The sequence below is a fragment of the Paraburkholderia sprentiae WSM5005 genome (genome assembly GCF_001865575.2).
In the GTDB taxonomy this organism is placed as follows: Bacteria; Pseudomonadota; Gammaproteobacteria; order Burkholderiales; family Burkholderiaceae; genus Paraburkholderia; species Paraburkholderia sprentiae.
In genome coordinates this window covers 2,176,755-2,231,342 of the sequence record NZ_CP017562.2, presented here as the reverse complement: position 1 = coordinate 2,231,342, position 54,588 = coordinate 2,176,755, and the positions used below count along the sequence as shown (strand labels likewise).

The window sequence follows — 54,588 nt, the reverse complement described above, 5'->3', positions numbered from 1 at the left end:
GAAGCCGGGGCTCACTCCACGATTCGATCGATGCACGGCGCGCGCCCTGGCAGCGATCACGTCGCGCACCTTTCAGGAGTCTTCCGATGGACGCTGAAACGCTGCTGTCACAAAGCCAGCACATTGCCTCAAAAATCACCCACGTGCTGCAAAAGCGCACGCAAGTCGCCCAGCGGCGTCTGAACGAACGAGTCGCCGAAACGCTGGGGGCCGATCACGACGGCGCCCCGAGCGCAAGCGCGATGCCCGCGCCGTTCGATCCGCTGAGTGCATGGCAATACATGGTCGATGCCACACAGCGCTCGCTGCTGTTCTGGGACACGCTGTATCGGCGCGGCAACGAGTTCGTCGAACGCAGCGTTAGCGGTCCGACGCCGGTGCTGCATTTCGACTACGACATGGTGCTGGACGGCCGCAGCTTCGAGCGGCCCGTCAACTATGCGCTGCTGCAACTGCGTCCGCTCGACGGCGTGAGCGTCGACGTGCGCAAACGCCCGTACGTGATCATCGATCCGCGCGCGGGACACGGTCCCGGTATCGGCGGCTTCAAGGACGATTCGCAGGCGGGCGTCGCGCTGCGCGCCGGCCACCCGGTCTACTTCGTGGTGTTCTTTCGCGACCCCGAGCCCGGTCAGACCCTGCTCGACGTGTGCATCGCCGAGCAGCGATTCGTGCGCAAGGTGCGCGCGTTGCATCCCGACAGTCAGAAGCCGGCGATCATCGGCAATTGCCAGGGCGGCTGGGCGGCGATGATGCTCGCCAGCTCGGACCCCGACGAGACGGGTCCGATCGTCATCAACGGTGCGCCGATGTCGTACTGGAGCGCGGCCTGGAGCGAAGGCGAGGGTGACAATCCAATGCGCTACGCGGGCGGCATGTTGGGCGGCGCGTGGCTCGCGTCGTACGCGGCGGATCTCGGCAACGGCAAGTTCGACGGCGCGTATCTGGTTCAGAACTTCGAAAACCTGAACCCCGCCAACACGTTCTGGGACAAGTACTACCACCTGTTCTCGAACATCGACACCGAGCCGCCCCGCTTTCTGGAATTCGAGCGCTGGTGGGGCAGCTACTACCTGATGAATCGCGAGGAGATCGAATGGATCACGCGCAATCTGTTCGTCGGCAACAAGCTGTGGTCGGGCGGGGTGACGAACGGCAGCGGCCAGACTTTCGATCTGCGTGAAATCCGCTCGCCGATCATCCTGTTCGCGTCGATGGGCGACAACATCACGCCGCCTCAACAGGCGTTCAACTGGGTGGCGGACCTGTATGGCAGCACCGAGGAGATCAAGTCACGCGGCCAGGTGATCGTCGGTCTGATGCACGAAAGCATCGGGCATCTGGGCATCTTCGTATCCGGGAAAGTCGCGAAGAAGGAGCACAAGCAGATCGTCTCCGTGCTCGAGACCATCGAAACCTTTCCGCCGGGCCTTTACGGCATGACCATCAGCGAGGCCACGAACGCGGCCGGCGAGATCGAATACGCAGTCGAATTTCATGAGCGGCGGCTCGAGGAGATAGCCGCGCGTCTGAACCGCTTCGGCCGCATCGACGAAAAGCCGTTCGAAGCAGTCGCCGCGGTGTCCAATCTGAATCAGCGCATGTACGAACTGCTCGCGCAGCCGTTCGTGCAGGCAATGTCGAACGAAACGAGCGCCCGCATGCTGCGCCAGTTCCATCCGCTGCGCTGGCAGCGCTGGGCCGTGTCCGCGATGAACCCGTGGCTTGGCTGGTTGCCGGCGGCCGCACAATCCGTTCGCGACAATCGCCAGCGGGCCGGCGCGGACAACCCGTGGAGCAAGCTCGAACACAACGGCTCGCAAATGATCAGCGCGTCGCTCGACTATTACCGCGCGATGCGCGACGCGGCGACCGAGGCCAGCTTCTTCAGCGTGTACGCGAATCTGTATGCGACGTATCTCAGCAAGCCGTCCGCGGATAGTGCGCCCGCGCAAGCCGGCGCGATCGATCCGCGCGAGCTGCCGTTCGTGCGCACGGCGCTGCGGGCGATCGGCGACGGCGGCTACACGGAGGCGCTCGCGCGCGCGGCCTTCCTGTTGTCGCGAAGGGGCGCATCGTTGCCGCTCGCGCGCTTCGAGCTGCGCAAGGAGCTCGCCGAAAGCTATGCGGCGTACCTGCCCGACATCAGTCCCGATCACTGGCGGCGCATCCGGGGCGAACAGGAAATCATCGTCAGCTGCGAGCCGGACGAGGCGATTGCCACCCTGCCAAAGCTGCTTTCCCACCGCGAGGACCGGGAGCGCTTTGTGCAGCTGCTCGACAAGCTGGTGAGCGACGAGCGCGTGTTGAACTCCGCGCCCGACGCCGCGCAAAAGGAGGCGTACCAACGCATCCGCGCGGTGCTGGGTCCGCGCGTGAGCCGCAAACGCGACGCGCGTTTGCCCGACCGAACTCGCGCGTGAGCGAGCGGCGCGAACCCAACGCGCGGTAAAGACGAGGAATACGCTGATGGAAAAGCACGCGAAGTACCAGCGTTTGATCGCATTCAGCCAGACCCTGCCGCCGTTGCCGACCGCGGTCGCGCATCCATGCGACCTGAGTTCGCTGAACGGCGCGGTCGAAGCGGCCGGGATGCGACTGATCGCGCCGCTGCTGGTCGGGCCGCGCGCGCGCATCGAAGCGATTGCCGCGGAGCACGGTATCGACATATCGGACTTCACGATCGTCGATGCGCCGCATAGCCATGCCGCTGCCGCCATGGCCGTGCAACTGGTGCGCGAAGGCAAGGCGGAGGCCCTGATGAAAGGCAGCCTGCATACGGACGAGCTGATGGCCGAGGTGATTCGCCGCGAGGGGGGCCTGCGCACCGGGCGGCGCGTCAGCCATTGCTTCGTGATGGACGTGCCCGCTTACGAGAACGCGCTGATCATCACCGACGCCGCGATCAACATCGCGCCGACGCTCGAAGAGAAGGTCGACATCCTGCAGAACGCGATCGACCTCGGGCACGCGCTGAAGCTGGACGAAGTGCGCGTCGCGATCCTGTCCGCGACCGAGAGCGTCAATCCGAAGATTCCATCGACGGTGGAAGCGGCGGCGCTGTGCAAGATGGTGGATCGCGGCCAGATTAGCGGCGCGCTCGTCGACGGTCCGCTCGCGCTCGACAACGCGATCAGCATCGAGGCCATGCGCATCAAACGCATCGAGTCGCGGGTTGCCGGACGCGCCAATGTCTTGATGGTGCCGGACCTCGAAGCGGGCAACATGCTCGCGAAGAGCCTGTCGTTTCTCGCCGGCGCGGACGCGGCGGGCATCGTGCTCGGCGCGCGCGTGCCGATCATTCTGACGAGCCGCGCGGACTCCCTGACGACGCGTCTCGCGTCGTGCGCGGTGGCTGCGCTGGTGGCGAAGGCGCGGCGCGAGGCCGGCAAGGTGCTGGGGTGACGCCATGGCGGATGTGATCCTCGTATTGAACGCGGGGTCGTCGAGCCTCAAGTTCAGCGCCTTCGACGCGCAATACGCGCAACTCGAACTGATTCTGCGCGGCCAGATCGAAGCGCTCTACACGAGCCCGCGGTTTCGCGCGACAGATCGCGACGGCGAGGTCAGCTCGCACGAATGGGGCGATGGCTACCGGCTCGGTCATCAAGGCGCGATCGAATATCTGGGCGGCTTTTTGCGCGACCACGGCGGCGGCGAGCAGCTCAAGGCGGTCGGGCATCGCGTCGTGCACGGCGGGCAGCACTTTGCCGGGCCCGTCGTCGTGACCTCCGACGTGCTCGACGAGCTGGAGAGCCTGAGCCCGCTCGCGCCGCTCCATCAGCCGCACAACCTGAAACCGATTCGCATCCTCGCGCAGTTGCGTCCCGAGCTTGCACAGGTCGCGTGCTTTGACACCACGTTTCATCGCACGCAGACCGAGACCGCGCAGGCCTACGCGCTGCCCGCGTCGATTACCGGGCGCGGCGTGCGGCGCTACGGCTTTCACGGGCTGTCGTACGAATACATCGCGAGCGTGCTGCCGCAGATCGCGCCGGCCGCGGCGGCGGGACGCACCGTCGTCGCGCATCTGGGCAATGGCGCGAGCATGTGCGCGATGGTCGCGGGCAGGAGCGTGGCCAGCACGATGGGCTTCACGGCGGTGGAAGGCCTGCCGATGGGTACGCGTTGCGGCAGCCTCGACCCCGGCGTGATTCTGTATCTGCTGGACGAGCTGCACATGGATTCGCGGGCGATCGCGCAGCTGATCTACCAGGGCTCGGGCTTGCTCGGTATGTCGGGCCTCTCGGGCGACATGCGCGCACTGCTCGACAGCGACGACCCGCGCGCGCGCTTTGCCATCGACGTGTACACCTACCGCATCGGGCGCGAACTCGGCAGTCTCGCCGCGGCGATGCAAGGTCTCGACGCACTGGTACTGACGGCCGGCATCGGCGAGCACGCCGTCGCGATCCGCGAGCGGATCGTGCGCGACGCGGCGTGGCTCGGGGCCGAACTCGACGAGGCGGCCAATCGGGCGGGGGGCCCGCTGATCAGCCGCGCTTCGAGCAAGCTGCCGGTCTGGGTCGTGCCCACCAACGAGGAACTGATGATCGCCCGCCATACGCTTGCTGTCGTCGCATAGAGGAGTTTCACCATGCCTGTCGAGCAATCGCGTTTGATTCTGGAAGGAGCAAAGGCTCTCGTGACCGGCGTCGCCAACGAAGCTTCGATTGCCTATGGTTGCGCGAAGGCGTTTCACGAACTCGGCGCAAGCGTTGCGCTCACCTATGCGAACGACAAGGCGATGCCGCATGTGGAACCGATTGCGAAAGCACTCGATGCCGAGATCTTCATGCCGCTCGACGTAACGGGCGAGGACCAGATGGAGGCCGTGTTCGATCGGATCGAAAAGACGTGGGGGCGTCTCGATATTCTCGTTCACGCGATTGCCTGGGCGCCGAAAGCGGATTTGCATGGCGGACTGCTGCGATCGTCGCGCGAAGGCTTCCTGAGCGCGATGGACATCTCCTGTCATTCGTTCGTGCGGATGGCGCGCCTTGCCGCGCCGCTGATGAAAGACGGCGGCACCATGCTGACGATGAGCTACTACGGCGCGAACAAGGTCGTGCCGAACTACAACCTGATGGGCCCCGTCAAGGCGGCGCTCGAGGCCTGCGCGCGCTATCTCGCGTTCGAACTGGGGCCGAACGGCATCCGCGTGCACGCGATATCTCCCGGGCCGCTGAAGACCCGCGCCGCTTCGGGCTTGAAGGATTTCGAGCTGCTGCTCAACGAAGCGGTGCAGCGCGCGCCGATCGGCGAACTGGCCGACATCATGGACGTCGGTTATAGCTGCGCGTTTCTGGCCACGCCGTATGCGCGGCGGCTTTCCGGTTCCACGTTGTATATCGACGGCGGACTGAACATCGTGGCATAGGAGCAAGCATCATGGCTGAACTGTTTCTCGGCAACCTCGACGAAAGCGTCTCGGACGAAGAGATCGGCGAGTTCCTGATCCGCTACGGGTTCCCGCGCTTCAGCGCGATTCAGCGGGTGCCCGGCACGGGTTCGCGGCCCGGCGCGGTGGTCGTGTTCGACGCCGTGAGCAGGGACGGACTGCGTCTGCTGCAAAACCGCGTTCATAACCTGTTCTGGAAGAACCACACGATCACCGCGCAACTGCTGCCCGAGCGCGACGAATCGTGACGGGCGACGGGAGCCGCGCATGGGTCTGCTGTCGCGGTGGCTGACGAAGCGCGCCGGGTCCGAAGAGCGCGACGATCCGCAGGCGACGGCAATCGTCGAGCGAATCGTTGGACTGTGTCCGTCGTTGCGACTCGCGCGCAACTACGCGTCGCGCCTGCTACCGGCCGTGCAACGCACGACCGCCTATCTGGTGCGGCTCGTCGATGAAGTGCCGCCCGCGCGCGAAGCGAACGCGGCGGCGTGGGCGGCGGACCCCTATATCCACGCCTTTTTCGCCACGCCCGACGATGTCTGTCCCGCCTTTAACCGCTCGCACGAACTCAACGTGTTTTTCAACGACCATCCCGCTGCCGATGAAGCCTTCGCGGTGCTCGGGATGGCCATCGACGAGCGGCATATCTTCGGTGTTGGGCAACACGGCGAGGCGACGCATACCGACGTCGCGCAGACGACCATCAACTTCAGCGATCACCAGGTGCGCGTATGCGGCGAATCCGAAGCCGCATTGCGACGGGAAATCGTGCTGCGGATCGTCGATCAGCTCGTGCTCGAAGGGATCGCCAGGATCGAGGCCGATACCTCGCGGCAGGACGAACTGCAACGCGAAAAGGCGCTTCTGAAAACGCGCCTGACGATTCTCGAGCGGCAGGGGGCGGGCGTGCGCTCGTTGCTCGGCAGCGACGCGTCGTCGAATTTCGCGGACGTGGCGCGGCTCCAGGCGCAGATCGAGGAGAACGATCGCGCTCTGGCGCAGTTGGGCCTGAAGACCGAAGCGCTGGAGCGGCATCTCGATGTGATTTGCGGCGTTCTGGCCGCGCCGGATGCCCATTTCTATGTGCTGAAGAGCACCTTCCGGCTCGACCGGATGAATGTTGTCGTGGCAGAGGGGGATACGCGGCCCGCGCAGGAAATCGAGTTTCGCCTTGCGCGTCTGCCGGCGAGTCCCGAGGCGATACGGGTCTTCTCGACGGTGCGCTTTCGGCGCGGCGATTTCGCGCCGGCCCGCAGCACGCTCGAGCACGCGCATCGTCTGATCTGACGCGCGCCGTGCTTTTGGGGGGCGTTGGGCCGTGATCGCCATCGTGGTTGCGGCCCGATTCGAGTTGCTCGCTGAACTGCCCGGCAGACTCGTGCGCGCTATTTGCTGGCGAGCGGCTCCACGGAGATGGCCACCGCCTCTTTATAGACCGCTTGCATATGGTCGCCTTTTTTGATCCGGTTGAGCTGTTCGGGGTCCTGCACGATCAGGTCCACCGTATTGCCTTGCGGGCCTTTCAGCGTGACCACGCCGCTCCGGTGATCGACGGCTACCACGTTCGCCATGATCGTGACTTCGCGCGAGGCCGAGCCGCCGGGTTTCGCGCCCGCCGGCGTGCGATCGAGCGTGTGCGTTTCATTGGCGCTCAGCGGCGCGTTGCCCTTTTTCAGCGTGATGGTCAGAGCCTGCGAATACTCGGCTTTGACCACGTCGCCGACCTTGATCTGGTCGAAGTTGCGTGCTTCCTCGCCGACCACGACCTGTACGACCTTGCCCTTCGGATCCTTCAGCCAGACGGTGCGGGTTTCCGGCTCGATGCCGACGACGGTCGACGTCGTGGTGACCGTGCCCGACACGCTGACCTTGCCGGGCTCGCTCTTGACCACGACCGGTACCTCTGTCTGTGCGAACCCCGTATTCGCGAGACAGACGAGCGCCGCCGCAATGATGAGTTTGCCGTTTGTCATGCTGCTCTCCTTGAACACCGCGACTCGACGCGCGCTTGCGCGCTCATTGGACCGTGTAACCCCGCCCGGACATGCATGCGGCGAAAGCGCGATTGAACGTGTCCATCGAGCCTTGCGTTTGCGCCTGCGACTGTGCCGCGGCCGCGCGCCGGTTCTGCCGCGCGCGCGATCCGCCGACCATCGTGCCGGTCGCGGCGCCGATCGCCGCGCCCTTGCCGGCATCGCCCGCAATCGCGCCGATAACCGCGCCGCCAGCCGCGCCGCGCGCGGCGCCCTGCACCCGCTCGCCACCTCCCACCGCGGGTCCGGAAGGCGGGGGCGGGGCATTGGCGACCGCGGTCGGATCGACGCCGGTATTACTGCGCGCCCACGAATAGCATGCGCCTTCGTCCTGCTGCTGTTTCTGCTGGCTTTGCCCTTTGGCCGGATAGGCAATCGGCCGCGATTGCGCCATGCCTTCCAACGACAGCGATGCAGTCAACGCGGCGACAATCAAGTATTTCGTCGATCTATTCACGACAGCTCCTTGCGTGAGCACGTACGGGTGCAAGTCGCGGCTGCCTGTTCGCTCAGGCGTGAGGGCGCAACCGGCACCCGTGAATGGACATTCTGGTGGGACCGGTGGCCGCGCGGTGGTCGCGCAGCAATGGCAGGTTCGCTTTCATCATGGCGTCGCAGGCCTGTCGCGCGCAATGGGACCAAGGTCGTATTTGCAATCCCGTCCCTGGTTTCCAAACTGTATTCATGCAACAGGTGCATGTCGTTTTTCATTGCTTCGGACAACTGTCGGTTAAACATGGCGATCCAGGGGGCCTGGCAGCATGGCGGCCTGGGGGCGCTGACGAAGCGCGAGGGGAAGCATCGATGGACCGCGGTCCGCGTGCGCTTGCACGCATCATCCCGTTTGCAACGACAGTCGATAGGCGTGCGCGACGCGTCAGTCACGTGCTGGGCGCAGCGCTGCTCGCGTGCTGCGGCGCGTTCTCTGCTTTGTCGCTGGCGCAGGCACCGGCCGCGACCGCCCCTGCGAACGCCGCCCCAAACGCCCCCGTTCCCGCGGCGACGCTCGACCAACTCGTCGGACCGATCGCGCTATACCCGGATGACCTGATCGCGATCATCCTTCCTGCCTCCACTTATCCCGTGGAAATCGTTCAGGCCGACCGCTTTCTGGATCAGTACAAGGCCAACAAGTCGCTGAAGCTCAACGACGCGTGGCACGATCCGGTGAAGGCGCTGCTGAACTACCCCGACATCGTCAAGAACATGAGCAGCGATCTCGACTGGACCATCAATCTCGGCGAAGCCGTCGTTGCCGATCAGAGTTCGGTGCTCGAGGCGATTCAGCGCTTCCGGCGGCAAACGCAGTCAGCGGGGCATCTGAAATCCGACGACAAGCAGGTCGTGGTCGTCGAGAAAGAAGTGATCAAGATTCAGCCTGCCGATCCGCAGGTGATCTACGTCCCGCAGTACAACCCGCAGACCGTCGTCGTGGCGAGTGCGCCCGTGACCTACGCCTACGCGCCCACGCCGTATCCGGCCTACTACTATCCGTACGCGCCCGGCGCCGCGCTCGCGACGGGGCTGATCTGGGGCGCGGCGATTACCGCTGCCTGGAACGGCGGACACTATCAAACGAATTACGGAGGCGGCGGCAACAACAACATCAATATCAACCGCGAGAGAAATGTCGAACGTGGTGATAGAAGCGTCGAGCGCGGCGATAGAAACGTCGAGCGCGGCAATATCAACACGGGCGACGTCAACCGCGGCGGTGGTCGTGGACAGGCAGGGGGTTCGTCCGCGTGGACCCCGGACAAGAAGCCGGGGCAGGTCAGCGGCGTCGCGGACCGCTCGGCGCGCACGCAACGGGTCGGCGATCCGCCCTCTCGCGGCGGCGCGGGCGCAGGTGCGGGTGCAGGGGCAGGCGGAAATCGTGGCGGTGCGGGCGGCGGCGACTTCGGAGGTCGAGGCGCCGGCGGTGCGGGTGGCGGCGCGGGGGCAAACTTCGCAGGCGGTGGCGGGGGCGCAAACTTCGCGGGCGGTGGCGCGGGCGCGCAAGGGCGGCCGCAGCCGAGCCAGCGTCCGGCGACGTCGGCGGGCACACGGGAAGCGAATCCGCGCGCGGCACAGTCGCGCGGCGGTGACGCGTTCAGCGGCTACGGCTCGGCGCGCGACGCACAGGCCAACAGCGCGCGCGGCGCGGCGAGCCGTCAATCGGCGCAAGGCGGCGGCGGATTTTCCGGCGGTGGCGGCGGACGCGGCGGCGGTGGTGGTTTCTCGCCGCGGGGCGGCGGTGGCGGTGGCGGCCGCGGTGGCGGCGGACGGCGATAAGGAGCAGCCATGAGCGGGCAGAGCATTCCCCGAAAGCGCGCACGCGTCGATTCGCTGCGACGTGTTGCGTCATCGTGCCGACTGTGTGCGATGGTGCTCGCGCTGTCGGTGCCGTTGGCCGCGTTCGCCGAAGGACAGCGAACGTTCGCCACGCCGGAAGACGCGGTCGCCGCGCTGTCCAACGCACTGAAGACCGACGACGAAGCGGCGCTCGTCGCGATCTTCGGCGAAGCGCACAAAAGCCTCGTGGTTTCGCCTGACCAAGCGGAGAACGAGGCGAACTGGGCCAAGGCGAGCAAGGAACTCGACGCGTATCACGTGCTCGACGATAGGGGAACGAACCGGCGGATTCTGCTGGTCGGCGACGAGGCGTGGCCCATGCCGGTGCCAATCGTGAAAGAGGGGGGCACGTGGCGCTTCGCCACGGAGCAGGGCGAAGAAGAACTGATCAATCGACGGATCGGCTCCAACGAGCGCGAAGCGATCAAGGTGCTGCAGGCCTATATCGACGCGCAGCGCCAATACGCGTCGCAAGACCGAAACCACGACGGCCTGCTCGAATACGCGCAAAAACTGGCCAGCACGCCGGGCAAGCATGATGGCCTGTATTGGCACACCGATGAAACCAGCGACGAAGAACAGAGTCCATTCGGACCGCTCGTGGCCGCCAGTTCCGAATATCTGAAAGGCCACGCGGCGGGAGATCCCTACCGAGGCTACCAGTTCCGCATTCTGACCCGCCAGGGCAAGAGCGCGCCCGGCGGGGCGTTCAGCTACGTGATCAACGGGCACATGATCGCGGGCTTCGCGATGGTCGCTTATCCGGCGTACTACGGCACGAGCGGTGTGATGACCTTCGTGGTCAACAACAACGGCGTGATCTACCAGAAGGACCGTGGCAAGCATGCGCCGCCCGTGACCGAGTTCAATCCGGATCGCACATGGCAGCGCGTCAAGGATCCGCTCTGAGCGGCTTCGGGATGCCCTGAAGCCATTGCCGCAGAGCGCGCCGGTGCTTCCGGCCGGTGCTTCCGTCAAGTCAGCTTCCATACTCGAGGCGCTACGTTGAGCAAGCCTTCCAGCGTCACCGGCCTCTCGACCGCCGCGCCGCCCATGCGTGGGTGGCGTGCCGCGTTTCCTCCCGCGCAGTGGCTGCGAAGCTATCGGCCCCGATGGCTCGTGAACGACGCGGTCGCCGGCGTGACGCTCGCGGCTTATGGCATTCCGGTATCGCTCGCGTATGCGCCGCTCGCGGGCTTGCCGGCTCAATACGGCATCTACGGCTATCTGGCCGGCGGCGTCTGTTACGCGCTGTTCGGCTCGTCGCGCCAGCTCGCGATCGGCCCGACCTCGGCGATTTCGATGCTCGTCGGCGTGACGGTCGCGACGATGGCCGGCGGCGACCCGGCGCGCTGGGCTTCGATTTCGGCGCTCACGGCGGTGTTGATCGCCGGCATGTGTGTGATCGGCTGGCTGCTGCGGTTGAGCTCGCTCGTCAGCTTCATCAGCGAGACGATCCTGCTCGGCTTCAAGGCGGGCGCCGCGCTCACGATCGCGATGACCCAGCTGCCGAAACTGTTCGGCGTGAAAGGCGGCGGCGAGTTTTTCTTCGAACGGATCGCGGTGCTGTGGGGGCAGCTTCCGCTCACCAACCTCAGCGTGCTCGGGTTCGGCGTCGTTTGCATCGCGTTGCTACTGCTCGGCGAAAAATTTCTGCCGGGGCGTCCGGTAGCGCTCGTCGTCGTCGCTGCTTCGATCGTCGTGTTGTCGCTCACGCCGCTGGCCAGCCGCGGATTCACGCTGGTGGGCGCGCTGCCGCGGGGCTTGCCTGAATTCCGTCTGCCGGGGCTGCGGTTGCGCGATGTCGACGGCATCGTCCCGCTCGCGTTCGCGTGTCTGCTGCTGGCCTATGTCGAGAGCGTATCGGCCGCGCGCGCGCTTGCGCAGGCGCATGGCGACGAGATCGACGCCCGCCAGGAATTGCTGGGTCTCGGAGCGGCCAATCTGGCCGCGGGATTGTTCCAGGCCTATCCGGTCGCGGGCGGCCTTTCGCAATCGTCAGTGAACGACAAGGCCGGCGCGAAAAGCGCGCTTGCACTGGTATTCGCGTCGCTCGCGATCGGCTTCTGCCTGATGTTCCTCACCGGGCTGCTCGCGAATCTGCCCAACGTCGTGCTGGCGGCAATCGTGCTCGTGGCCGTGAAGGGCCTCGTCGATGTCGGACAGTTGCGTCATGTGTGGCGCGTGAGCCGCTTCGAATTTGCGATTTCGATGGTGGCGTTCGCGGCGGTGTTGTTGTTGGGCATCCTGAAGGGCGTCATCGTCGCGGTGCTCGTGTCGATGCTGCTGATCATCCGCCGTGCCGCGCATCCGCACGTCGCCATGCTGGGCCGTATTCCCGGCACGCGCTATTTCTCGGATCTGCAACGTCATGTCGAAAACGAAACGATTGCGCATGTGCTGGCGGTGCGCGTCGAAGCGTCGTTGCTTTACTTCAACGCCGAGCACGTGCGCGAGACCATCTGGCGATTGATCCACGCCGCGCCCGAGCCTGTCCGGCTCGTGATCTGCGATCTGTCCGCGTCGCCGGTCGTCGATCTGGCGGGCGCGCGCATGCTCGAAGCGTTGCAGGTCGCGCTTCAGGCCGCGGGCACCGCGATGAAGGTCGTCGGCGCCCACGCGGAGGGGCGCGACATACTGCGCGCCGAGGGGCTCGAAGTGCGTGTCGGCCACATCGGCCGGCGCGCTTCGGTGGCGGACGTCGTCGACGCGTTCCAGCAAAACGGCGATCTCGCGGACGTCGCGAAGCGCAGATGAAGCGAGGAGATACCCAGGTCATGCGAATTTCGTTCCGCCGCGCACGCTCGCGCTGTGGCTTGCCGCGACGCGACGCTCGTCGCGGTGCCGAAAGGGCAGGCGCAGAGCTGAACGCCGGTCGCCTGCAAAACCGGCAATGGGCTGATGCATAATTGGCCCAGCGTTTCGCGGCTCATGCACGAGGCAAATACATGGAACACTCCTACGCTAGCGAAGATACCGGCAACCTGATCCTGCTCGAACACGTCAACCTGAAGATTCCCAACCAGGTGCTCGCCACCGCCTTCTATGTCACCGGACTCGGGCTCACGCGTGATCCGTTCATGATGACCGGTGTCGAGAACATGTGGATCAACATCGGCCGATCCCAGATTCACTTGCCGCACGGCGCAGCGCAGCGACTGCGGGGCAGTGTCGGTCTCGTGGTAGGCGAGCGTGAAGCGCTCGTGAGGCGTCTACGCTCGGTCGAGCCGCTGCTCGCCGGCACCGCGTTCGGCTGGTCGGAGCGCGCAGGCAGTGTCGAAGTGACCTGTCCATGGGGCAACCGCTACGCGTGTCTGGATCCCACGGGTCGATCCACTTCGGACCCCTGGTCGGAAATCGATCTGGGCATTGCGTTCGTGAAGATGGATGTGCCGCTCGGCAGCGCGTTGCCTATCGCGCGCTTTTACCGCGATATTTTCGACGCGACGGTCGACATCGAAGAGCAGCATGGATTGCACCGCGCGGTGATCGACGTCGGCACGCATCAGCAGCTGCTGTATGCGGAAACGGCCGAGCCCATTCCTGAATACGACGGCCACCACATCGCCATTTACACCGCTGCTTTTTCAAGGCCGTTCGAGCGCCTCAACGCGAAAGGCCTGGTCTATGGAGAAGAGCCGCACCAGTACCGGTTCGCCGACCTCGTCGATCTGTCGTCCGCGGAGCGCTGCTTCAGGATCGAGCACGAAGTGCGGAGCCTGCATCATCCGCTGTACGCGCGAGCGCTGGTGAACCGGAACCCGGAACAGACCAACCGGAATTATCAGAAGGGTGCCGATTTGCGCGGCGGGCGCTTCTGATCACAGCAATACGCGGCGGGAAGTGCAGCGCCAGCTCACGCGCTTCCCACTCCTTAACGTTTTAACCTGGAAAATCCACGACACATCGCCTACCCTTAAACGAGCCGGTTTTCCGCGGACCCGTGCATCACTTCTCCCCTCTCTGCGAAGCCGACCCGTCCTGACAGAGCAAACAACGATTCGAAGTCGTACGCTTTTGTTGTCTGCGAGGGTTGCGCCATCGTGCTCTTTCACGCTGTCGTCCGCGTGGATCCATGTCGCACTCCTGCGCTGCAAATCATAGGAACGATAAAAAGCTAGGAGACGCTGATGCCATTCAACCGCATTCAAGGAATTGTCGGCCTGCCGCTGCTCGCCATCGCCTTAGGCTTGCCCGTGGCCCACGCCGCCGACGAAGTTCAGAACAGCTCGACCACTACGGCAGCGCCGATGCCATCGACGCTTCAGCCCGTGACCCAGGAACAGCTCGATCGCGCGAGCGGCACGACGGCGGCCTGGCTGCATCCGAACGGCTCGTACGCGCAGACGCGCTTTTATCCCGGCTCGCAGATCAACCGGACGAACGTCGCGAAGCTCAAACCGGTGTTCATCTTCCAGACGGCCGTCAGCGAGTCGATGGAAACGGCGCCGATCGTGTCGAACGGCGTGATGTTCCTGACCACGTCGTTCAATCACGTGTACGCGATCGATGCGACGACGGGCAAGGAGTACTGGCATTACAAGCACAAGATGGGTCCCGTCACGACGTTCTGTTGCGGGCCCAACAATCGCGGCGTCGCGATCTCGGGCGACCGGCTCTATATGGGCACGCTCGACTCCAAGCTCGTCGCGCTCGACGCCAAAACCGGCAACGTGTTGTGGCAAAGCCAGATCGCCGATCCCGACGAGGGCTACTCGGAAACGATGGCGCCGACGGTCGTCGACGGCAAGGTGCTGATCGGCACGAACGGCGGCGAGTACGGTATTCGCGGCTTCGTGAAGGCGTACGACGCGAATTCCGGCCAGTTGCTGTGGACCTTCTACACGATTCCGGACAGCGGCCAGGAAGGCGTGTGGGCCACCAAAGACGCGACCGGCCGCGACGAGAAGCGCGACATCGACGCGGAGAAAAAGCAGCTGGCCGACAAGGGCGGCGACTTCTACAAGACGCTCGGCGGCGGTGTCTGGATGACGCCGGCAATCGACCGGCAGACGCATACCGTGTACTTCGTGGTCGGCAATCCGTCGCCGGACCTGTATGGCGCGGTCCGGCCGGGAGACAACCTCTATACGGATTCGCTCGTCGCGATCGATCTCGACACCGGCAAGTACAAATGGCACTACCAGTACGTGCCGCACGATGTGTGGGACCTCGACGCGGTGAGCCCGCCGATCCTGATCGACGTGCGCGACAACGACGGCAAGATGATCCCCGGCATCGTGCATGCGGGCAAGACCGGTCACGTGTACGTGCATGACCGCGCGACCGGCCGGCTGATCCGCTTCTCGCAGGCGATGATTCCGCAGGAGAACATGTGGACCTTGCCGACCGCGGCCGGCGCGCGCATGCTGCCCGGCGCGAACGGCGGCGTCGAGTGGTCGCCGATCGCGTTCGATCCGCACACGCGCCTCGTCTACGCGGCCAACCTGCATCAGCCGATGACGTACCAGGTCGAGGAAGCCGCCTATCCGGGCGGCAGCAAGCTGTGGCTCGGCGGTGCGTTCAAGGTCATAGCGAACGAGCAGCAATGGGGCAAGCTGTCGGCCGTGAACGTCGACACCGGCAAGATCGCATGGGATTACAAGACCGACCAACCGCTCATCGGCGGCGTGCTCGCGACGGCGGGCGGTCTCGTGTTCAACGGCGAGGGCAACGGTCTGTTCCGCGCGTTCGATGCCGCCAGCGGCAAGAAGCTGTGGGAGTTTCAGTGCGGCGCAGGCGTCAACGCGCCAGCCGTGTCGTACACGGTGAACGGCAAGCAGTACATCGCGGTCGCGGCGGGCGGCAATACGCAGATCGACTTCAAGCGCGGCAACAGCGTCGTCGTGTTCGCGGTGCCATGAGGCGGCCGGCGCGGACGGGCGCGCCGGCGGTGGCGCGCGCCGCATGGGTGGCGCTGCTATGCGGCGAGCTGATCGCCGCATCGCTGCCGTCGGGCGCGCGCGCCGACACCGAGGCGGGCAAGGCGAAAGCGCAGGTGTGCGTGGCCTGTCACGGGCCGATGGGCAATTCGACCAGTCCGGACTATCCGATTCTGGCCGGGCAAACCGCGCGCTATCTGTACCTGGAACTGAAGGACTTCAAGCAGGGGCGGCGCAGCGATCCGCGCATGTCGCCGATGGCGGCGAACCTGTCGAGCGAGGACATGCAGGACCTCGCCGATTACTTCGCCGCGCAAAAGCCCGTATCGGTGCCGTTCAACGCGGATGGCGCGAGCATCGAAGCGGGTCGCAAGAAGGCGGCCGAGGTGCTGTGCACGATGTGCCACCTGGGCGGCTTTTCCGGGCAGAACGAGATTCCGCGCGTGGCCGGTCAGCACTATCAGTACATCGTCAAGCAATTGCAGGACTTTCGCTCGCACACGCGCACCAACGATGCGGGCAACATGACCAGCGTGACGCGCAATCTGACCGACGACGACATCCATCATCTGGCCGCCTATGTCAACAACCTTCAGTAGCACGGGGGACGACACCATGAGAGACGTGTTCGCCCGGCCGCTCGCGGCCGCCGTTGTGCTCGCCGCCGCAGCCGGCGCGTGCGTGCCGGCGCTCGCGCAGGATCAGGGGGAAATCAACCGCCAACTGCTCGCGGCCGCCAAGGACGACGATCAACAGTCGGTCGTCGCGGCGTTGCAGCGCGGCGCGTCGGTCGATGCGATGAACCGCATCGGCGACACCGCGCTCGTCACCGCGTGCAAGAAGGGTGACGCGGCGATGGCGCGCACGCTGATCGAGCGCGGCGCGAACGTGCAGCATGTGAACGCGCCGGGCGACACGCCGTTGATGGCCGCCGCCTACGGCGGCTTCGATCAGATCGTCGCGCTGCTGCTCGCGCATGGCGCCGATCCGCTCGCGACGGATCGCGTCGGCAAGACCGCGATGGAATACGCGGCGGGCCAGGGACATGCGAAGGTCGTGAGTGAGCTGCTCGATGCCGGCATCGACGTGAACCGGGCCTACAAGAACGATCTGACCGCGCTGATGTGGGCGGCGGGATACGATCGCGCGGAAACCGCCCAACTGTTGCTCGCGCGCGGCGCGGACCGGTCGTTGAGGGACAACCGCGGGATGACGGCGAAGGACATCGCGGTGCAGACGAAGTCGGAGCGGGTCGCGGCGTTGTTATCGGCGAGTTAGCGGCTTGAATCAACGCGCCATGCCGGTCGCGCTTGCGCCAGAATCGCCGGCAAGGCCTCGAACGAATCGATCAGTGCGTCGCCACGCGGCATCTCCGCGCCGCTCGCGCCGCCATAGCCGTAGCTGACGATAAAGACCGGCAGACCGGCCGCGCGCGCCGCCGCCACATCGACCGATGAATCGCCGACCAGCGCGCTACGGGCGGGCTCGACGTCGAGCAGCCGGCACGCGTGCCAAAGCGGCTCGGGCGACGGCTTCATGCTCGCCACGGTGTCGCCCGCGACCAGCACGTCCAGATATGCGGCAAGCGCCGTTTTCTCGAGCAGCGCTGCCGCCAGCGTTTGCGGCTTGTTGGTCACGCACGCGCAGCGGTATCCGTGCTGCCGCAATGCGTGCAAGCCGGCCATCACGCCAGGAAAAACCCGACCGAGCTTCGCGTTGGTCATCGCGTAGTGCCGCTCGAACACGGCCTGCGCGTGCTCCAGCTCGACGTGCTCGCCGAGGCCCGCCGCGTCCAGTGAGCGGCGCACGAGCCTGCGTACGCCGTTGCCGATGAAGCCGGTCACCATGTCATACGGCAGCGGCGCGGCGCCGAAGTCTTTCAGCATCAAGCCGGCGGCCGCGACGATGTCCGGCGCGGTATCGACCATCGTGCCGTCCAGATCGATCAGGACTGCGCGGCAATCGCGGTTTATCGCCATCACACGCTCCCGGTCGCGCTCGCCTGGCCCGCGTCCGGTGCGCCGCGCGCGGCCGTATCGGGACCGCGCGCGGCGTCGTCATGCCAGCGGCGCAGTGTGGCGAGATCCACCCAGCGATGCCATTCGCCGCGCACCATCGAAACAATCGGCGCGTGCGGATCGCCGAGATGAGGCAGCACGGCCAGCGCGCCATCGAAGTCCTCACGCGCGGTAAACGCGCTCGGCGTGACGACGACGGGCACATGCGCGGCGCGCGCCGCCAGCAGGCCGTTGCGCGAGTCTTCGAAGGCGAGGCATGCAGCGGGCTGCAAGCCCAGCTGTTCGAGCACGTGGCGATAGACGTCGGGAGCGGGCTTTTTCGCCGGCGTGGTGCCGGCGTCGCCGATTGCCGCGAAGCGATGGCGCCAGCTCGCGCCGAAATGCGCGTGCAGCAGCGCGTCGAGGTTGGCGGGCGTCGTGGTCGTCGCGATTGCCACGCGCAAGCCGGCCTCGTTCGCTTCGTCGATCAGACGCGCGATGCCGGGTCGCAGCGGCACGCCGCGCTCGCGCATCCGCTCGGTGTAGTGGCGCGTCTTCAGCGCGTGCAGCGCGTCGACGGCCTCTCGCACCCGCGCGCCCCCGGCTTCTTCGCACTCGACCGTGCGCCAGTAATGGAGCAGACGCTCCTTGCCGCCCGCCACTTTCAGAAGACCCGCATAGAGCGCCTCGTCCCAGGACCAGTCGAGGCCCGCTTCGGCAAACGCGGCATTGAATGCGTGCAGGTGAGCGGTCTCGGTGTCGGCGAGCGTGCCGTCGACGTCGAAGATGAGGGCTTGCATCGTGCGGTCCTCGCGAGGGTGGTGTGCCGTTCAGACCCGCACCACGATAGCCGAGCCGCTCGCCGATTCAAATTCAGAGATTCTTTCGCCGCCGGTAAGCGGACCTTATGTACCGGCGTGCGCCGGAACTCGCACTCCCCCGCGCTGCGTCATTTGCCCAACTGCGGATCGGTCACGAAACCCATCTTCGTCAGCCCGCCGCGCTGCGCCGCCGACATCACGATCGCAACCTGCTCGTACGGCACCTTGCGATCGGCGCGCAAATGCAGCTCCGGCTGCGGGGTCGCGAGCGCGGCCTGCGCGATGCGCGCGCGCAAGCCGTCGTCGGTCACGGGCTGGCCGTCCCACAGCAGCGTGCCGTCCGCCTGCACCGCGACGTCCACGTGCGCGGGCTTGACCGCCTCCGGCTGGCTGCTCGCGTGCGGCAGATCGACCCTGACCGCGTGTTGCAAGGCCGGAATGGTGACGAGAAAAATGATCAGCAGAACCAGCATCACGTCGACGAGCGGCGTCATGTTGATCTCGTTCATCAGACCTTGATCGTCGTCGTCGGAGAAAGGGCTCATTGCCATTCGAGGTCTCCGTCTCGGGTGGGGTTCGTTGCGTTGGTGCCGCCCGGCACCACGCGCATCTGCGGCCCGGCGCTCGACGGCAATTGCGAGCCGGTCACGAAATACGCATGCAAGCCGTGCGCGAAACGCTTCAGACGCGCGACGATCGAGCGGTTCGCGCGCGTCAGACCGTTGTAGCCGAGGACGGCCGGAATCGCGACGAAGAGCCCGAACGCCGTCATGATCAGCGACTCGCCGACCGGACCGGCGACATGATCGATCGACGTCTGACCGGTCTCGCCGATCACGATCAGCGCGTGGTAGATGCCCCATACGGTGCCGAACAGCCCGACGAAAGGCGCGGTGCTGCCGATCGACGCGAGGATCGCGAGGCCGCTTTGCAGGCGCGCGACCGTCTCCTCCATCGTGTCCTGCAAACGCCGGGTGATCCAGTCGGACACGTCGATGCGGTCGTGCAGATGCTGCTGCGTTTGCCGATGGTGCGTCGCGGCTTCATGGCCCGCCAGCGCGAGCGCGAGCAGCGGGTTGTCGTGCGCGCTCGAGTCCGGGTGGCCGAGACTGCGCAGCCCATCGTCGAAGCGGTCTGCGCTCCAGAAGCGCGCGTCGCTGTGGCGGGTCACGCGCCTGAGGCGGATCAACTGCCACAGCTTCACGATGATCACCGTCCACGACAGCACCGACATGATCACGAGCACGCTCAGAATGCCGCGCGTGACGATATCACCTGAATCCCAGACGTTTGCGAGTCCGTAATGTTGCATGGCGAGTCCCTTCGTTTAATGTCCCTGATCTGGTTCGCGGTTCGCTCACTCGGTCAGTCCGAACACGAACGACTGCGAGTACGCCGCGCGCAGCGGCGTGCCGTTTTCGGTGTACGGCTGGCAGGCGCCCGCATGGACGGCGGCGAGCGCCGCGTCGTCGAGCCGCGCGGAGCCGCTGCTGGTTTGTAGCTGCGCCGTTTCGATATGCCCGCTCAGCCCGACGACGAAACGCACGATGGCGGTGCCATGCTCGCCGCGCCGCTTCGAGATGTCGGGATAGTCGGGCTTCGGAATCGAGCAGTCGACATGCGACACGTTGCGCGGCTCGCTCGATGCGCGCACCGCCGGATGGGCGGCGGGAGCCGACGCCGCCGATGGCGCGGCGGCCGCTGCCGTCTCGGGCACGGCGGTTTGCGTGACGGGCTGCGCGCTGCTTTCGCGCGACGCGGACGGCTTGGGCCGCGGCGTTTCAACACTGCGCGGCACCTGCGCGCGCGGCTGTGGCACCGGTTTGACGCGCGCGGCGGGGCGCGTGACGGGCGGCGTGGGCGCAGGCGGAACGACAGCGGCGCGTGTGGGCGGCGCGGCAGGCGAAACAACGGGCGGGGAGGGTTCGGGGCTCAGCAGCAACGCGGTGATCGTGCGCGGCTCGACCTGACGCTCGACGATGCTGTTGCGCGCGCTCAACGCGATGGCGAGCAGCACCAGATGCGCGACGATCACGGCGCCCAGCACGATGGCCACGCCGCGGTAATCGGCCGCGCGATGCGTAGAACTTTCTGGGTTCCCCATGGCAACTTGCAGCTTCATCGTCACCTCCGCGCTCATTGTCCCCCGCAGCCCCTGCTTTTCAAACCCCAATGGCCGGCGCGAAGCAATTCGGGAAAATCTCCCGTCCGATTCGCGTTGTCAAACAATCGCCCGGTGGGCTACCTTGAAACGATGACGCGAACCATCGCGGCGCCGCGATTTCAACCCGGAGTACCACGATGCTGGAGACACGGACTTTCCCCCGACCGCCACGCCGTTCCCTCGCGCTGGCCTGCGCGTTCATGCTGGCGAGCGCCGCGCATGCCGCGAGCGCGCCGCTCGCCTACGTGACGAGCGAGAAGGCCGGCGTCGGCGTGATCGATATCGACCAGATGACGCTGGCGCAGACCTTTCCGGTCGGCGCGGACGGCCCGCGCGGCCTGAGCCTGAACGCCGACGGCACGCGCCTGCTGGTCGCGAACAAGAACACGAACGATCTCGCGGTGATCGACACGGCCACGGGCAAGGTCGTGCAGCGCGTGAAGATCGGCAAAAACCCTGAATTCGTGCGGGTGCGCAACGGCTACGCGTACGTGACCTACGAGCCCGGCGAGGAGAGCGGCCCGCCGGGAGCCAAACCGGCAGGCAAACCCGAGGGCAAGCCCGACGCGAACGCGGGCGGCAAGCCCGGCGCGGACGACGACGACGCGAACAAGCCGCCCGCGGAAATCGCGATCATCGATATGAAAAACTGGCGTGTGATCCGCTCGGTCACGAGCGGCCACGAAACCGAAGGCATTGAATTTTCGCGCGACGGCCAGATGATGCTCGTCACCAACGAAGGCGACGACACGGTGTCGATCTATCACGCTCGCACCGGCGCGCCGATCCGAACCGTGAAGCTCGCGGCGGGCGGCCGGCCGCGCGGCATCCGGCTGTCGCCCGACGGCAAATACTATGTGGTCACGCTGGAGTCGCTCAGCAAGTTCGTCGTGATCGACGCGCATACGTTCGACGTCGTCAAGACCGTCGACACCAAACTCGGGCCCTATGGCGTCGCGTTCGGCCCGAACGGTCGGCGGCTCTTCGTGGCGGCCGCGCGCGACAAGGTGGTGCAGGTGTTCGACGGCCACACGTACGAACATGTCACCGATGTGCCGGTCGGTCAGCGTTGCTGGCATTTCAGCTTCACGCCGGACGGCTCGAAGCTGATGGTCGCGTGCGGGCGCTCCGACGCGGTCTATGTGCTCGACGCGAACAGCTATCAGCCGCTCAAGCAGATCGGCGAGTTGCCGCTCGCGTGGGGCATCGTCACGTATCCGCACAGCGACGGCTCGATTGAGTCGCACTGAGCGAAGCGGGCGAATGAGCTGTTGTGGGGTGCTGCCATAGCAGCATGTTCGCGCGCGGCGTCGCCGCCGCGAGCAAGCGATGCCGAGCGAATACGCCGCTGATGCCCCGGATACCTCGAGAAACAGATGATGTGATCATCGCAACGGCGCCGGCCGCATTGCAAGCTCGATGCGCGAAAAACGGTATTCTTCGAAGAAGTGACCGGTTCCCATGGGCAGGTGGAACAGCAGCGCGTGATATTCGACCTTCATGTCGCGCCGGAAGACCAGATCACCGTTGGCATCGATCCACAAAGTATCTTCTGTCGTCACGTGATTCGGTCCATAGTCGGACCGCACTTCTTCCGGTTCGAAAGTAAGATGCATTACACCGCTTTCGCATGTGACACGCTGCGCTTTCATGAAGCCCGTCCGAAATTCGCCGATCTTCACGTCGCCGTAGAAAGTAGCGACGACGTACTGATTGTCGCCCGACGGTATCAGCGTGGCGTAGTCGGGAGGCGTGACGATGTGGTGATCGTCCGTCCTGTATTGGCGGACCATTGCTCTCCATGCATCTACGTCGCCAACAGGCAATGCTAAATCGATCGGCAGTCTCGTGCCGATCTGCTGGGTCGGATCCCCGCGCACCATCTGACCGGCGCCCGAATACTTGCCGCTCAAATTAGGGCATACAGCCAGCGATGCATTCGCCAACGAGTGCGACGGGACGCCGACCGCCGTGGGCTGCGCGCATCCTCCGGCACCTAGGAGTAACAGGAGCGAGATGGCAAGAAGCGCTTGCTTCATTGGTTATCTTTGTTCAACTGGTCATCAGCTGGCGTTCAACCGCAGCCTTGTCGATGACCGACCAGACTTCATGTATCTTGTTTCCAAGCAACTCATAGAAGACGTTCTCGGCAAACGCGACGCGTTTCCCCTCTACGGGCAGTCCGAGAAATGTATCGATAGGCGTACAGTCAAACTGCAATCGGCTCGCAATACGCGGTGGCTCGCAGACGAGAAGTTGAATTTCAAAGCGTAGGTCCGGGATTTCGCGGAAATCTCTCTCAAGCATCTCGCGATAGCCTGACAAGCCGATCCGTTGGCCGTTGTATTTCACGTCATCGCGAACAAAGCCTCCGAGCTTCGACCAGTCCTGCGCGTTCAAGCAGGCGATATAGCCCCGGTATACCTGAGAAAGATTGATTTCGCCCATGACAATCGCCCCTCATCTGCCGACAGTTGCTTGATTTTCGGGGATCCACGCGATGATGTCGAGTGTCGTTGCCGACGCTCGCGTACAGCATGCCCGGTCCAGGCTGCTGACGCGCTTTACCTGTTCGAGTCCCTGTTCGAGGTCACGCAGGTTCAGTATGTCGCCCTCGCGGGCCGGGAGGCCGTTTTCCATGTGCCGCGCGTGGCGGGGTCGGCGAAGCGGATCGCGCGTACGACACCGGGCACCAGTGCAAACTTTAGCGTGCCGGTTGACAGGTCCTGCTCGGGCAGCAGCACGCGTGTCGTGATGTGGCCGCGACCGAGAATTGTCTGCTGCAATCCCTTGGTGAGCGTATCGAGTGCTGCCTTGCCGACGCATTGGCCACGGTAGGATCGAGACAGCGACCATCAACGGATAGCCGACGCCCAGACTGGCCTTGCGAAGCGCAAGCGCATAGAGAGCAAATCCGACTCCGTAAGAGCCTATTGCGGCCACGCGGAGCAAAAGCGGCACCCACTCACCTACTGACGGTGTCGGCGCCCGAAGTGCGGCGAGCCGCAGCAGAACACTTGCCAGTCCCGCTCAACATACCGCTGGAAATCAACGCGATCAACGACATGACTAGCCCGCTACGTTGGAACGCACGCGCGTCTCGATGTGCGCCTGATCGCTTTCTGCGTTCGAAAAGATCTGGCCGAAACGGCTCGCGCCATTCAATGCGAGGAGCACGATCGCGGGGAAAGCAAGGGAAAGGCTGCGTATCTCGTCGGTATAGCCGAAGAGCACGAACAGAACGAGGAGCGGCAGGAACGCGGCAAGGAAGTATCGTCTGTCGCTCACACTGGTCTCCTGCCACGCACGGCGAAAGAACACAATCGTGGGCACAAGGATCAGCGGATTGTGAAGGCTCGGCGTCAGGATGCCCTTGGCAACCAGGTTATAGAAACGAACGTATGAAGCCGGGTTAAGCCAGAACAGCAGGTTTTCCTTCGCGTGAAACTCGATGAAACCGCCGCTGTTCGCTTCGTAGCCGTTCATGATGAAATCACGGCTGACGAAACAGCATACCAACTGGAGCGCCAGCCAGCCGAACCGGCTGCGCATCGGGACGTCCCGCTGGTGCAGGAAGAACAACCCAAGCGGCACGAGAAAGAACGTTTCCTTGTTGAACGAGAAAAAACGCAATCGCCAGCGTGCAGGGGATCATCCAGCGCTTCAGCATGAAATAGCATGCGCTGAACACGCCCAGTATTTCGATGAAGTCGTAGTAGTACGCGCCCGCCTGGAAGGTAAGTGGGTAGATGAAGCTGAAGCCAGCCAAAAACCCGAGTGCCTGCCCGAACGACAGGCCACGCATCCGGGCCAGCTTGTAGATCAGTAACAGCGCAAGCGCCATCGACAGCACCACGAAGAAATAGACGATGTGGTACGTGACGGCGACCGTCGGCGTCCAGTACGAGTCCGGGACGCCGCTGAAGTAGCTACGGTGCAGCGAATCATAGCGGCTGATGGACTTGAACAGTTTGTGCTGGAGCGCAGGGTTCAGTTGCCCGGCCATGTACTTCGCCGCTTTGGCGAACGTGGAGCGGTAGACGTACGGCCGCGGAGCCGTCCCCTCGATCATGCTGACCAGCGTGAGGCTTTGCACATATCCGTCCAGCTTGTGATCGTCGCGACTAGTCATTCTTGCGGATGCGATAGCTGATGGTGAGGACTGACGCCTATTCCCCTCGAATCCCGATGCGAAGCATTTCGTGATCGAGGGTGGCAAGGTCGATCCTTGGTCGTTGTCGTGAGGCAAGGGGCGGGCGCAACTGGTGTATCAATACGTGCGGCTGGTACGTCCAGCAATAACGTTCGGAAGCAATCGTCAATCTTTGTCAAAACGGTTTTATCTCAATTTAAAGTCATTGACCGAGTCGCGTTTTCGATGATTAATTCGTCGAGCGTTTTCTAGAACATCAGAAGAGGTCAAAATGGAACAACAGAAACAGGATGAAACCGGGGGCATGGAAGAGTGCCTGCTTTGCCGTATCACCTATTCAATCTACTCAAACTTCCCGCCAATGCCGTCCACAATGGCGCTGAAAGCCGAAACCGGCGAATGGTTTGCGTTCGATACGCTGAAGCCGTATCGAACCGGTTACGACATGGCCGAAGCCCTGGGTTACGCATGGGCGTGCGATTGTCGCGGACGCTCACGGAACCGTTTCGATCAGCAGTTCACGCTGCGCGACAGCGACGGCCATGCCGTTCCCGATACGTTCTATACGGTCCGTTTCCCTTCTGGCGAGCTGAAGCATGGCGTTACGGATCACGCGGGACGCACAGCCCGCTACAGAACAAGCGTTCGGCAGCAACTCGCCGTATATCTCGGACACAAGGACGCTTGATGTCGGGCGTCCACTACGTAGCCGTCGAACTTGTTCACGGCAATTCCGAATCGCAGGGGCGCAGCTCGCGCTACCGGACGGACCGCGCGCGATTCATTCACATTTACATTGGCCGCAGGAGACGTAATGCCTGATGCAATTGGAAGAGCGCTAACAGATACAAGCCAGAATTCGTGCATTGACCTGCGTTGCGATAGGCACGGCAAGCCGTGGAAGCTTTCCACAAACGGATATACCTTTATGGCCGTCCTTGAAAGCGGGATTCTTAACGGTACTAATTATCTCGGTCAACGAGTGGTCGATGGCTTTATCGTACAGGTCTACAACGACGGCTATGGTATTCCGACTGTGGGGTTTGGTCATAAAGTCACCCCGCAAGACAATTTGCATGTTGGCGATGTCATACCGGTCGACCGGGCGCGCAACTTCTTTAAGAAAAACTTAATGAGTGTCGAAGCTGCAATCAATCGTGAAGTGAAGGTCTTTCTGCATCAGTACGAATACGACGCCTTAGTATCGGTCCTTTTTAATACGGGTGAGAACCACAGTAAAGTTGACGCATGGTATCCAGAAACGCGGTGTCATCACCTCGCCGCCTACCTCAATCGGGGGGAGTACAAAGAAATGGGGGACGTAATTCGCTCTTTCATTGCGCAACGGGTGCCAAAGCGCCGCAAATCCGAAGCAAAACTATTTGAAACGGGCATCTATGATGCGAGCCACTAATATTGCGATTTGTCTTTTCCTGGCATCTTCGCCAGCATATTCGTCAAGCTCGATCTACGGCTCTACGTTCGACTACACGAAGGCCACGCCGACTAGTCAATACTTCGCCGGAAAAACCGAGGAGCAAATCCAACGATTTTGCAAGAATGATGCAGTAGCAACAATGGACGTCTCGGCTTGCGCTCAGCACGATTTCGAGCGCGTTGCACAGACCCTCGAAAAGAAGGTATCCGCTATAGAGCAGATCATGGCTGACGGTGACAAGCAACTTCGGACGCGTGGCGAACCCGAGGCACTTCCCTATTTTCGGAGAGGACAGGAGAATTGGAAGTACTATCGCGACAACGAATGTTATGCCGACGTGTATGAGGCTGGACAGGCATCGTTGCGATTCGTCGAGTTTTGGGACTGCATGGCTAGAATGACCAGGAATCGGCTCGACGAACTGACAAAGCCAATTAATGAGTGAACTTATTAAAGTTAGTGTTAATCAATAAACGACCCAACCCCACTTCGGCGGGGCGATTCGCAGTCGTCGACGAGCATGAACGCGCGATGCAACGCACGCACTTTGATTGAGAGGATTGGTTTGATATGGAAAACGGGCCGTCGCGATATGTTGTTACTTACGGAATTGTTTCGATCAGCATTTTTGAAATGCTTCGTGCTAGTCATGGCGCTCTGTAGCTTTCGGTCGATTTGTGCCGGTGACGTGATCAACGATTCAAATTGCATGCAGTACATGGGCGGTGGCGGATTCGGAGATTTCGATTGCCATGAGCATCATGCAAAATCCCTTGAAATCGACAACAAGGAACTGGCAACTTCAATTAAATCGGCACGTGGCATCAAAGGCGCGAGCAAGGCTGAACTCGACCGGTACATGCGCGCGCAAGATGAATCGGCAAAGGCTTGCGATCTAGCCCCTACACTAGCTTCTGATTGGAATGTTGAGGAACCGCCAAAAACACATGTGAATATGTACGATGCCATGGGGGCGCGTTGTCATTATTCAATTCGCAAGCAGCAAAACGAATTCCTGCGCGACCTCTATGCGATCAAAACGGGTTGAAGGTCATAGCGATGCACACACCAACGGTGCCCCGCTTCGGCGGAGCACCGCAAAGCCGGACCTCGAAGCGACCCGGCACCGCTACTTCCACGCATACCTCATCCCCACCCAAAACCCCCGCGGCGCACCCGGCCCAACGAACTGTTCGTTGACCGGGGCCGCGCCGTTGAACGTATTGCCGGGTCCGGTAAAGAAGTTCGCCCCGAGTGCGCCGAAGCTCGCATAGCGCTTGTCGAGCAGGTTCGACACCGATGCGAACACCTGCAACTGTTTCGTCACCTGGTAAGTCGTGTCCATATCGATCAGCAGATAGCCGGAGATCCTGCCATTCGCGTCCTGGTTGTTTTCGTCGCCCTGCGCGTAAATGCTGCCGCGCCACGTCAGGTTCGTGCCGACGCGCCATTTCGCGGTGGCCGCGTAATCGAGCCGTAGCTTGACGGTCGTCGCCGGAATGCCGGGGATACGATCGCCGGGCCGCACGGTGATGTTGCCGTTCGCGTCGGCGCTGGAATTGCTGGGGCTGCTTTCGACCCACGTCGACTGATAAGTCGCGTCGACATAGCTATAGCTGCCAGTCAGCGTGAGCGGCCCATACCTGCTCTGCGCAGCCAGTTCGACGCCTTGCCGGCGCGTGCGCCCGACGTTCTGGAAAAAGCCCTGCGAACTGCCCGCGCCGTTGCTGCTGATGAACTCGATGTCGTTGTCGAGCGTCGTGCTGTAGGCCGCGGCGCTCCATGTCGTGTTGCCGCCGATCCTGCCGCGCGCACCGACTTCATAAGTCTTCGAAATGACCGGCTGCAACGACGGATCGGAGATGAAGTCGTTCGGCAGCGAGCACGGCGCGTTTGGATCGGCGCAGGCCAGCTCGATCGCGGTCGGCGAGCGCATGCCCTCGTTGTAGGTCGCATAAGCGGTGAGCGCCGGCGTCGGATTCCAGTTGACGCCGACCGCCGGGTTGAAGCGCGAGAACGTATGGTGGCCGTCGAGTTGCGGCTGCGTGCCGGTTTCGTCGCCGATCGTCGCATCGGCCCAGTTATAGCGGCCCGACAGCGTCAGCGACCACTGCGGCGTCAGCGACAGTGTGTCCGTGAGGTACAGGCCGTAGTTCGTGTTGTGCGTGTTCGCATTGGTCTGCTGTGAGAAATTGCCAATGCCGATCGTCGCGCGCGAATCGGTGAACGCCGCGTCCTGCGACGACTGCGTGAAGCGCGAATCGGCGGCATCGACGGCCATGCCCGCGATGAACTGGTTCTGCATGCCCCCGAGCTTGCCGAGCAGCGTCAGTTGCAGGCTCGCGCCGTAGCTGTCGGTCGTTACGGTCGACTGCAGGTTGGTCGCCTGCAACGTGTCGACGCTGCCGTCGGCGCCGATCGTGCCATAGTTGTTGTTGACGTTGCTGCTGGTGTTGGCGTTGCGAAAGTGCCGGTAGTACGCGTTGCCGCTCAACTCGACGTTGTCGTTGAAGTAATGATCGCCCGACAGCGTCAGGTAGCCGGCGCTGTTCTGATTCCGGTCCGGATACGTGTACGGTTGCCGGGGGTTGTTGAGGAACGAGCGCGGAATGGTCTGCGCGCCGTGCAGATCGTTGTCCGCGCCGCCGGCCGACAACGACAGGGTCGTGTCGGCGTCGGTATAGCGCAGCTTGCCGAACACCTGGCGAATGCGGCTCTCGTTCTGCTCGGCCCAGCCGTTGTCGTTCGCGGCATTGGCGGTGAAGTAGTAGTCGAGGTTCGGGCCGACCGTGCCGCCCTGTTCGATCTGCGCGGCCTTGCGTCCCCACGAGCCGCCCTGTATCTCTGCCTCGCCGACCGGGTTGTCCTTGCCGTTTTTGGTCGTGATCGATAGCGCACCGCCGAGCGTGTTGAAGCCGAACGCCGGGTTCGAGCCGGGGATCAGCTGCATCGTGTCGATCGCCTGTTGCGGCAGCAGGTCCCAGTTCACGACGTCGCCGAACGGCTCGTTCACGCGCACGCCGTCGACGAAAACCGATAAGCCCTGCGGCGTGCCCAGCAGCGGCGACGCGGTGAAGCCGCGATAGAACAGGTTCATCTGATACGGATTGCCCTGCGCATCGGAGAGGGTGACGCTCGGCAGATTCGCCGCGAGGAAATCGCTGAGCGTCTGGCGGTGCTGCCGTTCGATATCGGCCGCGCGGACCGTCTGCACGTTGGCCGGCACCTGCGTGAGCGGCGTGCCGATGCCGAGCAGCGGCGTGGTGCCTACGACGACGATCGGCGCGAGCGTCGTGGTCGGTGTCGCGTTGCTATTGGCGTTGTTCCCGGCCGCGGCGGAAGACGCGGAGCCTGGCGCCGACGCCGCGACCGGCGGCTCGGCCTGCGCCCACACGCTCGTGGACAGACCGGCGAGCGCGCCGCCGACGCAAAACGTGATGCCGGCGCGCCGCTGAAGCCGGCGTTTGCGGCGTGCTTGTGATCGCATGCTCATCGTTGTTGTCTCCTGCCGGCTCGATCGGTGCGCGTATCAGTCGTTGTTCGACGTTGATGCAAAGCTTCGCATACGCATCTGTAAGCCGCGCGGGAGCTTTTCCCGATCTGCCAGGGAAGCGTTCCCAAAACCCGCGCAAAACCCGCTGCGCGTGCCGGCGCTGAGTAGAATGCAAGCGTCATGTCAAGCGAACCGATCCATTCCTCTTCCGCTGACCGCCCGCCGCCGCCGTCGTCGCCGATCTGGCGCGATCTCGGCTGGGTCGTCGCCGTGACCGTGCTCGCGGCGGTGCTCGGCGCCGCGTTCGATGTCAGCGAGAAGGCCTACCGGTTCACGCGCGGCATGGAGCGCTTCCAGCTCGACGAGTTGCCGGGCACGCTGTTGGTGCTGTCCATCGCGCTGGCGTGGTTCGCCTGGCGCCGCTATCGCGATGCACGCCGCGAAGTGCGCCAGCGCCGCATGCTCGAGGAACAGGCCGAACGGTTGCTCGCAGACAACCGGCGCCTCGCCAGTCAGGCGCTGCAGGCGCAGGAACTGGAGCGCCGCCATATGGCGCGCGAGCTGCACGACGAGCTGGGCCAATACCTGAACGCGATCTCGCTCGACGCCGCGCGCATTCGCGACCTATCGGACGAGCGCGAGCCGGAGATTCATCGCATCGCACTTGGGTTGATGCAGAGCGCGACGCATGTGTACCGCGAGATCGGCGGCATGATCCGCCGGCTCCGGCCGATCGGTCTCGACGAATTCGGCTTGCCGAGCGCACTCGAACACTGCGTCGACGGCTGGCGCGAGCGCCTGCCCGACGCGTCGTTCTCGGTGACGATCGAAGGCGATTTCACCGGCCTCAGCGAGGCGCTGACGATCACGCTGTATCGGCTGGTGCAGGAAGGATTGACGAACGTGTCGAAGTTCGCGCGCCGCTCGCGCGTCGAACTGTTCATGGTGCGCGCGCCGCGCGAAGACAACGGCACGCAGATCGACGAGATCGTCGTCACGATGGCCGACGACGGCCCCGGCACCGATCTGCGGCAACCGCGCAGCGGACTAGGGCTGATCGGCATGCGCGAACGCGTCGAGGCGCTCGGCGGCGAGTTTCACGTCGCGAGCGAGCCGCAGGGCGGTTTCCTGTTTTGCGCGCGGGTGCCCGCTCAGGCGGGACTGGCCGAGCCCGTGAAGTGAAGTCCGAGGCGGCTTGCCATCTGCGCGAGCTGCACGCCGTTGTCGGCGCCGAACTTCTGCCGGATGACCGATTGGTGGTTGGCCACCGTCTTCTGACTCAAGCCCAGCTTTTCGGCGATGCTCGGCAGCGTATAGCCTTGCACGAGCAGTCGCAGCACCTCGAACTCGCGCGCCGACAACTGACGCCCCGGCGGCCCTTCGTTGAACGCGGTGCGCAGCGCCAGCGCCTGCGAGATGTCCGGGCTCAGATAGCCGGCGCGCCGGGCGATCGCGCGCACCGCTTCGACCAGCACGTCGGGTGCGCTCGCCTTGGTGACGTAGCCGAGCGCGCCGGCATCGAGCGCGCGCCGCACGAAGATCGATTCCTCATGCACGCTGAAAATCAGCACGCGCGCGTCCGGCTCGCGCGCGAGCATGCGCCGCATCGCTTCGATGCCGCTTGCGCCCGGCAGCGACACGTCCATCACGACGACATCGGGCCGCAGCGCGCAAAAACGCTGGTAGGCTTGTGCGGCGTCGCCCGCTTCGCCGCATACCTCGACGTCGGCGTTCAGTTCGAGCAGACGCCGGTAGCCTTCGCGCACGACCGCATGGTCGTCGACGAGTAGGACGGAAATGGTGTCGGCGCTCATGATCGGGCTCCCGGTGATGCTCGGTCATCGTCGCCGTTGCCGGGCTCGTCAGCCGCCGCCGCGAACTTGCGCGAGTTCGCGTCGTTGCGGAACAGGATCGGCTGTTCGCGGGCCGTGGCACTCGCCGCGGTTTGCGCTGCAGATGCCGATGCCGCGCGCTGAACGATCTTGATCACGCTTTCGTGAAACGGCGATTTGTCGCAGACGGGGTCGGCGTTGGCCGGGTCGCCGGTGAGCAGGAAGGCCTGGCAGCGGCAGCCGCCGAGGTCGCGTTCCTTTTCGTCGCAGCTGCGGCACGGCTCCTTCATCCAGTGCAAGCCGCGAAAGCGGTTGAACGCGTCGCTGTCGTACCAGATCTCACGCAGCGGCATGTCTTTCACGTTCGGCAGCGTCAGGCCGGGCAGGCCGCGCGCCGCGTGACACGGCAGCGCGGCGCCGTCGGGCGCGATGCCGAGAAACACCGCGCCCCAGCCGTTCATGCAGCGCTTCGGACGCCGCTCGAAGTAGTCGGGTACGACGAAGAAGATCTTGCAGCGCTCGCCGTGGGTGCGGCGATAACGCGCGACCACCGCTTCGGCTTCTTCGAGCTGTTCTTGCGTCGGCATGAGTTGCGCCTGATTCGCGCGCGCCCAGCCGTAGTACTGCGTGTTCGCAAGCTCCAGATATTCGGCGCCCAACGCGAGTGCCATATCGATGATCTTGTCGACGTGCGGCAGGTTGTAGCGATGCAGCACGCAGTTCATCACCATCGGAAAGCCGTGCCGTTTGAGCGCGACGGCGACGCGCTGTTTCAGCTCGAACGTGCGCGTGCTGCTCAGGAAGTCGTTCAACTGCTGCGTCGAATCCTGGAAGGATAGCTGGATGTGATCGAGCCCGGCGGCCTTCAGATCGCCGAGGCGCTGATCGGTGAGTCCGACGCCCGAGGTAATCAGGTTCGTATAGAAGCCGAGCCGGTGCGCTTCTTCGACGAGGACCTCGACGTCGTCGCGCACCAGCGGCTCGCCGCCCGAAAAGCCGAGCTGCACCGCGCCGAGCGCGCGCGCGTCGCGCAGCACGTCGAGCCATTGCGCGGTGGTCAGTTCTCGGTTGTGATCGGTGTAGTCGAGCGGGTTGTAGCAGAACGCGCAGTGCAGCGGACAGCGATAGGTCAGCTCCGCGAGCAGCCACAGCGGCGGCGGCACTTCGGCGGCCGCGCTGCCCTGCGGCTGCGCGCCGGCTTGGGCGTTCGGTTGGGAGAGATCGGTCATCGCGCTACTCCAGCCAGCCGCGCCCATGCGCGTCGGCGATGAAGGCCCGCACCTCGCTGCCGATGCCGGTCGTGTTGAACGCGTGTTCGAGCTCCGCGATCAGCGCATCGATGTCGCGTGTGCCGTCGCAGCGCTTGAGGATTTCTCCGGCGCTTTGATTGAGCTTCACCATGCCCTCCGGATACAGCAGCACGTGCGCGTTCTGCGCGGGCTCCCATTGCAGGCGGAATGGCTTCGCGATCGCGAGCGGCGTGGCGGGTTCGGCACGTGTGGAGTCGTTCATTGCGCAAACGCCTTCTCGATCGAATCGAGCATGGTCCACAGAATGTCGAGCTTGAACTGCAGGATCTCGAGCGCCCGTTCCTGCTGATCGCGTCGCGTGAAGTGGGCTAGCGTGACTTCGAGCCCGTGCTGCACGTCGCGCTGCGCGAGCGAGATGCGCGAGCGGAAATACGCGAGGCCCTCGGGATCGATCCACGGATAATGCTCGGGCCAGCTCGCGAGCCGGTCGCGATGCACCTGCGGCGCGAACATCTCGGTCAGCGACGAGCACACCGCTTCCTGCCACGGCGCGCGACGCGCGAAATTCACATACGCGTCGACGGCGAAGCGCACGCCCGGCGTCACGTGTTCGAGCGACCACAGTTCGTCGCGCGTCAAGCCGACCGCGTCCGCGAGACGCGCCCAGGTTTCGATGCCGCCTTCCGCGCCGTCGTAGCCGTCGTGATCGAGAATGCGCAGCACCCAGCGGCGGCGCGTCTCGCGGTCCGGGCAGTTCGACAATATGGCGGCATCCTTCAGCGGAATGTTGATCTGATAGTAGAAGCGGTTCGCGACCCAGCCGCGAATCTGCTCGCGCGAGCAGCCACCGCTATTCATCTTCACGTTGAACGGGTGGTGGATGTGATACGCGGTGCCCTTCGCGCGCAACTGCGCCTCGAATTCTTCACGGCTCCAGGCGGGCTGGTCGGTGCCTTGGGTCGATGTATTCGCGTCGCGTGTCGGTGTCATGTGCTGGATGTCTTTCGCGTTCATGCCGTCTCCGTTTTAGCGTCGTTTACAGCCGCGCCTCGTTACCGCATCTGTCTGTGCTCTGCACTGCGCATCTCAAAGCTGGAAGCTCATTCCGTCGTAGGCAACCTCGATCCCATGCTCGCCTAGCTCGCGCCGCTCGGGGCCGTCTTCGATCAGGATCGGATTCGTGTTGTTGATATGGATCAGCACTTTGCGGTTCGCGCCGAGCGAATCGAGTGTTTCGATCATGCCGCCCGCGCCGCTCTGCGGCAGATGGCCCATATCCGCCGCCGTCTTCTTCGACAGGCCGAGGCGGATCATTTCGTCGCCGGTCCATAGCGTGCCGTCGACGAGCAGCAGATCGGCCTCGCGCATCGCCGCGAGCACGTGCGGCTCGATTGCGCCTAGTCCCGGCGCGTAGAACACGCGCCGGCCCGATTGCAGGTTCGTCAGCATGAGTCCGATGTTGTCGCCACGCTCCGGCGCGTCGCGATGCGGCGAGTACGGCGGCGCCTTGCTCGATAGCGGCAGCGCGTCGATGCGGATGCCGGGCAGCGCCGCGACGGCGAGCGGCGCGCCGTCGAGCGCAATACGGCGATGCTCGACTCCGCAGTAGTGCGACAGGATCGGCGCGATCGGCAAGCCGGAGCGCAGGTCTTGCCAGACCGCATCGGTCGCGTACAGCGGCAGCGGCGTATCGCGTTCGCGCAGCATCAAGAGGCCGGTCACGTGGTCGATCTGCGCGTCGATCACGAGTACCGCGGCAATGCCGCTGTCGCGCGCGCGCCGAGCCGGCTGAAGCTCGCGATGCGCGGCGATCTGCGCGAGCAGATCGGGCGATGCGTTGACGAGCAGCCAGTCCTCGCCGTTCGTGCTGACCGCGATCGACGACTGCGTGCGGCGCGTCGCCTTCACCGTGCCGCGACGCACGCCGTCGCAATTGCGGCAATTGCAGTTCCACTGCGGAAAGCCGCCACCCGCCGCCGAGCCGAGTACCTTGATCTTCATGCCGCGCGACGCAGGTTGCTGCGCCCCTCGTCGACGGTGGGAACGAACATCGCGGCGAGCACGTGCGCGACGCGCGCGTGCAGCGCGGGGTCGCTCGTCAGATGACCTGCCGCGCTCACATACTCGACGCGCGCGGACGGCACCGCGCGAGCGAGGCGCCGCGGATTGCCGCGCGGACACACCGGATCGCGCGAGCCGTGCACGGCCGCGATCGGCACGCCGGCCGCGGCCGCGCGACGCGCGAGCGAGAGCAAACGGGTTTCGCCGAGCCAGCAGCGATGCGCGAGGTAGTGCGCCTGAATCCGGTACTTGCCGATCAGCTTGCGGGCGTGGCGTTGCGAGTCGCGTGCGTGTCGCTGGTTCGCCAGCCGTTGTGCGGCGCGTGGCGGCGATGCGCTCGCGAGCACCGCGTTTTCATAGCCGCGCCAGGCTAGCGCGAGCGTGCGTTGTCGCGCTTCGTTCGCGCCGTATTGCAAGCTCGCGGCGCAACGCGCGGCTAGCGTCGCGGCTTGCTTGCAGCAAGCGGCGGCGCGCAGTCTCGACCACGCACGCGGCGCACGCTTGCGCGACGTGACGAACAAGCCGCGCACTTCGCGTGCGGACGTCAGAAACAGGCCGCGCAGCACGACGCCCGTCACCGACTGCGGACACTGTCCCGCATACGCGAGCGCGAGCGCCGCGCCCCACGATCCGCCGAACACGCCCCAGCGCGCGAAGCCGAGCCGTGCGCGAATCGCTTCGAGATCGGCGATCAGATAGTCGGTGCGGTTGTGGCGCACGCTGCCGTGCGGCGTCGATGCACCGGTGCCGCGCTGGTCGATCAGCACGACGCGAAAGCGCTGCAGATCGAAGAGCCGCAGCACGCTGGATTGACTGCCGCTGCCCGGGCCGCCGTGCAGCACCGCGACCGGCACGCCGTCGCGCGCGCCGGCGAGCGCGTACCAGACGCGATGACCATCGCGCGTGCGCAGGGTATGCGCTTCGAGCGCAGCGGCTGGTCGGATGCGGTGCGACGCGCGGCGGATCGTCATGGCAGCATCCTCGCCAGCAGGTTGTCGCGATCGATCCACTGATGCTTGAACGCGCCCGCCACGTGCAGCACGATCAGCACGATCAGCGCGTAGGCGATGGCGTGGTGAAGGCCGAAGAACAGCGCGCGCAGATGCGCGTCGTCCCAGCCCCACTTCGGCAGCAGGATGCCCCAGAAGCGCGTGCCGTAGGTGTTGAACGACGAGCCGAGGTACCCGGCAAGCGGCATCGCCACCATGCCGACATATAAAAGACCCTGCGTAGTGCGCGCGGCGGCGCGTTGCCACGGTGGCATCGGCGGTAGCGGAGGCCGGTGAAGGACCAGCCGCGCGGCGATGCGCAAAAGCACCAGCAGGAAAACCGTCAGTCCGAGCGACTTGTGCAGATTGATCAGCGTCGCTTTGACAGGCAAGCCCTTCGGCAATCCGACCATATAAAGCCCGAGCGCGAGCAGTCCGACGATGCCGAGCGCGATCAGCCAATGCAGCGCGATCAGCAGCCCGGCATAGCGCGGGCCGCCGACGCTGGCGTGTGCGTCGACGTCGATATCAGGCTTCGCGTTGGCAGAATTCGCTGTCGTCATGCCCCTGTCTCCATGCGTTTCAGTCTTGGCCGACATCGCGCTGCGTTAGCCGACGATCAGTATTTCGCCGCGGCCGTCGACCGCAAGGTCGCCCGTCAAACGGACCGGCAAACGATCCGCGCGCCACTGCGAAAACGGCGCGATTTCGGCTGCGAGACTGCGTATGAGCAATGACCAGAATACGTCGAATCCGTGTCCGCCGCCGGTGAAACTCGGGGGCGGCGCAGGCTCGGGCCGGTGCGCGAGCAGCAGCGTGCCGCGCCTCATTGCATAGGCATAATGCGCGCCCAGTTGCCCCGCCACGCCGACGGTCCCCGCCACCAGCCGCGACGCGGCGAAGTCGCCCGCGTTGCCGCCGACCAGCACGAGGCCGCGGCGCATCCGGTCGGCGAGCCGTGCGCCCGCGTTGCCGTGGATCGTCAGCGTGCCGCCGCTCATGCCCTCCATGTCGCCCGTCAGCGCACCGGCGGCGAAATCGCCGCTATCGCCGCGCACCGCGAGGCGCCCGCCGTGCATTTCGCAGCCGGTGAAGTGCCCCGCGTCGCCGTCGATGTCGAGTAAGCCGCCGCTCATCCTGAAGCCGCTGTAGTCGCCGACCGGGCCGCGCGCGATGAGCCTTCCCCGGTCCATCTGCGCGCCGAGCCGATCGAGCCACCGCGCGGCGCCGTCGATCAGCAGCGTGGCCATCTCGTCGCCGGACGCGGGTGCGGGATCGCGCGAAACCTCGAATACGTCGCCGACCGCACAGCGCTCGTTGCCGCCCGGCAGCACGATGCGCTCGATCTCGGCCACGCTCATGCTGGCCAGCGCCGCCGGTGACAGCGCCGCGGCATCGACGCGAAAGCCGGGCGGTGTCTTCGCACGCAACCTGGTCGTGCTCATGCGCGGCTCCCGTCGAGCCCCGCCGCCAGTTCGTGCAAGTGAAAGTGGTACGGCCCGAGCTTGCCGCCATAGTTGCCGGCCGAAATTCGCAGCACGCCGGCCGCGCGGCCGAGTCCGGCGGCCGCGTCGATACCGGCCGTCATCGCGGCGCCGACGTCGGCGTCGGTCAGGCCGTCGATGACGATCTCCAGCACGCAGCCCACCTCCGCGCTCAACTCGCTGCGCCGCGCGAGGCCGATCAGGCTCGGGCAGAACGCGTCGTTGGTCGACGCGGTCGCGCCCGCGTACTTCGAGCCGATCTTCGAGCCCGAGCGGACGATGCCGCCGGGAAACGGCATGATCACGTTCGGCAGCCGGCGCATCGCCGCGACCGCGGCTTCGGCGGCCGCGAGCGCGGCGCCCTGGTCGCGCGCGAGCAGCAGCAGGTTGCCGCCGCCGACGGCCTTGACCGTCGCCGCCGTGTCTTCGCAGACGAACTCGCCGTCCATCACCGGCACGCGCCAGTAACGCGTGGGCCCGTTGCCTGCGTCGATCATCTTTGCGATCTGCCAGCCGTCGCCGAAAAAGCGCAGCGCGCTGCCGAGCGGCGCCGGGTCCGACAGCGGCGCGCGGCTCGTGGCCGGATCGATGCCGCCATACACGGCCGTGCTCGGGCAGGTGAGCACGCACTGTCCGACGCGCCGCCCGATCTGCTTCGCAAGCTCCTTCGACGACACCGCGAACAACAGCACCGCGACGCCGGGCCGGCCGTCGGGCGTTGCCTCGGGCGCGAGCGCGCGCTCGATGCCCGCCTCGCAGCCGCAGCCGATCACCGAGGTCGCGAAGCCCGCCAGCGAGTTCGCCGCGTGCATCGCCCACGTCGGCGTGTGCGCGGTGATCACGAGCCGGGTCGCCTTCATCGGAAAGGCTTCGGCAAAGGTCGCGTCGATCGCGGTGCCGTTGATGTCGAGCGGGGCGGGAGCGTTCATCGTGGCCGCGTCAGGTTAGGCATTCGACGGGCAACAGCCGTCCGCCGCGGCAGCAGCGGCACGCCTCGTCGTCGCTGATCGCGGCATGGGCGAAGTTGCTCGCGAGATTGGCATCGCTATACGCGCGCAACGTCTTCTCGATGCCACGATCGTACTGCGGCGCGACGAAGTGGATGCCACCCGTCGGCGTCGCGACCAGCGTGCCGTCGCGCGCAACCAGTTCGCCGTCCTTGAACACATAGGCCGGCGACGTGAACATCCGCTCGCGGTCCGGCTGGTCGCGATAGACGGCGATATCCGCCGCCGCGCCCGCGCCGAGATGGCCGCGATCGTGTAGGCCGAGCAGCCGCGCGGGACCGGCGCGCGTGATGATCGCAATCTCGTACAGTGAGAATTCGCGCTTGAGCTCCGGCAGCGCACTGGCGACCTGCGCTTCGGGATGCAGCTTCGCAAGCTGCTCATCGCGAAACGGCTTGTCCATCAGCAGGCGAATCAGATGCGGATAGCTGGTGAACGGGCCGCCGTTCGGATGGTCGGTGGTCATCGCGACGCGCCACGGGTCGTCGACGAGCAGAAAAATCTCGAGCCCGATGATCCATTGCAGCGCGTTCACATAGCTCTGTTCGCGGTAGCGAAACGGTAGAACGCCGCAGCCCGCATCGCACTCGATATCGCCGACGACCCACTTGTGCGGCCTTGCGAGCGGCGCATTGCGGAACTGCATCATCGTGTCACCCGAGGCCGTGACGGTCTGCCCGAAGATGATCTGGCCGACGTCGATCGATACGTTCGGGCGTGCGTTCACGGCCTCGGCAATCTGCCGCGCGCCCGACGAAAACTTGCGTGAACCGTCGGTGCCATAGCTGTGAAACTGGATATGCGTCAGATGAATCGGCAGGCCGTCGGCGGCGTCCATCGTCGCGATCGTCGAAACGAGGTTGCCGGGCACGCCGAGATTGCTGGTGTGCACATGCAGCGGATGCGGCACGCGCAGCTCGGTCAGCGCGCGCGTCAGCGTGCGCAGCACGTCGCGCGGCGTGATGCCGTAGTGCGCGTGCGGCTCGTCGACGTCGAGCGAGCGCTGATTGAACTTGAACGCCGAGATGCCGCCGGGGTTCACCACCTTGACGCCGAGCGCCTTGCTCGCGTCGATCGTCCAGCCGACGTAATCGCGCAGACGTTCGAAGTCGTCGCGCGCGGCCAGCATGCGCAGGAACAGTTCGTCGTTGCCGAGCATCACGTACGCGCCGTGATCGATGATCGGCGTGTCACCCATCTCGAGGTGCGTGTGGCGTGCGTTGGACGGCATCATCGCCGGCTCGAACGCGGCCGTGTAGCCCATTTCGGCGTAGCGGTAGCCGGTCGCGAGCGTGCCCGGCGTGCACACGCCGCACGACGGCAGACGCAGATAGCGGCCGTTGTCATCGCGCACCGCTTCGTAGGCGGCCTCGCGCGGCGCATCGGCGCGATGGTCCTCGGGCAGCAGCAGGCGCGACAGATTGGTCTTGCCGCCACCGATATGCGAATGCAGGTCGATGCCGCCGGCCATCACGATCATGCCGGTCGCGTCGTATTCGCGATCGGCGGGCGTGGTCGGCGGTACGTCGACGATGCGGCCGTCGCGGAACGTCAGGTCGCGGCGCTCACCGTCGACGTGGTTAGCCGGGTCGAACAGCGTGCCGCCCTTGAGCCGGACGAGCGTCATGGCTGATCCTCGCGCGGACTGAATCGTTCGCTCAGTCGCCCGCTCAACTGCGCGGCAATCGACGCCACCGACTCCAACGCAACACCGCGCGCGGCGGTGAGCGGCATCACGACCGTACCGTCGACGCGAAACAGATGCCCGCCGCTGTCGATGCCCGGGGTCGCGACCGGCACGAACACGGTGTTCGCGCCGCGCGCTCTCGCGGCATCCGCGAGCGCCGGATGGCCGAGCACGATCAACGGAAGCGCGGGATCGAGCGACGCGGGCCATGGCTGCGGAGCGAAGCTCGCGATCCACAACAGCGCATCCACTTCGCGTTCGGCGAGCAGCCGCGCCGTGCGATAGCGGTACGGATCGTGATCGAGCGGCGCGCTGCCCGTGACCCGCGCCGGCATCGACACGCGCGTGCGCAGCGGCAAGCCGGACAGCCACGTGACCGTCTGATTGACCGTCAACGCGCCGTCGTCGCCGCCGAGCGCGAGACACGCGGCGCGCGTCGTGCGATTCACGGCCTTCACGATCCGGTTCAGCGCTTCGGTCAACAGCGCCGCGTGCGGCGCGGGCAGTGCGGCCGGTTCGTAGACGATCACCGTGTAGCGCGCGCCGGCGATGCGTGCGTGCAACGACGCGAGCGCGTCACCGCCGTTGCCGGCGCCTTCGCGCAGCGCCGCCGCGTCGCGTCCTTCGGCGAGCGCCGACCATAGCGCGAGCGTGTCGTACGCATCAGCGTCGCGCAGCAGCGTGTCGATGCGCGTTTGCGCGAAGCCGGCCGCGGCCGGGTCCGCCTCGCAGCCGACGAACACCAGCTCGCGCGCGAGTTCGCTGCCCGCTAGCGCGCGCGTGAAAAAGCGCGGGTAGCGCCGCGACGGCTGACAGCCGAAAAACACGAGCAGGTCCGCGCGCGCGCGCACTTCGGACAGTGTCGTGAAGAACGAGCCGCGGTCCTGCAATGCGAGCGTGGCGGGCGTCAGCGCATCGCCGTGCAGATGATCGAGGATCGCGCCGCAGGCCGCAGCGAGCGGATACAGCGCGCGGGTGCCGGCGACGTCGGTGGCGAGGCCGCCGAACAGCGGGCGGCGCGCGTTCGTGAGCCACTGCGCGGCGCGCGCCAGCGCCGCATCCCTGTCCGCTTCGTTGCCGTCGACGCTGCAACCGCAGCGCGCGTCCCGCGCGCCGTAGTGGGTGAGCGCGTGAGCGAGCCGCGAACATTCGGTGTCCCGCACGTCGAGCGTGCCGTCGTCGTGGCAAGCGGCGACCAGGTCGTCGCATAGCAAAGGGCAGAACGGACAGATCCAGTCGCGTGTGAGCGCCGCGGCGCGCGTGGCGCTCGGGCCGGGGGGCGACGTATCGAGGGAGGGGCTATGCATGGGGCAGGTTTAGCAAGCTCCGTGCCGAAAGTTTCGACGAGGGCTCGCGAACGAGCGCCATGCCGAAGCGGACCGCGCGTACGGTCGTGCCGCTTTACATTCAGTGGATCAACATGCGCGAGGTAGCTGCGGCAACCGTGCCTGATCGCGTGTCGGCGTTCCGGTTCAAAGGCACGCTGCGCCATACAACGTGTGTGCCGTTCTGGAGCAGAGTGTCACGCGCGAACTGTCCAGCTTGTGTTCCGTTTACATAAAGCGCCGCTGGATCGTATGGCATGGAAATTGTGTGCAAGGCCTACGCGCAATCGGAATGCGCGCAGTCGATCTTTTGATCGTGCAGCGCCGATGCCACCAGCCACGCGCTCGCGCCGGTACCGGCCGCGGCGGCCAGATCGTCGCGATTGCGGATGCCGCCCGCGCCGATCAGCGTGGTGTGGGCGGCGGCTTGCGCGCGCAGGCGCTCGAAGGTCGCGAGATCGGGGCCGGCGTAGCTGCCGACCTGATCGAGCGTCATCGCGATTACGCGCGACGGCCACCAGGCCGAAGAGCGGTCGAGCGCGGTCGCGGCGAGCAGTTCGCCCGCGCGATGATCGAGCGACAGGATCGGCGCGAGACCGGCGTGCTGTGCAGCATGCAGCGCATGGATGTCGTGCAGCGTCTCCGAGCCGAAAACCGGCACGAGGGTCGCGAGGTGGGAACCGGCAGCATGGCTGCCGTGCTGGTCGTGGCGCTCGGTGACAGCGTCGTCGATGCGCTGGAACAGCGCACGCATCGACGGGTAGTCGGCGAAACCGGCGTCGAGCCACAGCTCGATGCCGGGCAGGGCGGCGCGCAACGCGGCGAGTGTCGACGCATGCGCGCCGCGCTGCAGGATCGCGCCGAGATCGGCGATATAGAGCGTGCGTGCGCCGCTGACTTCGAGCAGCGCGCGCGCGATGACAAGTGGGTCGCTCGTCGCGGCGAGGCGGGACCGGATCGGCCGATAGGCGTTCCGCTCGCCGCGCACCGCGCGCACGACATGGCCGTCGAGCAGATCGAGAACAGGTATCACCAGCATAAGGGCGCTTTCCTTTGACCAAGATCTTTGTCTATGAGTATCTCACCGGCGGCGGCATCGACCCCGAGTTCGCCGACCCTGGCAGTCTTGCCGATTTGAGCGCGCTGATTGTCGAAGGACGCGTGATGCGCGACGCGCTGGTGGCCGCTCTGCGTGAACTCGACGGCGTGCACGTGAGCTTCGCGACCTCACGCTTCGAAACGCTAGCGGCGGGCGGCGCTCATTGTATGGCCGCGCCCGGCGAATCGATGACGGCATTCGTCGCGCGCGCGGCGCGCGAGCACGATTACGCGTGGGTCGTCGCGCCGGAATGCGACGGGCTGCTGCTGCGCTTTCACGATGCGGTCGGCACCGTGCGCTGGCTCGGCTGCACGAAGGAAGCGATCCGCGTCGCGTCGAGCAAGAGCGCGAGCGCGGCGTGTTTTGCCGCGCATGGCATTGCGACGACGCCGGCGCTCGAACCGGGCGACACGGCGGCGCGGCACGCAGACCGCTGGGTCGTCAAACCGGACGACGGCGCGGGCGGCCTGGACACGGTCGTGTACGAGAGTTTCGCCGATGCCTGCGCCGAATACGACGCGCGCGCGGCCGCGGCGCGCAATCCGGTGCTGCAGGCGTGGGTCGAGGGCGAGCCGTTGAGCCTGTCGCTGATCTGCCACGGCGACGCTGCCGAGCTCGTCAGCATCAACCGTCAGCAGATCGGCCTGAGCGGCGGCGCGTCGGGCGACGCCGCGCGGATCGTCGAGTTCGACGGCGTGCTGGTCGATCAGATCGATCGTCGCAGCGACATGGGTCGCACGCTCGACACGCTCGCGCAACGCGTCGCGCGAGCCATACCGGGACTGTGCGGCTTCGTCGGCATCGACGTCGTGTGGCATCCGCAACGCGGGCCAGTCGTGATCGAAGTGAATCCGCGTTTGACGGTCGCTTTCGCGGGGCTGTCGGCGGCGCGCGGGAGCGCACTGACACGCGCGCTGCTGAGCGCGCACGGCGTGCGCATTGAGCGCAGCGGCGCGCCGCGCGTGAATGCGCCGGCGCTCGAGGTGCGCTCTTGAGCCCCGCCCGCTCGAACCCGGCGGCGCGGTTCGGCTGGGACGTCGGCGGCGCGCACGTGAAGGTGTCGCTCGTCGACGGCGGCGGCACCGTGCTCGACGTCGCGCAATGGCCGTGTCCGCTATGGCAGGGACTCGACCATCTGCATCGCACGATCGACCTCGTTTTCGAGCGCTGGCCGCAGGCTCGCACGGATGCCGCGCAGCATGCGGTGACGATGACCGGCGAGATGGTCGACCTGTTCGCGGATCGCGCCGAAGGCGTGCGCGCGATCGTCGCCGCGCTCGCGCAGCGGCTCGGTTCATCGCTGCATTTCTATGCCGGCGCCGCCGGCTGGCTCGCCGCCGCCGACTGCGCGGCCGGCTGGCGTCACGTCGCGTCGGCCAACTGGCTGGCAACCGCCAGCTGGGTCGCTACGGGCATGGCCAACGCGTTGCTGATCGACATCGGCAGCACCACCACCGACATCATTCCGATCGTCGACGGCCGCGTCGTCGCGCGCGCCGCGACGGATGCGGGCCGGCTCGCGACCGGCGAACTCGTCTACCACGGCGTCGTGCGCACGCCGTTGTGCGGCGTCGCGCATCGGGTCGAATTCGGCGGCGCCACGCTCAACGTGATGAACGAATGGTTTGCGACGACCGCCGACGTCTACCGGCTGACGGGCGAACTGGACCCGCTGCACGACGTGCAGCCGAGTGCCGACCAGGGGCCGAAAACGCAGGCGGCGAGCCGCGTGCGCCTCGCGCGGATGATCGGGCGTGACGCGCAGGACGCGTCGGAGCTCGAATGGCTGCACCTGGCGCGACGTTGGCGCGCGCTGCAGTTGCGCGAAATCGGCGCGAATCTGATGCGCGTGGTCGCCGCGCATCCGGCGCTCGCGACCGCGCCGCTGGTGAGCGCCGGCTGCGGCCGTTTCCTCGTCGCCGCCTTGGCGCGCGACGAAGCGCGCGGCTATATCGACTTCGGCGCGTTGGCGGGCGTGCCGGAAGCTTGCGCGGCGTGGGCGGCGACCTGCGCGCCGAGCGTGGCGGTCGCGCTGCTCGCGGCGCGCGAACAACCGGAAGCCCGACGGCAACGCACGCGTGGCTTCGCCGCGCGCGTCGCATGAGGAGACGGATGCGGCGCGCCCGCGCATGGGTAGCGCAAAGAGGCACAGTGGGGCCGAGAGGGCGAGCGGGACAAGTTCGGTGATGAACGAGGTTGCAAAACGACGCGACCCGGGCCGGGCACTCAACTGGACGTGAGGGCAACAGTCATGTGGGTGGTCAAGATCGGAGGCAGCCTGAGTCACGACCCGGCGCTGCGCCACTGGCTCAGCGAGCTATGCGAAGTCGGCGGCGGACGCGTGGTCATCGTGCCCGGCGGCGGCGATTTCGCGGACAAGGTGCGCCAGTACCAGGGCGAGTGGAACTTCGACGACCTGGCCGCGCATAACATGTGTCTGCTTGCGATGACGCAATACGCGCTGCTGATGCAGGGCGTCTCGCCCGAACTGGTGATCGCGTCGAGCGAGGCGAAGATTCGCCGCACGTTGCGCGACGGCCATGTGGCCGTGTGGGTGCCCACCGCGCTGATGCGCGACACGCCCGACGCGATGAGCAACTGGGACACGACCTCGGACAGCCTCGCCGCCTGGCTATCGACGATGCTCAACGCGGAGCGGCTCGTCGTCGTGAAATCCTGTCCGATCGCCGCCGACGATCCGCTCGAAACGCTGGCCGCGGCGGGGGTGGTCGACCGCAGGTTCGTCGACTACGTGAGCGATGCGAACTATGTGGTCGAGCTGCTCGACAAGAGCAACGTCGCGCTGATGCGCGACCGTTTGCTGAATATTCCGGTGATGTGAGCGACTGCTAGAGCCGCGTCGCGTTCGTCGTCGAGCCCGGCAACGGCGCGGCGCTATCGACGCGTGCCTCTGCGGCCGGCCGATGCAGCGCGCTCGCCCATTGCGCGACGCGCTCGGGGTCGAGCCGCGAGCGTCGCCCGTCGGCGCACAGCGCCGTGCGAAAACCGGCCACGTCGGGCGCCAGCGCGCGGATCTGCGGCAGTTGCGCCCAGCCGAGAGCGCCCGCGATGCCCGCCATCGCGCCGCGCTGGCGCGCGAGCCGCAACCAGCGCGCGAGCGTGTCGACGTCGACGTGATCGAACAGCGTGCCGCTGTCCTTGCTCGCGGTATCGAACATCAGGCCGGCAAAGCCGAGCGCCGCGGTGTGGCTGACCAGCTCGTCGTCCATGCCGCCGTCGCACAGCAGCACCGGTACGACGGTGGCCGGCAGATTCGCGAGCTGCTCGATGCAGCGGCGCGCGGCGGGTCCGCGCGCCACGCCGACCTTCACGTAGTCGACGCCGGCGTCGCTGACGTCGATCACGCGCGCGGCGATCTCGTCGAACGCATCGGCGGGCACGTCGCCGATCGCCGCGCTGATCGGCTTGACCGGGTAGCGCGCGCGCAGCTGCCGCGCGATGTTCGTGATGGCGCCGATCGGCAGGCCGCCGAGCGCGCCGTCGTTCGGCTCCTTGAGATCGATCAGCTCGGCGCCGGCGCGCGCGGCGTCGAATGCTTCGTCAGCCGAGCGAACGCTCGCGAGCAATGCGGTCATCGGGGTTCTCCGCGGGGGAAGGGGTTCAGTGATGGACCGAAGTAGCGGCCTGAGTCGCCGCGCCTTCGAGGCTCGCGCGATATCGCGCGACCGCGGCGACGAGCCAGCCCCATGCGGTGCGCTCGTTTTCGCCGGCGGTTTTGTCGATCGCGATCTGCAGATACGCCATTTCGCGATCTACCTTGTCGGCCGGCAGCATGAAGAGCCGGCTTACCAGAATCGCGCCTTCCACGACAGCCGACTGCGCGCGATTGAAGCCCGGGAACGGCGCGTGGTTTTCGCGGTACACGCATTTCATCACCAGCACCGGGCGCTCGGCGTCGTCGCGCAGTTCGTCGAGTTCCAGCTCGGCGTGCGCGAGCGATTCGGCGAGACGCACGCTCGCGACGTGGCTGGCGCGCATGGTCGGCCAATCGGTCGCGCAGTGCGTGACGCAGCCCGCGAAGACGCGCACGTCGGTGGTGAAATTCAGCACCGCCGCGCGCGTCGCGATGACGTTGTCGAGCGTGACCGACGGGCGGAAAGGCGCAAGGATGACGCGCTCACCCTCGTAGCGCACGCCCATCGGCGCGATATGAGGACGGCCATCGCACGCTGCCGTGGTGACGATCGTTTCGTGGATCATGGCTGGGAACGTGTGTCCCGACAGCGCCGAAAGGCCGGCCGTCAGCAGAGGTCGAACACAGATTGGAACCGCAAAGGGGCCGCGGCGTGCGGCCCGGTTGCGGGCTTAACGCGTAGCGACATACATCACGATTTCAAAACCGAGGCGTACGTCGGTATAGCTTGGAGTCGTCCATTGCATAGGTGCTTTCTCCATCGGTTGAAACTACGGTTGGAACAGCGTTGCGCCGCCGGCCGGCATGATGCCCGGTGTCGACGGCAACCGGCATGACGCAAGCTCCGTGCCCATGAGCGTGCCGGCCGGCCAGGCGGGCGTGCATACGACAGGCAATACAGCACCCGGCGAATTGCGCCGCGCCGTGGCGTCCGCGCGGGTTGCCCGATGCAAGCCGCCGCGCGGTGTGGCGAAAACGAAGCAAAGTGTTCCATCGCGATCCGCTGATTCGATTGCGCTGTCACATCATGCCCGCATCGCTCACCGATACATTCTGCTCTCATTCGCGTCGCATGGCTCGAAAAACAACCTCACGATGTGATAGCGATAACGGATCCGTTAAGTCTGCCAAATAAAATCGTGAATTCCCCTTGGGCGTGTCCGTGCCTACAGTGCAACTCAAGCGCTTGGTTCTTCCGGCAGCGCGCCTGCCATCTTCGAGGACACGTCATGAACGATTTCAGTCAACCGCCGATCCAGCCCGAACCTCATGCGCGCGATCCGCTCAATCCGCGCGAGCGGTACGCGGCAGGCGTGATGAAATACCGCGAGATGGGGTACTGGCAACCGGACTACGAACCGAAAGACACCGATGTGATCGCGCTCTTTCGCATCACGCCGCAACCCGGTGTCGAACCCGAGGAAGCGGCGGCCGCGGTGGCCGGCGAATCGTCGACCGCGACGTGGACGGTGGTGTGGACCGACCGGCTCACCGCCTGCGACATGTATCGCGCGAAGGCGTATCGCGTCGAGCCGGTGCCGGTTTCTCGCGCCGACGAACCGCAGTACTTCGCGTACATCGCTTATGAACTCGATCTGTTCGAAGAGGGCTCGGTCGCGAACCTGACCGCGTCGATCATCGGCAACGTGTTCGGCTTCAAGCCGCTGAAGGCGTTGCGGCTCGAAGACATGCGCATTCCCGTCGCGTATCTGAAGACCTTCCAGGGGCCGCCGACCGGCATCGTCGTCGAGCGCGAACGGCTCGACAAATATGGACGGCCGCTGCTCGGCGCCACGGTCAAGCCAAAGCTCGGTCTGTCAGGCAAGAACTATGGACGCGTGGTCTACGAAGGCCTGCGCGGCGGCCTCGATTTCCTGAAGGACGACGAGAACATCAACTCGCAGGCGTTCATGCATTGGCGCGACCGCTTCCTGTTCGCGATGGACGCGGTGAACCGCGCCCAGGCCGAAACCGGCGAGCTCAAAGGGCATTACCTTAACGTGACGGCCGGCACGATGGAGGACATGTACGAGCGCGCCGAATTCGCCAAGGAACTGGGTTCCTGCATCGTGATGATCGACCTCGTGATCGGCTGGACCGCGATCCAGTCGATGTCGCGCTGGGCTCGCAGGAACGACATGATCCTGCACCTGCATCGCGCGGGGCATGGCACGTACACGCGGCAACGCAACCACGGCATCTCGTTTCGCGTGATCGCCAAATGGCTGCGCATGGCGGGCGTCGACCACGCACATGCGGGTACCGCGGTCGGCAAGCTCGAAGGCGATCCGCTGTCGGTGCAGGGCTACTACAACGTGTGCCGCGACGCGCACAACACGGTCGATCTGTCGCGCGGCATTTTCTTCGATCAACCATGGGCCGGCTTGCGCAAGGTGATGCCGGTCGCCTCGGGCGGGATTCACGCGGGGCAGATGCATCAGCTGCTGGACCTGTTCGGCGACGACGCGATCCTGCAGTTCGGCGGCGGCACGATCGGCCATCCGGCCGGCATCCAGGCCGGCGCGACCGCGAACCGCGTCGCACTCGAAGCGATGGTGAAGGCGCGCAACGAGGGCCGCGACATTCTGCGCGAAGGGCCCGACGTGCTCGAAGCCGCCGCGCGCTGGTGCACGCCGCTCAAGCAGGCGCTCGATACATGGCGCGACGTGACTTTCAACTACGCATCGACCGATACGCCCGATTTCGCCGCCACGCCGACGGCGGCCTAGCCAAGCCGAGCTTTTCCCGCGAGCGCTCGCGAGCGCCTCCGCCACGCGGTGCAACGGCACCGCGTGGGGCACCGTTGACGCCGTTCTAACGCGACATCCATCCACGAGGTTCGTCATGCGTATCACTCAAGGAACGTTTTCTTTTTTGCCCGAGCTGACCGACGAAGAGATCGGCCTTCAGATCGATTACGCGCTGCGCCAGGGCTGGGCCTGTTCGGTCGAATTCACCGACGACCCGCATCCGCGCAACACCTACTGGGAAATGTGGGGTCTGCCGATGTTCGACCTGCACGACGCGGCCGGCGTATTGCAGGAGGTCAGGGCTTGCCGCGAGGCGCGGCCGCAGCACTACATCAAGGTCAACGCGTTCGACTCGGTGCGTACTTTCGAGACGATGCGCCTGTCGTTCATCGTCAACCGGCCGGACGTGGAGCCGGGCTTCCGCCTGTTGCGCCAGGACGCGCAGGGACGCACGCAGCGCTACAGCATGACGGGCTATGCGGGCGACCGGCCCGCGGGCGAGCGCTATGGCGCGGCGGGCTGATGCCTATAACAGGTCGCACGACCCCACCCGCAGCGAGGAGGAACCATGACAGACGCCGCCACCGTGGACGCACGCTTCGCGTCTACCGCGCACAGCGACGCCGCCGCGCCCCACATCGACCTCGCGGCGCTGTACCGCGACTCGGGCATCGGCGCCGTGCTCGGCGAACTCGATCGCGATCTGGTCGGGCTCGCGCCCGTGAAAACGCGCATTCGCGAAGTGGCCGCGCATCTGCTGGTCGAACGTGCGCGGGCTTCGCTGGGTCTCGCGGGCGGCGCGCCGACCTTGCACATGTGCTTCTCCGGCAATCCCGGCACCGGCAAGACGACGGTCGCGCTGCGCATGGCCGAAGTGCTGCACCGGCTCGGCTACATTCGCCGCAATCATCTGGTGTCGGTCACGCGCGACGATCTGGTCGGCCAGTACATTGGCCACACCGCGCCGAAAACGCGCGACGTGCTCAAGCGCGCGATGGGCGGCGTGCTGTTCATCGACGAAGCGTACTACCTGTATCGCCCGGAGAACGAGCGCGACTACGGGCAGGAAGCGATCGAAATCCTGTTGCAGACGATGGAGAACCAGCGCAGCGACCTGGTCGTGATTCTGGCCGGCTACGCAGCGCGGATGGAAGTGTTCTTCGAGAGCAATCCGGGTTTCCGGTCTCGCATCGCGCATCACATCACGTTCCCCGACTACGCGGAAACGGAGCTGCTCGAGATCGCCGAGCGGATGCTCGGCACCCTGCATTACCGCTTCGATGCGGCGTCGCGCCGCGCGTTCGGCGACTATCTGGCACGCCGCATCCGCCAGCCGAATTTCGCCAACGCACGCTCGGTACGCAATGCGCTCGACCGCGCGCGGCTGCGCCAGGCAAACCGCCTGTTCGCTGACGCATTGCAAGGCGGCGAGCCGATCGACGCCGCCACGCTGACGCTGATCGATGCCGCCGACGTGCGCGCGAGCCGCGTGTTCGACGAGCCGCAGCAGCCGTCGCCATCGCCTTGCACCGCGCGCGCCGTCCCGGCGCCGCCGGGCTGAATCACGACACCCTCGACGGAGAACGCCATGCAGGACGGACGCACGACACTTTCGAAGTTCCTGATCGACACCCTCGATCGACCGCCATGTCTGGACGACACGCGCGACCCCGCAGCACTCTGCGCGCTGCTGATCGACGTGGCGGCAGCCATCAAATCCGTGTCGGCGATGCTGACCAAAGGCGCGCTCGGCGGTCACTACGGTTCCGCGCAGACCTTCAACACGCACGGCGAGGAGCAGAAGAAGCTCGACGTCTCGACCAACGACATCTTCGTGCAGCAGTGCGAGTGGGACGGCTTGCTGGCGGCGATGGTCTCCGAGGAAATGGAGCACGTCTACGCGGTTCCGCCGGGCTATCCGCGCGGCGAATATCTGCTCGCGTTCGATCCTCTCGATGGCTCGTCGAATATCGACATCAACGGCGTGGTCGGCTCGATCTTCTCGGTGCTGCGCACGCGCGACCTCGCGGAGGATGCGACCAGCGAAGCGGCCTTCCTGCGGCCGGGCTGCGAGCAGGTCGCGGCCGGCTACGCCGTGTATGGACCGTCGACGATGCTGGTGCTGTCGGTCGGCAATGGCACGCATGGCTTCACGCTGGAGCGCGACATCGGCAACTTCGTGCTCACGCATTCGAACATCCGGATTCCGGAAGAAACGGGAGAGTTCGCGATCAACGCGTCGAACGAGCGCTTCTGGGAGCCGCCGGTGCGCCGCTACGTGCAGGAATGCAAGGACGGCCGCAGCGGCTGCCGCGAGCGCGACTTCAATATGCGCTGGATCGCGTCGATGGTCGCGGAAGTGCATCGCATCCTGATGCGCGGCGGCGTGTTCATGTACCCGCGCGATTCGAAAACGCCGGCGATGGAAGGGCGCCTGCGCCTGCTCTACGAAGCGAATCCGATGAGCTTTCTGGTCGAGCAGGCGGGCGGCCTCGCGATCACCGGCCGCGAGCGCATTCTCGATGTCGCGCCGCGCGCGCTGCATGGCCGCGTGCCGGTGATTCTCGGCTCGAGGAACGAGGTCGAGCGGATTGCGCGCTATCACGGCGAATACGACCGCGGCGAGGACAAGCCCTTCACGTCGCCGCTGTTCGGCACGCGCTCGCTGTTCCTGCCGGATTTCACGGCGTGATGAGCGACTGACCGCCGGTGCGCACAGCGCACGGCGCAGATAACACAGTCATCCGGAGACAAACGCATGTCAGTCAAACATCCGATCATCGCGGTGACCGGCTCGAGCGGAGCGGGCACCACCACCGTCATGAAGAGCTTCACGCATATCTTCAGACGCGAGCACATCAATGCGCAGATCGTCGAAGGCGATGCGTTCCATCGCTACGACCGCAACGGCATGCGTGCGGCGATGCAGGAGCGCGAACGCGACGGCGTGCCGAATTTCAGCCACTTCGGTCCGGAAGCGAATCTGCTCGAAGAGCTGGAAACGCTGTTCACGCGCTACGGCGAAAACGGCGGCGGTCAGCTTCGCCACTACGTGCACGACGCGGCCGAAGCGCAGCTGTACAAGCAGGACGGCGGCACCTTCACGCCGTGGCAGGACGTCGCGTCCAATACCGACCTGATGTTCTACGAGGGACTGCACGGCGCGGCAGTGACCGGCAAGGTCGACATCGCGCGGCATGCGGATCTGCTGATCGGCGTCGTGCCGATCATCAACCTCGAATGGATCCAGAAGCTGCACCGCGATCAGACGATGCGCGGCTACACGCACGAAGCGGTGGTCGACACGATCCTGCGGCGCATGCCCGACTACGTGAACTACATCTGCCCGCAGTTCTCGCGCACGCATGTGAACTTCCAGCGCGTGCCGACCGTGGACACATCCAACCCGTTTACCGCGCGAGAGATCCCGCAGCCGGACGAGAGCTTCGTCGTGATCCGCTTCGCGCGGCCGAAGGGCATCGACTTCCAGTATCTGCTGACGATGCTGCACGACTCGTTCATGTCGCGCCCGAACGTGATCGTCGTACCGGGCGGCAAGATGGGACTGGCGATGCAGCTGATCTTTACGCCGATGATCCTGCAACTGATCGACCGACGCTCGCGCGCCTGAGCGGTGGCCGACGCGCGGGGCATGCTCCCGATCGACGCGGTCCACGCCGCACAGTCGGGATATCCGGGCATGCCGCTCAAGAAGATTTCGTTTCATATCGAGGGAGCACGCAATGGCTTTCATCACCCTGAGGCAACTGCTGGATCACGCGGCCGAACACGACTACGCCGTGCCGGCGTTCAACGTCAACAACATGGAGCAGATCCAGGCGATCATGCGCGCGGCCGAGGCCACCGACAGCCCGGTGATCCTGCAGGCGTCGGCCGGTGCGCGCAAGTACGCCGGCGAGCCCTATTTGCGTCATCTGGTGCTCGCCGCGCTCGAGGCTCACCCGGATATTCCGCTCGTGCTGCATCAGGATCACGGCGCCAGTCCCGCGGTGTGTCACCAGGCGATCCGCTCGGGCTTTACATCGGTGATGATGGACGGCTCGCTGCTGCCCGATCAGAAGACGCCCGCCGCATACGACTACAACGTCGACGTGAGCCGGCGCGTGGTCGATGCCGCGCACGCGGTCGGCGTGTCGGTGGAGGGCGAACTGGGCTGTCTCGGCTCGCTCGAAACCGGCACCGCGGGCGAAGAGGACGGCGTCGGCGCGCAAGGCAAGCTGACGCGCGAGCATCTGCTGACCGATCCCGACGAAGCGCGGCGCTTCGTCGACGCGACCGGCGTCGACGCGCTCGCGATCGCGATCGGCACGTCGCACGGCGCGTACAAATTCAGCCGCGAGCCGACCGGCGATATTCTCGCGATCGACCGGATCGCCTCGATTCATGCGCGGGTTCCAAACACACATCTGGTGATGCACGGTTCGTCGTCGGTGCCGCAGGAATGGCTCGCGGTGATCCGCGAGTACGGCGGCGAGATTGCGACCACCTACGGCGTGCCCGTCGACGAAATCCGCCGCGGTATCGCGCAGGGCGTGCGCAAGGTCAACATCGACACCGACATCCGTCTCGCGATGAGCGGCGCGATGCGCAAGTCGCTCGCCCATGCCCGCTCGGAGTTCGATCCACGCGCGGCATTGAAGGCTGCGACCGCGGCGGCGAGCGCGATCTGCGTCGAGCGTTTCGAGGCGTTCGGTTGCGCGGGGCAGGCGGCGCGCATCAAGCCGCTGCCGCTCGACACGATGGCGAGCCGCTATCACTAACGCCACAGGTATGGAGAACGCGATGCGCGAATTTCTGATTGCTCCGTCGCTGCTGTCGGCGGATTTTGCCCGGCTCGCCGACGAGATTCGCGACGTGACGGTGGCCGGCGCGGACTGGATTCATCTGGACGTGATGGACAACCACTACGTGCCTAACCTGACGGTCGGGCCGCTGGTCTGCTCGGCGATCCGGCCATACACGTCACTGCCGTTCGACGTACATCTGATGACCACGCCGGTCGATCCACTGGTGTCGGCGTTTGCCGAGGCCGGCGCGAATCTGATCACTTTTCATCCGGAGGCGACGCTGCACGCGCATCGGACTATCGAGCTGATCCGCTCGCACGGTGCGCGCGCGGGACTCGCGCTGAATCCGGCGACGCCGCTCACGGTGCTCGATCACGTGCTGGAGATGCTCGATGTCGTGCTGGTGATGTCGGTGAATCCGGGCTTCGGCGGCCAGGCGTTCATTCCTGAAACGCTCGACAAGCTGCGGCTGCTGCGCGAGCGCGTCGACACGACGATGCAGCGCACCGGGCGGACCTTGCTGATCGAAGTGGACGGCGGCGTGAAGGCGTCGAACATCGCGCGGGTCGCCACCGCGGGCGCCGATGTGTTCGTCGCTGGATCGGCCGTGTTCGGCGCGGGCGATCGCGCGCAGGCAATTCGCGGCATGCGCGGCGAACTGGCTACCGTCGACGAATACGCGGGTGCGGCCGCGATGCAGTGACGGCGCTGCGTTCTCAGCGCTTCTTCATCGTCTCGCCCGGCGCGCACCATGCGCTCAAATCTTCTTCAGGCCGGTCGACCGCGCAGCCCCAGTCGAGCGACTGGTCCTGATCGAAGCGCTTACCGAGCCGCCATGCAATCTCGGCGCGCGCAAGCTGCACGCCCATATAGAACGCGTGGCCGCCGTCGGTCTCGAGGTTCAGCTGCGGGTAGAACGCGAACG

Annotated in this window: 57 protein-coding genes and 1 pseudogene (1 of these 58 cut by a window edge); 29 read left to right on the top strand and 29 right to left on the bottom strand. The window is 65.5% G+C overall.

Annotation, left to right across the window (positions count from 1 at the left end; translation table 11 throughout):
* Positions 1 to 86: 86 nt before the first annotated feature.
* From BJG93_RS26900 to BJG93_RS26875, 6 genes are read left to right on the top strand one after another with little or no spacing between them, the layout of a single operon-like run.
* Positions 87 to 2,423, top strand: a complete 2,337-nt coding sequence (locus BJG93_RS26900) for a DUF3141 domain-containing protein (protein ID WP_027195125.1) — start codon at positions 87 to 89, stop codon at positions 2,421 to 2,423.
* A gap of 46 nt (positions 2,424 to 2,469) precedes the next feature.
* Positions 2,470 to 3,405: a phosphate acetyltransferase gene (locus BJG93_RS26895; protein WP_027195124.1), complete on the top strand. Its 936-nt coding sequence runs from the start codon at positions 2,470 to 2,472 to the stop codon at positions 3,403 to 3,405.
* A 4-nt stretch (positions 3,406 to 3,409) separates the two neighbouring features.
* Positions 3,410 to 4,585 carry an acetate/propionate family kinase gene (locus tag BJG93_RS26890; RefSeq protein ID WP_027195123.1) on the top strand — a complete coding sequence of 392 codons (1,176 nt, stop codon included), beginning with the start codon at positions 3,410 to 3,412 and terminating at the stop codon, positions 4,583 to 4,585.
* Between the two features lie 12 nt (positions 4,586 to 4,597).
* Positions 4,598 to 5,380, top strand: a complete 783-nt coding sequence (gene fabI, locus BJG93_RS26885) for an enoyl-ACP reductase FabI (RefSeq protein WP_027195122.1) — start codon at positions 4,598 to 4,600, stop codon at positions 5,378 to 5,380.
* 11 nt (positions 5,381 to 5,391) lie between these two features.
* Positions 5,392 to 5,649, top strand: coding sequence for an RNA recognition motif domain-containing protein (locus BJG93_RS26880; protein ID WP_027195121.1), 258 nt, complete (start codon positions 5,392 to 5,394; stop codon positions 5,647 to 5,649).
* Between the two features lie 19 nt (positions 5,650 to 5,668).
* Positions 5,669 to 6,688 (top strand): hypothetical protein, encoded by a 1,020-nt coding sequence (locus tag BJG93_RS26875; protein ID WP_027195120.1) that lies wholly within the window; start codon positions 5,669 to 5,671, stop codon positions 6,686 to 6,688.
* A gap of 98 nt (positions 6,689 to 6,786) precedes the next feature.
* On the opposite strand, the gene BJG93_RS26870 is transcribed toward BJG93_RS26875, so the two are convergent.
* Together BJG93_RS26870 and BJG93_RS26865 are read right to left on the bottom strand one after the other, a co-directional pair.
* On the bottom strand, positions 6,787 to 7,374 hold the full coding sequence (locus tag BJG93_RS26870) for a hypothetical protein (RefSeq protein ID WP_027195119.1): 588 nt from the start codon (positions 7,372 to 7,374) through the stop codon (positions 6,787 to 6,789).
* Between the two features lie 43 nt (positions 7,375 to 7,417).
* A complete protein-coding gene (locus BJG93_RS26865; protein WP_027195118.1) occupies positions 7,418 to 7,891 on the bottom strand; it encodes a glycine zipper family protein in 474 nt (157 codons plus the stop codon).
* Between the two features lie 347 nt (positions 7,892 to 8,238).
* On the opposite strand from BJG93_RS26865, the gene BJG93_RS26860 reads away from it, so the two are divergent.
* The 7 genes from BJG93_RS26860 to BJG93_RS26830 all read left to right on the top strand — a co-directional run bounded on the left by BJG93_RS26860 (position 8,239) and on the right by BJG93_RS26830 (position 16,928).
* Complete coding sequence (locus tag BJG93_RS26860; protein WP_071336614.1) at positions 8,239 to 9,708, top strand: DUF3300 domain-containing protein; 1,470 nt, start codon at positions 8,239 to 8,241, stop codon at positions 9,706 to 9,708.
* 9 nt (positions 9,709 to 9,717) lie between these two features.
* A complete protein-coding gene (locus BJG93_RS26855; protein WP_027195117.1) occupies positions 9,718 to 10,677 on the top strand; it encodes a DUF2950 domain-containing protein in 960 nt (319 codons plus the stop codon).
* Between the two features lie 144 nt (positions 10,678 to 10,821).
* A complete protein-coding gene (locus tag BJG93_RS26850) occupies positions 10,822 to 12,525 on the top strand; it encodes a SulP family inorganic anion transporter (RefSeq protein ID WP_407675324.1) in 1,704 nt (567 codons plus the stop codon).
* Between the two features lie 191 nt (positions 12,526 to 12,716).
* Positions 12,717 to 13,589, top strand: a complete 873-nt coding sequence (locus tag BJG93_RS26845) for a VOC family protein (protein ID WP_027195115.1) — start codon at positions 12,717 to 12,719, stop codon at positions 13,587 to 13,589.
* A 309-nt stretch (positions 13,590 to 13,898) separates the two neighbouring features.
* On the top strand, positions 13,899 to 15,632 hold the full coding sequence (locus BJG93_RS26840; protein WP_027195114.1) for a pyrroloquinoline quinone-dependent dehydrogenase: 1,734 nt from the start codon (positions 13,899 to 13,901) through the stop codon (positions 15,630 to 15,632).
* Positions 15,629 to 16,249, top strand: a complete 621-nt coding sequence (locus BJG93_RS26835) for a c-type cytochrome (protein ID WP_027195113.1) — start codon at positions 15,629 to 15,631, stop codon at positions 16,247 to 16,249. The genes BJG93_RS26840 and BJG93_RS26835 overlap by 4 nt, the downstream gene beginning before the upstream one ends.
* Before the next feature lie 16 nt (positions 16,250 to 16,265).
* Positions 16,266 to 16,928 carry an ankyrin repeat domain-containing protein gene (locus BJG93_RS26830; RefSeq protein ID WP_027195112.1) on the top strand — a complete coding sequence of 221 codons (663 nt, stop codon included), beginning with the start codon at positions 16,266 to 16,268 and terminating at the stop codon, positions 16,926 to 16,928.
* Here BJG93_RS26830 and gph read toward each other — a convergent pair.
* From gph to BJG93_RS26805, 5 genes are all read right to left on the bottom strand, one after another.
* Positions 16,925 to 17,629 carry a phosphoglycolate phosphatase gene (gene gph / locus BJG93_RS26825; RefSeq protein WP_027195111.1) on the bottom strand — a complete coding sequence of 235 codons (705 nt, stop codon included), beginning with the start codon at positions 17,627 to 17,629 and terminating at the stop codon, positions 16,925 to 16,927. The two genes, BJG93_RS26830 and gph, sit on opposite strands and share 4 nt — an antisense overlap.
* Positions 17,629 to 18,447 (bottom strand): HAD family hydrolase, encoded by an 819-nt coding sequence (locus BJG93_RS26820; RefSeq protein ID WP_027195110.1) that lies wholly within the window; start codon positions 18,445 to 18,447, stop codon positions 17,629 to 17,631. Before BJG93_RS26820 ends, gph begins: the two co-directional genes overlap by 1 nt.
* Before the next feature lie 149 nt (positions 18,448 to 18,596).
* Positions 18,597 to 19,019 (bottom strand): ExbD/TolR family protein, encoded by a 423-nt coding sequence (locus BJG93_RS26815; protein WP_027195109.1) that lies wholly within the window; start codon positions 19,017 to 19,019, stop codon positions 18,597 to 18,599.
* Positions 19,010 to 19,780, bottom strand: coding sequence for a MotA/TolQ/ExbB proton channel family protein (locus tag BJG93_RS26810; protein WP_027195108.1), 771 nt, complete (start codon positions 19,778 to 19,780; stop codon positions 19,010 to 19,012). Before BJG93_RS26810 ends, BJG93_RS26815 begins: the two co-directional genes overlap by 10 nt.
* Positions 19,781 to 19,825: 45 nt before the next feature.
* Positions 19,826 to 20,590 (bottom strand): TonB family protein, encoded by a 765-nt coding sequence (locus BJG93_RS26805; protein ID WP_231337525.1) that lies wholly within the window; start codon positions 20,588 to 20,590, stop codon positions 19,826 to 19,828.
* Positions 20,591 to 20,769: 179 nt separating this feature from the next.
* Between BJG93_RS26805 and BJG93_RS26800 the strand changes: the two genes are divergently transcribed.
* A complete protein-coding gene (locus tag BJG93_RS26800; RefSeq protein ID WP_027195106.1) occupies positions 20,770 to 21,882 on the top strand; it encodes a YVTN family beta-propeller repeat protein in 1,113 nt (370 codons plus the stop codon).
* A 135-nt stretch (positions 21,883 to 22,017) separates the two neighbouring features.
* Here BJG93_RS26800 and BJG93_RS26795 read toward each other — a convergent pair whose 3' ends face one another.
* The 5 genes and pseudogenes from BJG93_RS26795 to BJG93_RS26775 form a co-directional block, all read right to left on the bottom strand.
* Positions 22,018 to 22,671 carry a hypothetical protein gene (locus BJG93_RS26795; RefSeq protein ID WP_027195105.1) on the bottom strand — a complete coding sequence of 218 codons (654 nt, stop codon included), beginning with the start codon at positions 22,669 to 22,671 and terminating at the stop codon, positions 22,018 to 22,020.
* Between the two features lie 13 nt (positions 22,672 to 22,684).
* Positions 22,685 to 23,080 carry an ester cyclase gene (locus BJG93_RS26790; protein ID WP_027195104.1) on the bottom strand — a complete coding sequence of 132 codons (396 nt, stop codon included), beginning with the start codon at positions 23,078 to 23,080 and terminating at the stop codon, positions 22,685 to 22,687.
* 96 nt (positions 23,081 to 23,176) lie between these two features.
* Positions 23,177 to 23,469 (bottom strand): annotated as a pseudogene (locus BJG93_RS26785) (POTRA domain-containing protein); the annotation flags it as partial.
* 232 nt (positions 23,470 to 23,701) lie between these two features.
* A complete protein-coding gene (locus tag BJG93_RS26780) occupies positions 23,702 to 24,184 on the bottom strand; it encodes a hypothetical protein (protein ID WP_154671725.1) in 483 nt (160 codons plus the stop codon).
* The gene (locus BJG93_RS26775; protein ID WP_051374242.1) at positions 24,126 to 24,764 is read right to left on the bottom strand and encodes a hypothetical protein; all 639 of its coding nucleotides are present in this window, start codon (positions 24,762 to 24,764) and stop codon (positions 24,126 to 24,128) included. The genes BJG93_RS26780 and BJG93_RS26775 overlap by 59 nt, the downstream gene beginning before the upstream one ends.
* Positions 24,765 to 25,056: 292 nt before the next feature.
* Here BJG93_RS26775 and BJG93_RS26770 point away from each other — a divergent pair, with 292 nt between their 5' ends.
* The 4 genes from BJG93_RS26770 (at position 25,057) to BJG93_RS26755 (ending at position 27,271) form a co-directional block, all read left to right on the top strand.
* Positions 25,057 to 25,473 carry a hypothetical protein gene (locus BJG93_RS26770; RefSeq protein WP_027195102.1) on the top strand — a complete coding sequence of 139 codons (417 nt, stop codon included), beginning with the start codon at positions 25,057 to 25,059 and terminating at the stop codon, positions 25,471 to 25,473.
* A 126-nt stretch (positions 25,474 to 25,599) separates the two neighbouring features.
* On the top strand, positions 25,600 to 26,199 hold the full coding sequence (locus BJG93_RS26765; RefSeq protein WP_154671724.1) for a lysozyme: 600 nt from the start codon (positions 25,600 to 25,602) through the stop codon (positions 26,197 to 26,199).
* The gene (locus tag BJG93_RS26760) at positions 26,183 to 26,668 is read left to right on the top strand and encodes a lysozyme inhibitor LprI family protein (RefSeq protein WP_027195101.1); all 486 of its coding nucleotides are present in this window, start codon (positions 26,183 to 26,185) and stop codon (positions 26,666 to 26,668) included. The genes BJG93_RS26765 and BJG93_RS26760 overlap by 17 nt, the downstream gene beginning before the upstream one ends.
* A 264-nt stretch (positions 26,669 to 26,932) precedes the next feature.
* Positions 26,933 to 27,271: a hypothetical protein gene (locus tag BJG93_RS26755; RefSeq protein WP_154671723.1), complete on the top strand. Its 339-nt coding sequence runs from the start codon at positions 26,933 to 26,935 to the stop codon at positions 27,269 to 27,271.
* Positions 27,272 to 27,352: 81 nt separating this feature from the next.
* Here BJG93_RS26755 and BJG93_RS26750 read toward each other — a convergent pair whose 3' ends face one another.
* Positions 27,353 to 29,716 carry a TonB-dependent receptor gene (locus BJG93_RS26750; RefSeq protein WP_027195099.1) on the bottom strand — a complete coding sequence of 788 codons (2,364 nt, stop codon included), beginning with the start codon at positions 29,714 to 29,716 and terminating at the stop codon, positions 27,353 to 27,355.
* A gap of 180 nt (positions 29,717 to 29,896) precedes the next feature.
* Between BJG93_RS26750 and BJG93_RS26745 the strand changes: the two genes are divergently transcribed.
* Positions 29,897 to 30,898: a histidine kinase gene (locus tag BJG93_RS26745; protein WP_027195098.1), complete on the top strand. Its 1,002-nt coding sequence runs from the start codon at positions 29,897 to 29,899 to the stop codon at positions 30,896 to 30,898.
* Here BJG93_RS26745 and BJG93_RS26740 read toward each other — a convergent pair.
* The 12 genes from BJG93_RS26740 to BJG93_RS26685 all read right to left on the bottom strand — a co-directional run bounded on the left by BJG93_RS26740 (position 30,868) and on the right by BJG93_RS26685 (position 42,390).
* A complete protein-coding gene (locus tag BJG93_RS26740; protein WP_027195097.1) occupies positions 30,868 to 31,530 on the bottom strand; it encodes a response regulator in 663 nt (220 codons plus the stop codon). The genes BJG93_RS26745 and BJG93_RS26740 overlap by 31 nt on opposite strands.
* Complete coding sequence (gene pqqE, locus BJG93_RS26735) at positions 31,527 to 32,777, bottom strand: pyrroloquinoline quinone biosynthesis protein PqqE (protein ID WP_034477956.1); 1,251 nt, start codon at positions 32,775 to 32,777, stop codon at positions 31,527 to 31,529. Before pqqE ends, BJG93_RS26740 begins: the two co-directional genes overlap by 4 nt.
* A gap of 4 nt (positions 32,778 to 32,781) precedes the next feature.
* Complete coding sequence (pqqD, locus tag BJG93_RS26730) at positions 32,782 to 33,060, bottom strand: pyrroloquinoline quinone biosynthesis peptide chaperone PqqD (RefSeq protein WP_027195095.1); 279 nt, start codon at positions 33,058 to 33,060, stop codon at positions 32,782 to 32,784.
* A complete protein-coding gene (pqqC, locus tag BJG93_RS26725) occupies positions 33,057 to 33,812 on the bottom strand; it encodes a pyrroloquinoline-quinone synthase PqqC (RefSeq protein ID WP_027195094.1) in 756 nt (251 codons plus the stop codon). Before pqqC ends, pqqD begins: the two co-directional genes overlap by 4 nt.
* A 72-nt stretch (positions 33,813 to 33,884) precedes the next feature.
* Positions 33,885 to 34,799, bottom strand: a complete 915-nt coding sequence (gene pqqB, locus BJG93_RS26720; protein WP_027195093.1) for a pyrroloquinoline quinone biosynthesis protein PqqB — start codon at positions 34,797 to 34,799, stop codon at positions 33,885 to 33,887.
* On the bottom strand, positions 34,796 to 35,830 hold the full coding sequence (locus BJG93_RS26715) for an alpha/beta fold hydrolase (protein ID WP_027195092.1): 1,035 nt from the start codon (positions 35,828 to 35,830) through the stop codon (positions 34,796 to 34,798). The genes pqqB and BJG93_RS26715 overlap by 4 nt, the downstream gene beginning before the upstream one ends.
* Positions 35,827 to 36,411, bottom strand: coding sequence for a cytochrome b (locus BJG93_RS26710; RefSeq protein WP_027195091.1), 585 nt, complete (start codon positions 36,409 to 36,411; stop codon positions 35,827 to 35,829). Before BJG93_RS26710 ends, BJG93_RS26715 begins: the two co-directional genes overlap by 4 nt.
* A gap of 45 nt (positions 36,412 to 36,456) precedes the next feature.
* Positions 36,457 to 37,293, bottom strand: a complete 837-nt coding sequence (locus BJG93_RS26705; protein WP_027195090.1) for a formylmethanofuran dehydrogenase subunit C — start codon at positions 37,291 to 37,293, stop codon at positions 36,457 to 36,459.
* On the bottom strand, positions 37,290 to 38,261 hold the full coding sequence (fhcD, locus tag BJG93_RS26700) for a formylmethanofuran--tetrahydromethanopterin N-formyltransferase (protein WP_027195089.1): 972 nt from the start codon (positions 38,259 to 38,261) through the stop codon (positions 37,290 to 37,292). The genes BJG93_RS26705 and fhcD overlap by 4 nt, the downstream gene beginning before the upstream one ends.
* A 10-nt stretch (positions 38,262 to 38,271) precedes the next feature.
* Positions 38,272 to 39,966 (bottom strand): formylmethanofuran dehydrogenase subunit A, encoded by a 1,695-nt coding sequence (locus tag BJG93_RS26695; RefSeq protein ID WP_027195088.1) that lies wholly within the window; start codon positions 39,964 to 39,966, stop codon positions 38,272 to 38,274.
* Positions 39,963 to 41,333 carry a molybdopterin-binding domain-containing protein gene (locus tag BJG93_RS26690; RefSeq protein WP_027195087.1) on the bottom strand — a complete coding sequence of 457 codons (1,371 nt, stop codon included), beginning with the start codon at positions 41,331 to 41,333 and terminating at the stop codon, positions 39,963 to 39,965. The genes BJG93_RS26695 and BJG93_RS26690 overlap by 4 nt, the downstream gene beginning before the upstream one ends.
* 295 nt (positions 41,334 to 41,628) lie before the next feature.
* Entirely contained in the window at positions 41,629 to 42,390 is a 762-nt protein-coding gene (locus tag BJG93_RS26685; RefSeq protein WP_027195086.1) for a HisA/HisF-related TIM barrel protein, read from the bottom strand.
* 14 nt (positions 42,391 to 42,404) lie between these two features.
* On the opposite strand from BJG93_RS26685, the gene BJG93_RS26680 reads away from it, so the two are divergent.
* From BJG93_RS26680 to BJG93_RS26670, 3 genes are all read left to right on the top strand, one after another.
* Positions 42,405 to 43,445 (top strand): ATP-grasp domain-containing protein, encoded by a 1,041-nt coding sequence (locus BJG93_RS26680; RefSeq protein ID WP_027195085.1) that lies wholly within the window; start codon positions 42,405 to 42,407, stop codon positions 43,443 to 43,445.
* On the top strand, positions 43,442 to 44,554 hold the full coding sequence (locus BJG93_RS26675; RefSeq protein WP_027195084.1) for a hydantoinase/oxoprolinase family protein: 1,113 nt from the start codon (positions 43,442 to 43,444) through the stop codon (positions 44,552 to 44,554). Before BJG93_RS26680 ends, BJG93_RS26675 begins: the two co-directional genes overlap by 4 nt.
* A gap of 147 nt (positions 44,555 to 44,701) precedes the next feature.
* The gene (locus tag BJG93_RS26670; RefSeq protein ID WP_027195083.1) at positions 44,702 to 45,292 is read left to right on the top strand and encodes an amino acid kinase family protein; all 591 of its coding nucleotides are present in this window, start codon (positions 44,702 to 44,704) and stop codon (positions 45,290 to 45,292) included.
* 7 nt (positions 45,293 to 45,299) lie between these two features.
* Here BJG93_RS26670 and BJG93_RS26665 read toward each other — a convergent pair whose 3' ends face one another.
* The 3 genes from BJG93_RS26665 to pqqA all read right to left on the bottom strand — a co-directional run bounded on the left by BJG93_RS26665 (position 45,300) and on the right by pqqA (position 46,851).
* A complete protein-coding gene (locus BJG93_RS26665) occupies positions 45,300 to 46,046 on the bottom strand; it encodes a (5-formylfuran-3-yl)methyl phosphate synthase (RefSeq protein WP_027195082.1) in 747 nt (248 codons plus the stop codon).
* Positions 46,047 to 46,071: 25 nt separating this feature from the next.
* Positions 46,072 to 46,671 (bottom strand): DUF447 domain-containing protein, encoded by a 600-nt coding sequence (locus tag BJG93_RS26660; protein ID WP_027195081.1) that lies wholly within the window; start codon positions 46,669 to 46,671, stop codon positions 46,072 to 46,074.
* Between the two features lie 105 nt (positions 46,672 to 46,776).
* Complete coding sequence (pqqA, locus tag BJG93_RS26655; RefSeq protein ID WP_113062024.1) at positions 46,777 to 46,851, bottom strand: pyrroloquinoline quinone precursor peptide PqqA; 75 nt, start codon at positions 46,849 to 46,851, stop codon at positions 46,777 to 46,779.
* A gap of 483 nt (positions 46,852 to 47,334) precedes the next feature.
* On the opposite strand from pqqA, the gene BJG93_RS26650 reads away from it, so the two are divergent.
* The 7 genes from BJG93_RS26650 (at position 47,335) to rpe (ending at position 54,366) form a co-directional block, all read left to right on the top strand.
* On the top strand, positions 47,335 to 48,834 hold the full coding sequence (locus BJG93_RS26650; protein ID WP_027195079.1) for a form I ribulose bisphosphate carboxylase large subunit: 1,500 nt from the start codon (positions 47,335 to 47,337) through the stop codon (positions 48,832 to 48,834).
* Positions 48,835 to 48,949: 115 nt separating this feature from the next.
* Positions 48,950 to 49,378, top strand: a complete 429-nt coding sequence (locus BJG93_RS26645) for a ribulose bisphosphate carboxylase small subunit (RefSeq protein ID WP_027195078.1) — start codon at positions 48,950 to 48,952, stop codon at positions 49,376 to 49,378.
* 45 nt (positions 49,379 to 49,423) lie between these two features.
* Complete coding sequence (gene cbbX / locus BJG93_RS26640) at positions 49,424 to 50,416, top strand: CbbX protein (protein WP_027195077.1); 993 nt, start codon at positions 49,424 to 49,426, stop codon at positions 50,414 to 50,416.
* Positions 50,417 to 50,443: 27 nt separating this feature from the next.
* The gene (locus BJG93_RS26635) at positions 50,444 to 51,547 is read left to right on the top strand and encodes a class 1 fructose-bisphosphatase (protein WP_027195076.1); all 1,104 of its coding nucleotides are present in this window, start codon (positions 50,444 to 50,446) and stop codon (positions 51,545 to 51,547) included.
* Positions 51,548 to 51,613: 66 nt separating this feature from the next.
* Positions 51,614 to 52,486 (top strand): phosphoribulokinase, encoded by an 873-nt coding sequence (locus BJG93_RS26630; protein WP_027195075.1) that lies wholly within the window; start codon positions 51,614 to 51,616, stop codon positions 52,484 to 52,486.
* A gap of 112 nt (positions 52,487 to 52,598) precedes the next feature.
* Positions 52,599 to 53,636, top strand: coding sequence for a class II fructose-bisphosphate aldolase (gene fba, locus BJG93_RS26625; RefSeq protein WP_027195074.1), 1,038 nt, complete (start codon positions 52,599 to 52,601; stop codon positions 53,634 to 53,636).
* Positions 53,637 to 53,658: 22 nt separating this feature from the next.
* Positions 53,659 to 54,366 carry a ribulose-phosphate 3-epimerase gene (gene rpe / locus BJG93_RS26620; RefSeq protein ID WP_027195073.1) on the top strand — a complete coding sequence of 236 codons (708 nt, stop codon included), beginning with the start codon at positions 53,659 to 53,661 and terminating at the stop codon, positions 54,364 to 54,366.
* 13 nt (positions 54,367 to 54,379) lie between these two features.
* On the opposite strand, the gene BJG93_RS26615 is transcribed toward rpe, so the two are convergent.
* On the bottom strand, positions 54,380 to 54,588 hold the final stretch of the coding sequence (locus tag BJG93_RS26615; RefSeq protein WP_027195072.1) for a DUF6513 domain-containing protein. The gene runs 1,174 nt beyond the window's last position; only the last 209 of its 1,383 coding nucleotides appear in the window; its start codon lies off the right edge, out of view — the gene reads right to left on this strand; its stop codon occupies positions 54,380 to 54,382.

What these genes read in the sequence shown, in the direction of transcription:
- BJG93_RS26900 (WP_027195125.1), top strand. Translation starts at nt 87, where the DNA reads ATGGACGCTGAAACGCTGCTGTCACAAAGCCAGCACATTGCCTCAAAA.
- BJG93_RS26895 (WP_027195124.1), top strand. Translation starts at nt 2,470, where the DNA reads ATGGAAAAGCACGCGAAGTACCAGCGTTTGATCGCATTCAGCCAGACC.
- BJG93_RS26890 (WP_027195123.1), top strand. Translation starts at nt 3,410, where the DNA reads ATGGCGGATGTGATCCTCGTATTGAACGCGGGGTCGTCGAGCCTCAAG.
- fabI (WP_027195122.1), top strand. Translation starts at nt 4,598, where the DNA reads ATGCCTGTCGAGCAATCGCGTTTGATTCTGGAAGGAGCAAAGGCTCTC.
- BJG93_RS26880 (WP_027195121.1), top strand. Translation starts at nt 5,392, where the DNA reads ATGGCTGAACTGTTTCTCGGCAACCTCGACGAAAGCGTCTCGGACGAA.
- BJG93_RS26875 (WP_027195120.1), top strand. Translation starts at nt 5,669, where the DNA reads ATGGGTCTGCTGTCGCGGTGGCTGACGAAGCGCGCCGGGTCCGAAGAG.
- BJG93_RS26870 (WP_027195119.1), bottom strand. Translation starts at nt 7,374, where the DNA reads ATGACAAACGGCAAACTCATCATTGCGGCGGCGCTCGTCTGTCTCGCG.
- BJG93_RS26860 (WP_071336614.1), top strand. Translation starts at nt 8,239, where the DNA reads ATGGACCGCGGTCCGCGTGCGCTTGCACGCATCATCCCGTTTGCAACG.
- BJG93_RS26855 (WP_027195117.1), top strand. Translation starts at nt 9,718, where the DNA reads ATGAGCGGGCAGAGCATTCCCCGAAAGCGCGCACGCGTCGATTCGCTG.
- BJG93_RS26850 (WP_407675324.1), top strand. Translation starts at nt 10,822, where the DNA reads ATGCGTGGGTGGCGTGCCGCGTTTCCTCCCGCGCAGTGGCTGCGAAGC.
- BJG93_RS26845 (WP_027195115.1), top strand. Translation starts at nt 12,717, where the DNA reads ATGGAACACTCCTACGCTAGCGAAGATACCGGCAACCTGATCCTGCTC.
- BJG93_RS26840 (WP_027195114.1), top strand. Translation starts at nt 13,899, where the DNA reads ATGCCATTCAACCGCATTCAAGGAATTGTCGGCCTGCCGCTGCTCGCC.
- BJG93_RS26835 (WP_027195113.1), top strand. Translation starts at nt 15,629, where the DNA reads ATGAGGCGGCCGGCGCGGACGGGCGCGCCGGCGGTGGCGCGCGCCGCA.
- BJG93_RS26830 (WP_027195112.1), top strand. Translation starts at nt 16,266, where the DNA reads ATGAGAGACGTGTTCGCCCGGCCGCTCGCGGCCGCCGTTGTGCTCGCC.
- gph (WP_027195111.1), bottom strand. Translation starts at nt 17,629, where the DNA reads ATGGCGATAAACCGCGATTGCCGCGCAGTCCTGATCGATCTGGACGGC.
- BJG93_RS26820 (WP_027195110.1), bottom strand. Translation starts at nt 18,447, where the DNA reads ATGCAAGCCCTCATCTTCGACGTCGACGGCACGCTCGCCGACACCGAG.
- BJG93_RS26815 (WP_027195109.1), bottom strand. Translation starts at nt 19,019, where the DNA reads ATGGCAATGAGCCCTTTCTCCGACGACGACGATCAAGGTCTGATGAAC.
- BJG93_RS26810 (WP_027195108.1), bottom strand. Translation starts at nt 19,780, where the DNA reads ATGCAACATTACGGACTCGCAAACGTCTGGGATTCAGGTGATATCGTC.
- BJG93_RS26805 (WP_231337525.1), bottom strand. Translation starts at nt 20,590, where the DNA reads ATGAAGCTGCAAGTTGCCATGGGGAACCCAGAAAGTTCTACGCATCGC.
- BJG93_RS26800 (WP_027195106.1), top strand. Translation starts at nt 20,770, where the DNA reads ATGCTGGAGACACGGACTTTCCCCCGACCGCCACGCCGTTCCCTCGCG.
- BJG93_RS26795 (WP_027195105.1), bottom strand. Translation starts at nt 22,671, where the DNA reads ATGAAGCAAGCGCTTCTTGCCATCTCGCTCCTGTTACTCCTAGGTGCC.
- BJG93_RS26790 (WP_027195104.1), bottom strand. Translation starts at nt 23,080, where the DNA reads ATGGGCGAAATCAATCTTTCTCAGGTATACCGGGGCTATATCGCCTGC.
- BJG93_RS26780 (WP_154671725.1), bottom strand. Translation starts at nt 24,184, where the DNA reads ATGCGCAGCCGGTTCGGCTGGCTGGCGCTCCAGTTGGTATGCTGTTTC.
- BJG93_RS26775 (WP_051374242.1), bottom strand. Translation starts at nt 24,764, where the DNA reads ATGACTAGTCGCGACGATCACAAGCTGGACGGATATGTGCAAAGCCTC.
- BJG93_RS26770 (WP_027195102.1), top strand. Translation starts at nt 25,057, where the DNA reads ATGGAACAACAGAAACAGGATGAAACCGGGGGCATGGAAGAGTGCCTG.
- BJG93_RS26765 (WP_154671724.1), top strand. Translation starts at nt 25,600, where the DNA reads ATGCCTGATGCAATTGGAAGAGCGCTAACAGATACAAGCCAGAATTCG.
- BJG93_RS26760 (WP_027195101.1), top strand. Translation starts at nt 26,183, where the DNA reads ATGATGCGAGCCACTAATATTGCGATTTGTCTTTTCCTGGCATCTTCG.
- BJG93_RS26755 (WP_154671723.1), top strand. Translation starts at nt 26,933, where the DNA reads ATGCAGTACATGGGCGGTGGCGGATTCGGAGATTTCGATTGCCATGAG.
- BJG93_RS26750 (WP_027195099.1), bottom strand. Translation starts at nt 29,716, where the DNA reads ATGAGCATGCGATCACAAGCACGCCGCAAACGCCGGCTTCAGCGGCGC.
- BJG93_RS26745 (WP_027195098.1), top strand. Translation starts at nt 29,897, where the DNA reads ATGTCAAGCGAACCGATCCATTCCTCTTCCGCTGACCGCCCGCCGCCG.
- BJG93_RS26740 (WP_027195097.1), bottom strand. Translation starts at nt 31,530, where the DNA reads ATGAGCGCCGACACCATTTCCGTCCTACTCGTCGACGACCATGCGGTC.
- pqqE (WP_034477956.1), bottom strand. Translation starts at nt 32,777, where the DNA reads ATGACCGATCTCTCCCAACCGAACGCCCAAGCCGGCGCGCAGCCGCAG.
- pqqD (WP_027195095.1), bottom strand. Translation starts at nt 33,060, where the DNA reads ATGAACGACTCCACACGTGCCGAACCCGCCACGCCGCTCGCGATCGCG.
- pqqC (WP_027195094.1), bottom strand. Translation starts at nt 33,812, where the DNA reads ATGAACGCGAAAGACATCCAGCACATGACACCGACACGCGACGCGAAT.
- pqqB (WP_027195093.1), bottom strand. Translation starts at nt 34,799, where the DNA reads ATGAAGATCAAGGTACTCGGCTCGGCGGCGGGTGGCGGCTTTCCGCAG.
- BJG93_RS26715 (WP_027195092.1), bottom strand. Translation starts at nt 35,830, where the DNA reads ATGACGATCCGCCGCGCGTCGCACCGCATCCGACCAGCCGCTGCGCTC.
- BJG93_RS26710 (WP_027195091.1), bottom strand. Translation starts at nt 36,411, where the DNA reads ATGACGACAGCGAATTCTGCCAACGCGAAGCCTGATATCGACGTCGAC.
- BJG93_RS26705 (WP_027195090.1), bottom strand. Translation starts at nt 37,293, where the DNA reads ATGAGCACGACCAGGTTGCGTGCGAAGACACCGCCCGGCTTTCGCGTC.
- fhcD (WP_027195089.1), bottom strand. Translation starts at nt 38,261, where the DNA reads ATGAACGCTCCCGCCCCGCTCGACATCAACGGCACCGCGATCGACGCG.
- BJG93_RS26695 (WP_027195088.1), bottom strand. Translation starts at nt 39,966, where the DNA reads ATGACGCTCGTCCGGCTCAAGGGCGGCACGCTGTTCGACCCGGCTAAC.
- BJG93_RS26690 (WP_027195087.1), bottom strand. Translation starts at nt 41,333, where the DNA reads ATGCATAGCCCCTCCCTCGATACGTCGCCCCCCGGCCCGAGCGCCACG.
- BJG93_RS26685 (WP_027195086.1), bottom strand. Translation starts at nt 42,390, where the DNA reads ATGCTGGTGATACCTGTTCTCGATCTGCTCGACGGCCATGTCGTGCGC.
- BJG93_RS26670 (WP_027195083.1), top strand. Translation starts at nt 44,702, where the DNA reads ATGTGGGTGGTCAAGATCGGAGGCAGCCTGAGTCACGACCCGGCGCTG.
- BJG93_RS26665 (WP_027195082.1), bottom strand. Translation starts at nt 46,046, where the DNA reads ATGACCGCATTGCTCGCGAGCGTTCGCTCGGCTGACGAAGCATTCGAC.
- BJG93_RS26660 (WP_027195081.1), bottom strand. Translation starts at nt 46,671, where the DNA reads ATGATCCACGAAACGATCGTCACCACGGCAGCGTGCGATGGCCGTCCT.
- BJG93_RS26650 (WP_027195079.1), top strand. Translation starts at nt 47,335, where the DNA reads ATGAACGATTTCAGTCAACCGCCGATCCAGCCCGAACCTCATGCGCGC.
- BJG93_RS26645 (WP_027195078.1), top strand. Translation starts at nt 48,950, where the DNA reads ATGCGTATCACTCAAGGAACGTTTTCTTTTTTGCCCGAGCTGACCGAC.
- cbbX (WP_027195077.1), top strand. Translation starts at nt 49,424, where the DNA reads ATGACAGACGCCGCCACCGTGGACGCACGCTTCGCGTCTACCGCGCAC.
- BJG93_RS26635 (WP_027195076.1), top strand. Translation starts at nt 50,444, where the DNA reads ATGCAGGACGGACGCACGACACTTTCGAAGTTCCTGATCGACACCCTC.
- BJG93_RS26630 (WP_027195075.1), top strand. Translation starts at nt 51,614, where the DNA reads ATGTCAGTCAAACATCCGATCATCGCGGTGACCGGCTCGAGCGGAGCG.
- fba (WP_027195074.1), top strand. Translation starts at nt 52,599, where the DNA reads ATGGCTTTCATCACCCTGAGGCAACTGCTGGATCACGCGGCCGAACAC.
- rpe (WP_027195073.1), top strand. Translation starts at nt 53,659, where the DNA reads ATGCGCGAATTTCTGATTGCTCCGTCGCTGCTGTCGGCGGATTTTGCC.